Genomic DNA, 57,671 nt, shown 5'->3' with positions numbered 1-57,671 from the left:
TGTTTTTACTCTATCAATATGTTGCGTGAGGCAGAGGTAATCCGGTTTTCAACCCTTAGACTGCCATTTAATAAAAAGGGGGCATTTTCGAAGCTACCCCCAAACTGTCATTTTTTGCCACGGACACTCACTACTCAATCCCTGTGGTCCTTGATGATCATGATCATCATGCTGAGTATCAGCGCGAGGAAGAGTGTGATGATGGCAAAGACGGCGCTGTTGTAGAGGCGGTCCGGCTCGGTGGGGTATTCCGGCATCAGTGGGCTTTGTAACACGCTGACCTGCTTGAGCTGGCGGGCGGCTTCCAGGCGCGTGTTTTCAAGCGCGGCCAGAGCACTTGAGTAGGTTTCCTGGGCGAACTGAGCGCGCAGTTCCAGCATTTCATATTCCGCAGATACACGGTTAAGCGAATCTCCGGCGGTTTGGGCCAGGCGGTCACGCTGACGGATGATCTGATCGCGCAGGGCTTCAATTTCCCGCTCAACGCTGCGCAGCTGTGACGACTGGGCGCTCTGGTAGCTGGCCAGGGCATTGCGCTGGGCCTGCAGGCGGGCCAGATCGCCTTCCAGGGTGGCAACGACCTGATTGATATTTTCGACGGTGGTAGTCGGCGAGACCAGGCCGTATTCATTCTGGAACTCAAGCAGCTGGGTGCGCGTTTCTTCAAAGCGCTCCTCTAGTCGCACCATCTGGTTTTCCAGAAAGGTGACTTGTTCTTTAGCAAGACGATGGCCCATCTCATTCATATGATCTTCACCGGCCTGCAACAATTCGGTGGCCAATGCATGGGCAAAGTCCGGCGTGTAGGCTTGAACACGGATATTCAATACACCGGCGTATTCATCCAGCTCCACCTCTACCCGGCGCAGGTAGTAATCGTGAAGGTCTTCGATGGGGCCATCCGGCATACGCAGGGTAGCAAAGATGTCGCCGTGCTCACTGTAATGGGCACGAAGGTCAAGCTCTTCATCCAGGTACTTGAGCATATCCACCGAGAGCAGATGCTCACGTAGCAGCAAAAGGTCTGCCGTGCTGCCACCTCCCCCACCCATCAGCGAAGACAGGCTGATTTCCGGGGATGCCACCTGGGGGCTTTCAAGTACCACAGTGGCGTTGGAGACATAGCGTTCCTCGGCCCAGATAAACCAGTAAAAGCTCACCAACACAATTGAAATAAAGGCCAGCAGCCAGTGGGGGTTTTGACGTATAAAACGTTGCATGAATTATTTTGCCTTTAAGCGTTCAGCAAAGCGCAGGTGAAGCAACAGCCCCAGTGCGATAGTAGATAGCGTAAACATCCAGAAATACAGCATGCTGGTGCCGTTGACGACCTGGTATTTCTCGAAAAAGCCCAGACGCAAGGTTTCCAGCCCATGGGGAATCGGGTTGAGCATCAGGTATTCCAGCAACCAGTGGGGCAGCTGGTTAAGCGGAAAGATGACCCCGGATATAATCAGCAGCGGCAGCGATGCCACACGGATCACCCGCCCCACTTCCGGCACCATGGTGGCCGCTACTGAAGTGCAAAGCCCTAATCCTAGCCCGAGCGACCAGAGTGACAGCCAGGCTCCCATGGCACGAATGGCGTTATCTGGGTACATATTCAGCCCCAACATCAGGCCGCCAACAATAAACAGAAGGAAAACAAAGGTGCGCAGCATGCCTTCAAGAAAATTGCGCACCAGCACAGGGTCTACCGGTCGCACCTGTCGGTAGGCAAACAGCGCACTGTTGGCGTTGATGGCGCCCATACCCAGCATCATACCTTCACGCACCAGGAAAAACCCCATCAGCCCAGCAATCATCCAGGGGATAAATTCGGCATTGACGATCAGGCGCCCGCCGCGAATAAAGCTGCGGATAAATACCATGATGCCCACCATGGCAACAGGTTCGAAAATCATCCAGAACCAGCCCATGCGGTCGGCCATGGTGCGTGAAATGGCTTCGCGCATAAACATGGCATACCAGACGCTGCGGGTAACCTGCCAGGGCGTGCGGGATCTTCTTACATCAGCCATAGATTAGTGGTTCGTGAGTGGTGAATAGTGAGTGGTGAGTGGTGAGTGGTGAGTGGTGAGTGGTGAGTGGTGAGTGGTGAGTGGTGAGTGGTGAGGGCTTAGTGATCACCATTCACTTTTCACTATTCACAAAATTAAAGATCAACCGCGACGCGGGTGGCGACGGCGATCTGGAAAAGTATCTGCGTGAGCGTTGAGGCCAGCTGCAGGTTGTGGGTCGGGGCGGCGGGCATCACCAGGATTTCATCCCCTGGGCGCAGCGCAGAGGTGCTGGCGTTGATGACGGCACCGTTCTGGCGTACTAGCAGGATCTGGTCGTCATCCGCCCGGTTGGTAAAGCCACCGGCACTTTGAATGTAATCCATCACGTTCATACCCGGCTGATAGACCGCCGCCTGGGGCACTACCACCTCACCGCTGATCAGTACGGAGTCGCTGATTTCCGGGATGGTAATCACGTCGCCATCCTGCAGGCGGATATCGGCGATACCGTTTCTGCTAGCGACGACCAAGCGGCCGCTGGGCTCCAGCTCTCGGGCGCGGTTGACGAAATCCTGAATCAACTCCGCTTCCTGGGCGCGTACCTTAGCTTCTTCATTGGTGCTGGAAGGCGCGCTGAGATAGGTGGTTTCCAGCCGGCGCAGGCTGTCTTCCAGCGACTGTTCCTGTTGCTTGCGTACGCTTTCACGCTGTAGCGAGATACTCTGCACTGCGGTCATGGTTTCTGGAACGGCAATAGCGTCCAGCAACTCGTTAAGGCGCGCATCGCGGGGCAAGGCGTAACGGGAGGGCCCGTAGTAGCTGCCTTCCACCTCAACGACGATGGTTTCATTGCGTTTGTCGGCACTGAACATGACTTCGTCGCCACTGCGCACCGTCTGCTCGGCAAACAGGTCTATCGGGAAATAGTTGGCGATTGGGCCATCGTCACGGTTACCGCGCAGCAATACATGGGAAACGCCGCTCTGGGTACGTGCCAGATTCAGTATTTCAGCGCCGTTGAGCTGATTACCCAACAACTCGTAGCGATGCTCGCGGTGTACATCACCGGTCACGGCAATCGCCGGGCCGCGCTCTTGCACTACGATGGTGTCGCCATCGCGGAACTGCGGGCGTGGAATACTTCCAGACAGCAGGAAGTCATAGAGATCCACATTGGCAATCGTTTCGTTATTACGCTTGATATGGATCTGGCGGTAGCTGCCCAGATCCTGATCAATGCCGCCGGCTTGGTCGAGAAAATAAAGCAGCGAATCGTTGGGCGTACCGGCATAACGACCGGGGTTCTCCACATTGCCAGTGACAAACAGGGCCACAGGCTGTACACCCTGAAGGTTGGTGTAGACCTCGACGCTATCCGAATAGACCGCTGTAATGGCTCGACGCACAGCGTTATCCACCTGCTGGCTGTTCTGGCCTTCAATATTGATCGGGCCGATGCCGGGCAGAAAGATATTGCCTTGTGCATCCACAGGCAAGGCGCGGTCAAGCTCGATGGCACCCCAGGCGCGCACAGTGACCTGATCACCGGGTTTGACCTGATAGGCGGGGTTTAACCCCTCTCCCATAGCGCCACGAAAACCGCCGGTAAACAGGTTGGCACCGAAGGGTGGCAGGCCGTCGATCATGGTTTCACGCTCGCCCTGAGGCACTGGCCCGTAGGTGCCGCTGCGCCAGTCGGCGCGGGGCGTATCCTGCACCTGCTGTGAAGACTCGCCGCTGTCTTCGGGCAAAATGTTATCTGGCAGGCTGATGGATTGCGACCAAGCGGGGGTACTGAGAATTGTCATGCAGCTGATCGAGGCGGTAAGCGTCAACCTTGCAAGCCGAGTATGAAGCGCGCTTGAGTGTTCCTTTATATTCAGCATCTTTATAGCGTCCGTGAGGTTGATTCAGTGATAACCCGCTGGTTCACCCAGCCGTTAGCTGCCTGGCAAACCAACGCTTCCCGCTGGGGCTGCTGACTGCCCATGATTTCCAAACGGCGGCATTCACGGCCACTGGCTGCCATATAGGGCTGGCCAGCGGCAACATCAACGCCTGGCCCCCAGGGGCTGTCGGCCAGGTTGATGACGCTACCCGCCGGTGCCTGTTCGAGAAAGCCGTTCAGGTTGGTGTCTTGAATCGGCGTGGCGGAGTCTTGATTGAGTACATAACCGGCAGAGGATGCAGCACCTTGAGGGTATTGGGTGGCACAACCGCTAAGCAAAACAACGCCGGTGGCCACCAGCCACATGGGTGCTGAGGGCCATGAAAGGCGCGATTGTAAAAAACTGGATCTTGATAAGCTGGATTTTAGAGAATTAGCAGAAAATGACATGACGATACCCTAGATTCAGACACGCTACCGCCCCGGGATTGAAACGGGCATATTCCCTTGCCCAACCCCTGCGCGCTGTAAAAAAAACTGAAAATGCCTCATGAATCACAGGCAATACGGGTTATTGTAGGCCATTCACTGGCCAGCCTCTACGTGGACAAGGGTTATACATTTACCGACCACACAGTATTAACGCTTTGTTTGCTTTGTAGGAGATTTGCGTCAGGAGGCTTTTAAAAAAATTAATACTAATGTAAAGCAAAATGTGAAGAAAAATTAACAATTCAGGCAGTAAAGCACAACAGTGTCTTCAGTTTTCTTCGGATAGCTTCCTTGTTTCAGATACGGTTTTTGAAACCATCCTGATTCTTCTCAGTTTGCCCTGCCCCCGGACCGAGAGCATTCTTATGCCACATTTTTTGCGCCATTTGCCATGGCTGATACTGGTTACCGCCACCGCTAATGCGGACACAGAAGCACTGGAACAACAATATACCGACCTTGAAAGCTTTCAGGTGATTGCTCACCGAGGCGCCAGCGGCAATGCGCCGGAGAGCACACTGCCCGCTCTGGAACTTGCCCACCGCTCTGGCGCGGATTACCTGGAACTGGATATACAGCTCAGCGCGGACGGGCACCTGGTGGCATTTCATGACCGTGAGCTGCAACGCACCAGCAACGGTGAGGGTCGAATCAATGATTTTGATCTTGAAACACTGCAGCAGTTGGACACCGGCAGCTGGTTCAATGCAGCCTACCCTGACAAGGCCAATGAAGGTTTTGTCGGGCTGCCTATTCTGTCCCTTGAAGAGGTGTTCAAGCGCTTTGGCCATGATGCCCGCTATTATCTGGAAACCAAGGCGCCTGACCAGAACCCTGGGCTGGAAGCGGCCCTGGTCGACATGCTGGAGCGCTTTGAGATGATTGCAGACGGGCGGGTCATCGTGCAGTCGTTCAGCCGGGAAAGTCTTTTGGCCCTGCGTGACCTGCGGGCAGATTTACCCTTGGTGCAACTGCTGTGGCTGCCCGCAGATGATATGCCGCTCGACCTAGAGGCACTCGGTGATATCACCGACTATGCCTTGGGTGTTGGGGTTAATTTTCGCGCCGATGAAGAGATAGTCTTGACGGAAAACTTCATCGAGACTGCCCAGACCCACGGCTTGAAAGTGCATGTTTACACCGTGAACGAGCAGGAAGACATGCAGACGTTGATCGACTGGCGTGCAGACGGGCTATTTACCGATTACCCTGAGCGCCTGCTGGAACTGACAGAATGATTCTGGCGCTCTTTCGACTTAAGGAACCTATTACTGATGGCTGATAATACGGCGATTAACACTGTTCAAGTAGTCAACTCTGAGCGGGCAAGACCGCTTTCCCCCTGCGTACAGATTTGCCGTGTTGATTCGGCCAGCCAATGCTGCGAAGGCTGCGGTAGAACCCTGGATGAAATTGCCAATTGGGGCAGGATGAGCGAAGCGGAGAAAGCCCCTATCTGGGAACGCTTGGAAGCTGATGGATTTGTGAATAAAAGGGGGTCAGATCCAAATTAATTAATAGACATCTTGACCAAGCAAAGAAAACGGCACAATTAATTTTGGATCTGCCCCCTTTTATTTAAGTTCAAAACGGCTCATCGAGCGCCTGTTCAAGGGCCTGACGGAGAGCTTGACCGTGGTCTTTGGGGCCGAAGCGGGCAATCACCCGGCCATCGCGGCTGACCAGGAACTTGGTGAAATTCCATTTGATACTGCGGGTGCCCATCACACCTGGCGCTTCTTTCTTAAGGTGTTCAAACAAGGGATGGGTATGACGCCCGTTGACGTCGACTTTTTCCATCAGTGGAAACGTCACACCGTAGTTTTCCTCCCCAAAAGCACAGAAGTCCTTGGCACTTTCCGGTGACTGACGGCCAAACTGGTTACACGGAAACCCCAGCACGGTGAACCCATGATCACGATAGCGCTGGTAAAGGGCTTCCAGCTCCTTGAGCTGCGGGGTAAAGCCGCATTTGCTCGCCACATTGACAATCAGCAAGACCTGCCCGCGCAGCACGCGCAGGTTGAAAGGCTCGCCGAGATGGGTATAACAATCCTGATCGTATAGCGACATGGCCACCTCGTTAGCGTTGACAGTACCCCGGGGCACGAGAACATCTTCTATTGCTACCTTGCCATGCAGCACAACACGGCGCCACCTCTGATTCTTACCAAAGGGGTCCAGTGACTACACGCAGGGCCAACGCTATCAGCATGACGCCGGTGATCCGGTTGATCCAGTGGGCGCGCTGCTGCAGCCAGGGCAGCACCCGTGAATGTGAAAGCACCAACGCCACCAGCACATACCAGCCGCCATCAATGATCATCGCCGTTAGTACGATGATTGCCTTGGCGGTGACGCTCATTTCCGGCGATACAAACTGGCTTAAAAGCGCCACGAAAAACAGGATCAGCTTGGGGTTGCCAAGGGCGACCAGCACCCCTTCACGAGCGGCCTGGGCCGTAGTAGTAAGTGCTGCTCCGGCCTGGATGGCCCCAGAACGCCCTGCCTGAAGGGCCTTGATGCCCAGCCAGGCCAGGTAGGCCGCCCCACCCCAGGTCACCAGCTGAAATGCCAGTGGAAAGCGCGCCATCAGGGCGCCAAGCCCCAGCACGGTCAACAGCGCATAGAAGCCCACGCCGAAGGCATGGAAGATACCAGCGGTGACGCCGGGCAGGCGCCCGCCGCCCAGGGTGTGGCGTAGCACCAACGCCAGGCTTGGCCCGGGTGACATGGCGCCCATGGCGCAGATAGCAGCCAGCGACATCCACAGCGTTAATGGCATGAGGCATCTCCTTGGGTGATGGCAAACGGGTCGCACAGTCTAGCGCAAAGCACGCGCAATAACGCTGTTAGCCTAACCGCTTGTGACGTAAAATCGTGCTTTTTAACGTGGCGCCCCAGCAATATTTGATATGACCGGGCAGCGATAAATCAACCAACACAGGAGTGTACTATGGGTAGGGCGTTTCAGAACCGTAAAGAATCCATGGCCAAGACGGCCGATGCGAAAACCAAGGTTTACAGCAAATACGGGCGCGAAATTTACGTCTGCGCTAAGGCGGGCGGCACCGACCCACAGGCTAACCTGAGCTTGCGCGGCCTGATCGAGCGCGCCAAGAAAGACCAGGTGCCTTCCCATGTGATTGATAAAGCGCTTGATAAGGCCAGCGGCGCCGGCGGTGAAGACTTTTCACCTGCCCGCTATGAAGGCTTCGGGCCAGGCAATGTCATGGTGATTGTGGAATGCCTGACCGATAACCCTAACCGTACCTTCGGGGATGTACGCGGCTGCTTCACCAAGACCAAGAGCAAGATTGGCACCCCCGGCAGCGTCAGCCATATGTTTGATCACTGCGCCATTTTCACCTTTGCCGGTGAAGACGAAGAGGCGGTGCTGGAAACCCTGATGGAAGCCGATGTGGATGTTACCGACATCGAGCAGGAAGACGGCAAGATTACCGTCTACGCGCCGCATACGGATTACGCCAAGGCCAAGCAGGCGCTGTTGGATACCTTCGGTGAGATCGACTTCGAGATGGATGAAATCCAGTTCCTACCGCAAACCACCACCCCGGTGGAAGGCGATGACGTGGCCATGTTCGAGAAAATGCTCGATATGCTCAACGATCTGGATGATGTCCAGAACGTTTATCACAGCGGCGAGTTTCCGGGGTAAGAACGACTGCCCCTTGCTCACGGAGATCATTCCATGTTGTTTCCTATTGCGATTGAACGCGGCGATAAAGACCATGCCTTTGGGGTGGCTGTTACCGATTTGCCGGGATGCTACTCTGCCGGCGACACCTTTGAAGAGGCCATGATCAACGCTAGAGAAGCGATTGAAGGCTGGCTGGAGGTAGCTGTGGAGATGGGCGATCCGATTCCGCAGGCAACGTCTATCGACGAGCACATGGATAATCCGGATTTTGCTGGCTGGGTCTGGGCCGTTATCGATGTGGACTTGACCCCTTTTCTGGGTAAAAGCCATAAAATTAACGTCACTTTACCTGACCTGCTGCTCAAGCAGATTGATGACTTTGTGGCGCATCACCCCGGCGACAAAACGCGTTCAGGTTTCCTCTCCCGTGCTGCCATGGCAGAACTTGCCAAAGCGCGTAAACTAGCTTGAAAAAGTCCTTGAGGTTTATGCCAACGCATCCTCAGGTACAAAAATCCAGCCTTCTGCATTGGGCATGTTCGTGGGCGGCCAGGCCAAGTTGTCGGGGGCGTGGTTGAGGCTCCAGGCGACCAGGGCGCATAGCCAGGCGTCCTGAAGATCCTGCTGGCGGGGTTTTGGTGCATGCTGCAACGCTTCTTCCCAGTCGCCCAATTGGCAGCGTTCTTGCAGCGCCTTGAATTGCCGGGAACGTTTAGCGGGCGAGGGATAGCCTTCCACCGCCGTGATGGCCCCGCAGTGGCTTTGCCACTGGCCGCAGGTGATGATTTGCGGTGCAAAACGCGCCAGCAGGTGCATTCCCTTGGTGGCTTGACTGCCAATCATGTCCTTGATCGGTGATAGCGGCGTCACGCCACGGGCAAACAGCCAGCGTTCCGTTTCGCGGTAAAGGTAGGGGTTATCCTGTGAGCTACCCAGTTCCGCCACCGGCTCGCTCCGGCACAGCGCCAGCAGGGCCTCGGGAAACGCTAGGGGCGTATCAATCGCCATTACTAGCTGTTCGTCGCCACGGGCCGGCTGCTGGCAGAGTGCCAGCAGCCGATTAATCAGCTCCCGCGGCGTGGTGGCGGCGTTCAAGGTTTCGCGCAGGTTGCCCCGCCAGGGCTGGCCGACCAATGCTAGCGATTGATCGACAATCACCAGCGCATCCCGGCTGGCCGGATTTTTGTCGCAGTTCCAGCCACCTACATCCCAGCCCAGGTAGAGTACATTTTTAGCTGTCATTAATGTCTATTTTCCTGCGAATCCATCGTTGCGTCTGGAGGTAATAGCGCTGGGGTTACGCCAGCCGCGCTTAACACCTGTTTACCACGCACGGTCAGATCAGTGATAAACAGAAATTGCTGGCGCGGGTCGACCGGGTAAGCCCGAATCCGATAGTGAGTGCCCCAGGGTTTCTCTTCCGCTATGACGGTAATTGGCTTGTCAAACTTAAGATAGGCGCTGGTCAGTGCCACATCTCGCAACGCTTTCAGCACCCAACCTGCCTGATGCGCCGGATGTAGATAGAAACTCACCACGCATTGCAGGCTGACGCCACCATTGTTGGCGTTGTAAATAGCCGAGTTCCATAACTTGAGATGCGGCATCGCCACAAGATCATCATCCGGCGTCTGGATTTCTACCGTGCGCATTCCGACATGTTTTACCTCACCGTACACCCCTTCAATATTGACCCAGTCACCTGGACGGTACGGCAACTCAATGGCTGATACGACCCCGGCGATCAGGCTGCTGACGTAATCCTTCATGGCAAAACCAATAGCCAGACCCGCGGCTCCCAGCAGCGTCACCATATTATGTAGCGAGGGCTCGATCACAATCGGAACAATGACAGCCAGGGCGGTTATCAATATCAGCAGGCGGGTAAGTGGCACCAGGGCAAACACGCGAAACCGCAACTGACCATGCAAGCGATTAGCCAGCCAGTTAAGCGCCCACTGGCTGGCAATAATCAGCACTACCGTGCTGGCCAGGACACTCCCCAGGGTAATCAGCGCCTGGGTATCAATATCGTTAAACAGCCGGGCATATTGTTCTTGTTCGTCCATCCTGGCTCCTAAAGCACATCGGTCAGGTAATGTCTTGATTCCAGCAGCTGTCTCACACTGGAATAACTTAATGGCGCTACTTGCCAGCGTCCCTCGGCACTAACAAGAATCCCTTGACGCGTCAGCGAAAATCTTGCGCTCAATGCTTCATGGTGTGAAAACGGCAGCACATGGCCCAACGCCTGATCATCAAGGCCCCCATGAATCAGTAACGTATGTAACAACAGCGTTGCCACATCACTCGTGTCAGCGGGTAGTTCAGCTTCTGCCAACACATCTAGCAGCCATAGGGACTGTTCACCCTGCTGATCCGGGCGGCTGGCAGGTTGGCGCAAACGGTTTCGCCAGTAATGCCAGGCAATGCCTAAATGCCCCCGACAATGGGCGGCCAAGCGCTGCAGCTCTTTATAATGAGTTGCTGACGCCTTTTTGCTGACGCCTTTGTCATGGTTGGCTAGCACCTGTTTTCCCGTGCGAGTGCTGTACACCGCGGGGCAAGGGTCGCTGGCTGGCAAGTTGGCGAAATAGTTGGCAAGGTGCTTGCCTTCCATTGCCTGCAGCGTCACCGCCGGGATTCCCTCCAGGCCGATCACCTGCTGCAAATAGGCATAAGCCCAGCTGTCACAGCCGATGATTCCTTTACCTAGACGACCACTCAGGGTGCGTTCGATCAGCTCACGTATTCCCAGCAGGCCCATTGAGTGACGTAAAAAATAGCGTTCCAAGGCTGGCGTAGCCCAATAATGCTGATGACAACTTTGTTCAACCCATGCCAGGCAGCCATGAGTTAAATCTTTAAATCCGGGCACAGGCAGGCATTTGACACCTTGTTGCTCTGCCCAGTGGCTGACCACCGACTCATGCCCCCATGGGGAGGTGAGACAAATATAATGAGCGGTGCCTCGGGAAATCTTTTCATGGCCCGGTCCAGCGTTTCAGCGGCTGGCGTCCAGTCAATGGGGGAGCCCAGTGAGACAATGCCACTTCAGGCAACTTGCGCAACTCACTTTCCCGCTTGGCCTGTCGTTGGGATGCTTGTTTGCCGACCACCCTGGCAGTCGCTGCTCGCCAGCTGCGACGCCACTGACTGGTCTGGGTTTTTTCAGGGAGTTGGAATTCGTCCAGCGCCACTATGCTCCATGGCGATAACTCGTCTTTTGTCTGCAGTTCCGCCATGAGAGGTTTTGCGTCCAATAATGAAAAGGGCAACACAGCGCTAACAGAATACATCAAACCCGCACAAAAACGGCCATCAATATGGCCGTTTTTGACTAGCGGATTTTTTGCGGATTACCCGCATGCTCAGAACGTCAGGCAGATCTTGCCAAAGTGCTTGCCGGCTTCCTGATGGCGGAAGGCGTCGGCGATCTCGGCCAGCGGGAATTCGCGGTCGATGATCGGTTTCAGGCCGTTGGCGTTAATCGCACGAATCATCTCGATCTGGTCGCGACGGCTGCCGACAATCAGGCCTTTCAGAGTGGCCTGTTTGGCCATCAGTTTGATGGTCGGGATATCCCCCTGGCGGCCGGTGAGAATGCCGATCAGGGCAATGTGCCCGCCGATTTTCACCGCATCAATGGATTGCGGCAGCGTACCTGGGCCACCCACCTCAACGACATGATCCACGCCTTCGCCGTTAGTCAGCTCCAATACCGCCTTGCCCCATTCGGGCGTGGTCTTGTAGTTGATGACGTGCTCAGCCCCCAGTTCTTTCAGGCGTTCAAGCTTTGCATCCGAGGATGAGGTGGCAATCACCTGCGCACCCATCATCTGGGCAAACTGCAGGGCAAAAATCGAGACGCCGCCGGTGCCCAGCACCAGCACGGTGTCACCGGCCTTGATACCGCCATCCACCACCAGAGCGCGCCAGGCAGTCAGCCCTGCGGTGGTCAGGGTCGCGGATTCGGCGTGACTGTAGCCTTCGGGCTGATGGGTGAAGGAAGTGACCGGCGCTACCACCTGCTCGCGGGCATAGCCTTCAACGCCATCCCCTGGGGTAGTGCGAAAATCTGCCACTCGGGCCGGACCTTCCAGCCAGCCGGGGAAAAACGTCGAGACCACTGCATCGCCGACGGCAAATTCACTGACGCCCTCGCCCACGGCGTCAACGATACCCGCGCCATCCGACATGGGAATGCGGTTTTCCTCGGTGGGAATCATGCCCGCGGCGACGGCGTAGTCGTGGAAGTTGAGTGAGCTGGCATGCAGGCGAACGCGGATTTCCCCGGGCCTGGCTCACCGGGGGCGGCGATATCGGCCGGGGTCAGGTTGTCCAGACCGCCGGGCTGCTTGAGATGAATCGCTTGCATGCTTGATCTCCTGTTGAACGTTTACTGATCTGCCTGAATTATGTGGGGGTTATCATCGTTCACATCAAGGCCGATAAAGCCACCGGACTGGCGCTGCCATAGGCGCGCATAGATACCGTTTCTGGCCAGCAGTTCCTGATGGGTACCGCTTTCCACCATGCGCCCTTCATCGACGACAATCAAACGGTCGAGCATGGCAATGGTCGATAGGCGGTGGGCAATGGCAATCACCGTCTTGCCTTCCATCAGGGTTTCGAGCTGTTCCTGGATAGCGGCTTCGACTTCGGAATCCAGCGCGGAGGTTGCTTCATCCAGCACCAGAATCGGCGCGTTCTTGAGCAGCACCCGAGCAATGGCAATCCGCTGACGCTGGCCGCCGGAGAGCTTGACGCCCCGCTCGCCCACGTGGGCATCCAGGCCGCGCCGCCCCCTGGGGTCAACCAGCTCATTGATAAAGCTGTCGGCGTGGGCGCGGCGCACCGCCTGCCAGATATCCTCATCCGTGGCCTCCGGGCTGCCATAGCGGATGTTGTCGCGCAGTGAACGGTGCAGCAGCGAGGTATCCTGGGTGACCATGCCGATCTGGTGGCGCAGCGACGCCTGGGTGACTTCGGCAATATTCTGGCCATCAATCAGGATGCGCCCGCCCTGCAAGTCGTAAAAACGCAGCAGCAGATTGGCCAGGGTGGATTTACCTGCGCCAGAGCGGCCAATCAGGCCGATTTTCTCACCGGGTGCGATGCTCAAGCTGAAACCGTCAAAGACGTTCTTGGTCTCGCCCTGTTTTTCTTCGACCCCGGCTTGGGCGTATTCAAAGCGCAGGCTGTCAAAGACGATCTTGCCCTGGGGCACCGTCAACGCCTGAGCATTGGGCGCTTCCTTGACCGTCGGCTCCTGAGCGATGGTGTTCATGCCATCCTGCACGGTGCCGATGTTTTCAAACAGCCCGGCCACTTCCCACAGTATCCAGTCGGACATAAAGCGCACCCGCATCACCAGGGCAATGGCGATGGCCAGCACGCCCAGCGAGATCACCTCGAAATACCAGGTGGTGATCACCATGGCCGCCATACCCACCAGCAGCAGCGTATTGAGCAGCGTCATCACCACACTCAGCAGAGTGACCAGACGCATCTGACGATGCACCGTGCCCATAAAGCCCTGCATGGCGTCCTTGGCGTAGCCGAGTTCACGCTGGGTATCGGCAAACAGCTTGATAGTCTGGATATTGCTGTAGCTGTCCACCACTCGGCCGGTCATCTGAGCACGGGCATCCGCCTGGGCCATAGAGATATCCCGCAGGCGGGGGATGAAATAGCGCATGATCGCCAGATAGCCCACCAGCCAAAGGCCCAGGGGCAGTACCAGCCACAGATCCGCTTGAGCCAGCAGGTAAACTGCGCCGGTAAAATAGACGATGGCGTAGACCATCAGATCCATCACCTTGGTGACGGTTTCGCGGATGGCCAGGGCTGTCTGCATGACCTTTTGCGAGACGCGCCCGGCAAACTCATCCTGATAGAAGGCCAGGCTCTGGCCAAGCATATGGCGGTGGGAAAGCCAGCGGCCAATCATCGGGTAGTTGCCGAAAATGCTCTGATGGGTGATCAGTGCCTGCCCAAGCACCAGCAGCGGCAGGCCAATCAGTACGGCAACCCCGGTGCCGACCAGCCAGCCTCCGTTGGCGGCCCAGAAATCCGCGCGCTCCACCTCGCCCAGCCAGTCAACCAGCTTGCCCATGGTACTGAAAAACACCACCTCGGCAGCCGACACCAGCGCCGTTAATACGGACATGATCAGCAGAAGCGGCCAGACCGGGCGGGTAAAGTGCCAGATAAAGGCAAACAACCCCTTAGGCGGGGTTGTCACGACATCATCCGGGTAGGGGTTGACCCGCGATTCGAAATAATCGAAGGCGGCGGTCATCAGGCGTTTGAGCATGCTAGTGCCTCGTGTGGATGCGTGTTGATAGGGCTCGCTTCCCACTCAATAGCTGGGGGCATCCGGGTCGTCGTCATCGCCGCGTATGCGCGCTTGGCGTTCGGCCTCTTCTTCCTTGGCGTCGTCAATCACTTCCATCAGTTCGTCAACGTCGGCAATATGGCTGTCCAGCTCGAAATACCCGGTCAGCTGGCGATCAGGATGCAGCTCACCGGATTCATACAGGGCCCACATTTCCTTGGCGTAGTGGGTGTCGAGCAGCTCCGGCGCGAAGCGGCCAAAATAGGCGCGCATATTGTTGACGTCGCGCTCCAGCATGGCTTCGGCGCTGTTATTGCCAGCGGCATCCACGGCCTGGGGTAAATCGATAATCACCGGGCCATCGGCATCCACCAGCACATTGAACTCGGACAGGTCGCCATGGATCAGCCCGGCGCAGAGCATCTTGACCACATCCTCAATCACCTTGGCGTGGTAGGCCAGGGCCTGTTCATGGGTCAGGGTGACGTCATCCAGACGCGGGGCCACATGGCCATCGGCTTCGGTGATCATCTCCATCAGCAGGACGCCATCCACAAACCCGTAGGGCTTGGGCACTCGCACATCCGCAGCGGCCAGCCGATACAGTGCATCCACTTCGGCGCTGAGCCAGGCCTGTTCCTGCTCTTTCTGGCCGTAACGGGTTTTCTTGGCCATGGCTCGCGCCCGGCGGCTGTTGCGCTCCTTGCGCCCTTCCTGGTACTGCACCGCCTGCTTGAAGCTGCGCTGCTTGGCCTCTTTGAACACCTTGGCACAGCGCACCTCCTCACCGCAGCGTACCACGTACACCTGGGCTTCCTTGCCGCTCATCAGCTGAGTCAACACTTCATCAATGAGGCCATCATCCAAGAGTGGTTGTAATCGTTTCGGGGTTTTCATAACGTGCTGAAATAGCTCCTGTATGACAGCGTGAGCATTAATGGCGTATGCGGCGCACGCGGAAGACGCGGCCCTTGATTCTGTCGCGTTCCAGCTTGTCCTGGGCCTGTTGAATGGCGCTGCTGGCTACGGCCACATAGGCACTGCGCGCCAGCACCTTGATCTTGCCAACCTGATCGCCACGCAGCCCACCTTCACCGGTCAGGGCGCCCAGAATGTCGCCGGGGCGCAGCTTGTCTTTTTACCGCCCGCCAGCTGTAGGGTCGCCATTGGCGGCTCAAACGGCACCGCGCTTTTGGGCCTGGGCAGAGGCTCGGTGGTAATCGGCTGTTCCAGCAGGCCTTCCAGGCGCTCCAGCCGGTACTGCTCCTCCTGGGCGAGACCAGGGTACAGGCAATGCCGCTGGCACCTGCGCGGCCGGTGCGCCCTACCCGGTGAACGTGGACATCCAGCTCGCGGGCAATCTGGTAGTTGAAGACCGCATCCAGCTGAGCAATATCCAGGCCGCGGGCGGCCACGTCGGTGGCGACCAGAATCGAGGCGCTCTGATTGGCAAACAGCACCAGCCGGCGGTCGCGGTCTTTCTGTTCCAGATCGCCGTTCAGCGCCACAGCGCTGAAACCGGCCTGGGTTAATTGGTCCGCAACCGCCTGGGTTTCACGCTTGGTGTTGCAGAACACCACGCTGGTGGCCGGTCGATACACCAGCAGCAGCTGTTTCAGCGCGGCAAAACGCGCTTCTTCGTTGGCCACCTCGAAAAAGTGCTGCTCAATAGTCGTGGCATCGTGAACTTCCGCCACCTTGACGGTGACCGGGTCGCGCATCACGCCGCGGGTCATGGCCGCCAGCCCGCCTGAGGCCTGCTCATCCGGGAAGGTGGCACTGAACAGCAGCGTCTGGCGGTCAGGCGGTGTTTCGGCAATGATATCGTCGATAGTCACCTGAAAGCCCATATCCAGCATGCGGTCAGCTTCATCCAGCACCAGGATGTTAAGCGACCCAAGCGTCAGTGAGCCCCTGCGTAAATGCTCATCAATTCGCCCCGGGGTGCCCACAACGATATGCGCGCCGTGTTCCAGAGACGCCAGCTGCGGCCCAAAGGCCGCGCCGCCGCAGAGTGTCAGCACCTTGACGTTGGGCAGACCGCGGGCCAGGCGGCGCAGCTCTTCAGCCACCTGATCCGCCAGCTCTCGGGTGGGGCACAGCACCAGCCCCTGCACGGCAAAGGCGTCCAGGCGCAGCCCTTCCAGCAGCGCAAGCCCGAAGGCCGCCGTCTTGCCTGAGCCGGTCTTGGCCTGGGCCAATACATCACGCCCCGCCAGCATGGGTGGCAGGCTCTCGGCCTGTACCGGGGTCATGGCGTGATAGCCGAGGGAGTTCAGATTGGTTAATAGCGCAGGAGATAGCGCAAGCGATGCAAAAGAAGAGTCAGACACGAATTTTCCTGAAGGGGTTGGCCCAGCAAACCGATAGTATAATGCACCATACCAGAAACTGGTGGCGCCTGCTGTGCTGCAAGCCCTCTTCAATGTCAATGGATTACATCGCCAGTGGCACAAAGCGTGCATCGGTCAAGGCAGCCAGGTCGCCCGGCGCCAGCTCGATTTCAAGCCCGCGGCGCCCGGCGCTAACGTGAATCGTCGCATGCTGCTGAGCAGTTTCATCTATAAAGGTGGCAAGGCGCTTTTTTGCCCCAGCGGGCTGACGCCCCCAGCACGTAACCGGTGGCGCGTTCCACTTCAGCGGGGTCGGCCATCACGGCTTTCTTGGCACCAGCTGCCCGGGCTATCTGTTTCAGGCTGAGCAGCTGGGTCACCGGCAGAATACCAACGGCCAGCTGCTTGCCATCCAGCTTGACAATCAAGGTCTTGAACACCTGCTCCGGCGGCAAGCCGAGTTTCTCTGCGGCTTCCAACCCGTAGGAGGCAGCACCTGGATCATGCAGGTATTCATGCAGGGTACAGGCAATTCCAGCAGTTCTGGCTTGCTCCAGGGCAGGCGTCATGATGGCTGTTCTCCGACAGGCAGGCGTCAATAACCTTTAGCTTAAACGCTGCGTCAGCCATTGGCCAATATCACTGACCTGCTGGGGGCAAAGCGCATGGGCCATAGGGTACTGACGATAGTTAACGCTATAACCCAAGCCCTTGAGACGATCTGCCCCACTGCGGCCCAGGCTTTCGGGCACGACCGGGTCGAAATTGCCATGATGCACTTCAACCTCGATATCCCGGTTGGCATCGGCCAACTCGATGCTGTCAGCGGTCGCAAAATAGGTCGACAGCGCCAGCAGACCGCCTAGCGGTTCCGAGAAAGACAGGGTGGCATGATAGGCCACCGCCCCGCCCTGGGAGAACCCGGCCATAATGATGCGGCGACTGTCGATGCCCTGTTCCATCTGCTCGCGAATCAGGCCCTGAATGCGTTCCGCAGATGCCTTGAGCTGACCTTCATCTACCCGCCGATCCAGATCCATGGCGAGAATATCGTACCAGGCGGGCATCACCATGCCACCGTTGATAGTTACCGGGAGGCGCGGCGCATGGGGCATGATAAAGCGGACATTGGCATCCTTGGGCAGCGAAAGCGCTGGCACCAACGGTTCAAAATCACGCCCATCGGCGCCCAGGCCATGCAGAATAAACACACAGGCATTCGCGGGCTGCCCATTTTTGGGTTCAATAATCAACTCACCCGGCTCGCTCATTTCCAACTCCTTAAAAATCAAAGGCTACAGATTAGCGTAAAGTGACACCAACAGCGAGGCCAGGGTCTGTTGATGAAAAATGAAAAATCAAAAAGCACCCACACAAAAAACCCCGCCTAGGCGGGGTTTTCTATCACGCTAGCCTGTAGCTAACGGATAACGTCAAAACGGGCGTTTAGTCCACAACTTTAACGTTAGAAGCCTGAAGGCCTTTCTTGCCCTGAGTCACGTCAAAAGAAACCTTTTGACCATCCTGCAGAGATTTAAAGCCATCAGCCTGAATTTCGGAGAAGTGTACGAACAAATCGTCGCCGTTGTCTTCCGGAGAAATGAAGCCGAAGCCTTTAGTGTCGTTGAACCACTTTACAGTACCAGTTGCCATGATCGAAATCCTCGATGAAGCGAATTAATTAAGCCGGGGTAATACCCGAATTGCAGTGGGTAGAACAAGAAACTTTCACCAGACTCAACGCTTAAGGCGCCTTAATACTGCTGACAACGTTCGACTTGCTAACCAACTGTGTTCATGGTGCGCACAATTTTTACGCACGTCAAGATTAAGGTTAAAAAATGTCAGGCAGATAAAGCGTCATCCATCATCCACCCTGCTGCTTTTTCGGCGATCATCAAGGTCGGCGAGTTGGTGTTGCCACTGGTAATGGTGGGCATGATGCTGGCGTCTACCACCCTTAAGCCTGTCACTCCTCTCACACGCAGTTTTGAATCCACTACAGCTGTCGGGTCGTCGTCGCGGCCCATTTTCGCCGTTCCCACCGGGTGAAAGATGGTAGTGCCGATATCCCCTGCCAGCTTGGCCAGATCGTCGTCACTCTGGTATTCAAGCCCCGGCTTGAACTCTTCCGGCTGATACCTGGCGAAGGCCTGCTGCTCGGCAATGCGCCGAGTGACTCGCAGTGAGTCTGCGGCTACTTTACGGTCTTCTGCGGTGCTCAGATAGTTGGGTTCGATGGCTGGGGCAGCTTGTGGGTCACGGCTTTTAATCTGCACGCGACCACGGCTGGTGGGGTTGAGGTTGCACACGCTGGCGGTAATCGCTGGAAAACTGTGTAGCGGTTGGCCAAACGCCTCCAGGCTCAGTGGCTGAACGTGGTATTCGATATTGGCGTGCTGGTACTCCTCCGAACTGCGGGTAAAGATACATAGCTGGGAAGGTGCCATACTCATCGGGCCTGAGCGCTTCAGCACGTATTCCAGACCAATCTTGGCTTTGCCCACCAGGGAGTTAGCCATGGTGTTGAGCGTTTTGGCTCCTTTCACCTTATATACCGAGCGAATCTGCAGGTGGTCCTGAAGGTTTTCGCCCACGCCGGGGAGCGCTGACACCACGTCAATGCCGTGCTGCTTTAATAGCTCGGGCGCACCAATCCCGGAAAGCTGCAGAATCTGCGGCGAGCCGATGGCGCCAGCGCTCAATACCACTTCCTTGCTAACGGTCACCTTCAAGGTGTTGTCTTCACGCAGCAGCTCTGCCCCTGTGCAGCGCGGTGTGCCTTCCTGAGACTCAAACAACAGCCGGTTGACGTGAGTGGAATGCCAGATCGTCAGGTTGGCGCGCTGTTTGATCGGCCGTAGAAATGCCTTGGAGGTATTCCAGCGCCAGCCTTTGCGCTGGTTGACCTCGAAGTAGTTGACGCCTTCGTTGTCACCGCGGTTGAAGTCTTCGGTGCGCGGAACACCCGCTTGCACTGCCGCCTCGGCAAAGTCATCCAGCACTTGCCAGCTTAAGCGTTGTTTCTCAATCCGCCACTCACCGCCGTGGCCGTGGTAGCGACGGTGCTCATTATCGCCATCGCCACCTTCGTCCAACCGGTAGTGATTTTCGTGTTTCATAAAGTCGGGCAGGCAGTTATCCCAGCGCCAGGCATCATCACCGGCCAGCTCGGCCCACTGATCGTAATCCCGTGCCTGGCCGCGCAGATAGAGCATACCGTTGATGCTGGAGCAGCCGCCCAGGGTTTTGCCGCGTGGGTAAATCAATGATCGACCGTTGAGCCCTTTATCGGGCTCGGTACGAAACAGCCAGTCCGTGCGCGGGTTGTTGATGCAGTACAGATAACCCACGGGAATATGAATCCAGTGGTAGTTATCCGGCCCACCTGCTTCAATCAGCAGCACTTTATTATCCGGGTTGGCACTCAGGCGATTGGCCAGCAGACACCCCGCGGTGCCTGCGCCGATCACGATATAGTCAAAATTATTGTTAGCAGAATGAGACATGAACAGGCTCCCGTAACGTAGCGGCGTTACTTAGCCGTTGGCATCACAAATTCAGCACCCGTGTCGATGGAATCTGACCAGCGCTGCATGATGGATTTCTGCTTAGTGTAGAAACGCACGCCCTCTTCCCCATAGGCATGCATATCGCCAAACAGGGAACGCTTCCAGCCGCCAAAACCGTGCCAGGCCATGGGTACCGGAATGGGGACGTTGATACCAACCATACCTACCTGAATGCGGCGGCCAAATTCACGGGCGACGTTACCGCTTTCGGTAAAGCAGCTGACGCCATTGCCAAACTCGTGGTCGTTGATCAGCTGAATCGCCGTGGCGATATCCGGCACGCGCACACAGACCAGCACGGGGCCGAAAATCTCTTCTTTATAGATAGTCATCTCGGGGGTGACGTGGTCAAACAGGGTACCGCCCATCCAGAAGCCACCGGCACAACCGTCGCCGGTTTGCTCGGCATCGAAGTCGCGGCCATCCACGACCAGCTCGGCGCCTTCTTCCACGCCCTTGTTGATGTAGCCGGTAATCCGCTCATGGGCCTGACGAGTAACAATCGGGCCCATTTCTGCATCCAGCTGCATGCCGTCTTTTACTTTCAGCGCCTTGGCACGTTCCGCCAGCTGAGCCACAACGCCATCGGCGACATCGCCGACCAGCACGGCCACGCTGATCGCCATGCAACGTTCGCCCGCCGAGCCATAGGCAGCGCCAATCAAGGCGTCCACGGCTTTATCCAGGTTGGCATCCGGCATCACCACCATATGATTCTTGGCCCCGCCCAATGCCTGAACGCGCTTGCCATGTTTGGCACCGCGCTCGTAGATCAGATTGGCAATTGGGGTGGAGCCAACAAACGACAGCGCTTTTACGTCTGGGTGATCAATCAGCGCTTCAACGCTGCCCTTGTCGCCCTGTACCACGTTGAAAACGCCATCCGGTAGCCCTGCCTGCTTGAGCAGATCAGCTATCATCAGCGAGGCGCTGGGATCAAGCGGGCTGGGCTTGAGGATAAAGGTATTACCGGTGGCAATCGCGACCGGGAACATCCACATCGGCACCATGACCGGGAAGTTGAACGGCGTGATACCCGCCACCACACCTAGCGGCTGGCGCATCGTCCAGTTATCAATCCCGGTGCTGACCTGCTCGGTGTAGTCGCCCTTGAGCAATTGCGGAATGCCACAGGCAAACTCGACAATATCAATTCCGCGCGCCACTTCGCCCTGAGCATCGGTAAACACCTTACCGTGCTCCTTGGTGATTGCTTCGGCCAGCTCATCCTTATGAGCGTTCAGCAGCTCCAGAAAACGGAACATCACCCGCGCCCGACGAATGGGTGGGGTATCTGCCCAAGCAGGAAATCCAGCCTGAGCAGCGCTAACGGCGCTGTCCACATCCTGGGGGCTGGCCAACACCACCTGGCCGCTCACTTCACCCGTAGCAGGGTTGAACACCGGCTGCGTCTGGGCATTTTCACCTGCGCTACGCTGGCCGTCGATGTAATGGGTAATGGAGACTGTCATGGCGCCCTCTTATAAAATTTATTTAAGCCTTGTTTGACATCTGACCGCTGGATGTCACTTTATGGCCAGATTAGCCGACTCAACGCCACAATCAATTGAGTTATTCAAAAGCCAGATATAAGTTTTATTAATATCATGGCCCTGGGGAACGTTATGCATGATTTAGGCACTTTGCGCGCCTTTGTGGCTGTGGCGCGCACCGGCAGCGTCTCTCGTGCGGCCCTACAGCTGCACCTGACCCAGCCTGCGGTCAGCCTCAAGCTTAAACAGTTGCAGGAACAGCTAGGGCTTAGCCTGTTTCAGCGCCGCCCCCAAGGGTTGGCGCTCACAGCCGATGGTATGGCCCTGTTGCCCGCTGCGGAGCAGGCCCTTGCCAGCGCCAGCGCCTTTTTGCAAACCGCACAGGCCCTTCACAACACGGTGCGTGGGCAGCTGAAAATCGGCACCATTGTTGACCCGGAATTTATTCGCCTGGGGGCTTTTTACGCCGCCTGATGGCCCGCGCGCCTCAGCTTGAAACCGAGTTGCATCACGGCATGAGTGGCAACGTGCTGGGGCATGTGGAAGCAGGTCGCCTGGACGTCGGTTTCTACCTGGCCCCACCCGGCGAGGGCACTGGGCACCAGCACCCGACGCTTGCCCACCGTGAGCTGACCCACTTTGACTATCACGTCGTTGCCCCACCTGGCTGGGAAAGCCGCCTGGTGGATACCCGCTGGGAGCAAATGGCCCGCCTGCCCTGGATTATCACTCCGGCGGATTCGGTTCACCACCGCCTGCTTGGCAAGGTGATGGCCGCCCACAACGCCGTGCCCAACCGGGTCGCCCAGGTGGATCAGGAAGCCTGCATGCTGGATTTGGTTCGGGCGGGTGTCGGGCTGAGTCTGGCGCGGGATGCTCTGGCCATGGCCGAGCGCCAGGAAAGCGGCCTGTGCGTTGCCCAGAATGTGCGCTTGCCCTGCGCGCTCAGTTTTATCTGGAAGCGCGAACGTCAGGCAGAGCCTGCGATTGAAACGGCCCTCAATACGCTTGAGGATGTCTGGACGCTTAACTTTTCTGACGCTGGCGGGAACTGTCAGCCATGAAACTTATCCATAGGCTGTACGCATCTTTCATATCAGTGGAGCTCATATGATTTTTTCTGCCACACCGGCGCTATCTCGCCGCGCGCTGCCCGTTCTCACACTGCTTTCTGGCGCCTTATTTGTACCCTCATTGGCAGCCGATGAATCAAGCAGCGCCGAGGCTATTTTTGCTGGCGGCTGTTTCTGGTGTATGGAGCCACCCTATGACGACCAGCCCGGCGTTGAAGCCACTATTTCGGGCTATATCGGGGGCGAGCTGGAAAACCCCACCTATGAAGATATTACCGGCGGCGAAACCGGCCACGCCGAAGTGGTCAAAATCAACTACCAGCCGGACGAAATCAGCTATGAACAGCTACTGGAAATCTTCTGGCGCAACATTGATCCCTTTGCGGTTGATCAACAGTTCTGTGACGTAGGTGATCAGTACCGCTCGGCCATTTTCTATCTTGATGATGAACAGCGCGAGCTGGCTGAAGCCTCAAAGCTGAGATGGAAGAACGCTTCGGGCGCGATATAGCCACCCAGATTGTTTCAGCGGATACCTTCTGGGAGGCGGAGGAATATCATCAGGATTATTATCAGAAAAACCCGGTACGCTATAAGTTTTACCGCTTCAGCTGCGGGCGGGATAATCGCCTGGAAGAAATCTGGGGCGACGAAGCCGGTGGTCCAACGTTCTGATTCTATTAGCGCGAAGAAGCCCTGAACCAGGTGGCAGGCAGCCACTTAAGCAGCAGCGCCAGTACGATAAAACTCACGGCGGCGGCCAGAACATCATCAAGCACGATACCCAGACCGCCGCCTGCCAGCTCAGCCAGATGGATGGGCGGCGGTTTCAGGGCATCAAAAAAACGGTAGATGACAAAGGCCAGCGCCATGACCCAGGGCTTACGTGCCGCGCTTACCCCCATCACCACCAACGGGAAGGCGACAATTTCATCGGCCACGATACTGCCATGGTCACTGCCACCTAACTGCGTAGACACCCCTGGCAAAGCGGTATGGCCAATATAATCAGCGCGCCTAGCGTTACCCATCCCACCGGGCGCGACTGTTTCAGCAGCCACCATGCCAAGGGAATGCCCAATAGCGACCCTATTGTGCCGGGCGCAACTGGCGAAAGCCCTGTTCCTAAACCAATAGCCAACCAATACCAAAGTGATTCCACCATTACTGACGCCTTCCCAGCAGTTGAAAACAAGCAGTTTAAAACATAAGTATATCCAATTTACTGACATTCCAGAGGCTACCAGGCGCTTGATACGCCTGTTAATTTTTATTCCTGACACTCCCCGCCCGCCGCGCTTCGCGCTTTGGGCGAGGGCTCCAAGGTCACCCCCAGAACCTTCCTGTTTCCACACGCCTTCACTAGACAGTGGCTAAGCCGCTGCCCCCGCTCTAGTCGCTCCACAGGCTAACCCCGCCAGCCCGGCGGTTTGTATGTTCCTGGCCGCGTTGATGTCGCGGTCAATGGGGTGGCCGCAACTTTCGCAGTGCCAGTGACGTTGCGATAGCGGCAGCTTGGCCACTTTGTGGCCACAGCCATGACACAGCTTGCTGCTGGGGAACCACTGGCTTACTTTCACCAGTTGGCGCCCCGCCCAGGCGGCCTTGTATTCCAGTTGCCGGACGAACTCACCCCACCCAGCATCGCTAATGGCTTTAGAGAGCCGTTTATTCTTGACCATACCGATGATATTGAGTGACTCGATGCACAAAACTTGGTTTTCGTTAATGAGTGCGCGGGTCGCTTTGTGGGTGGCGTCACGGCGGCAGTCGGCTATCTTGGCATGACACCGTGCCACCTTCTGACGGTGTTTGTTGCGGTTGTTGGAACCTTTCTGCTTCTTCGCCAACCGGCGTTGCAAGTAGGCCAGCTTCGCTTCGTAGCGTTTCAGGTGACGCGGATTGCCGGATTTTACGCCGTCGCTGGTGATGAACAGATCGGCCAACCCGAGATCAATGCCCACTGTCTTGGACGTGATCGAGTGTGCTACTGGCGCAAAATCACACAGGCAGCTGATGAAGTAGCGCCCGGCACGATCGCGTGAAATCGTGATGCTGGAAGGTTCGCTGGGCAGCGGACGACTCCACCGGATAGGTAACGGCGTCTTTGCCTTGGCAATGGTGACCTCACCATCACGATAGCGGAACGCGGCCTTGGTCAGCCGGATCGACTGGCGACGATCCTTTTTCTTGAAACGTGGGTACCGCGCCTTGAGCTTGGGATTAAAGAAGTTGTCGAAGGCGGCTTTCTGATCCCGCAGCGCCTGTTGCAGGATCACACTCGACACGTCTTTGAGCCACGGAAACTCCGCCTTCAAGCCTACCAGGCGCTTCTCAGCGTCGGCGTGAGACACCGACTCCCCGCGTTGCTGATACGCTTCAGTGCGATAGGCCAGGGTATTATTCCAAATAAAGCGGGCACACCCAAACGACTGCGCCAATAGCTCAGCTTGTTCGGGAGTAGGATAGAACCGTTCTTTATAGGCACGCTTTGTCATACTGGAAAAATATCAGGGGTTGTTGGCAAAATCAACCGGGCACCGCGTTGCGGTGCGCGCTTGTATCACCGCCCGATTGGGCGATGCTTTACGCGCTGCTTGGTAATGCACTCAACATAGCCACGCGTTTTCCCCTATCTATTTAAAGGAGCTGCCATGCTGGATCGCTGGACCATGCCGATGACCCAAGGCCCGCTGCAAACATTAGCCACCAAGCTGGCAGGCCGGGTGTCGCCTAATCAGGTCACCCTGCTGGGATTTATCGTGGGTATGAGTGCCCTGCCGCTGCTGGCCTTTGAATATTACGCCCTGGCGTTGGTGGCGATCATTATCAACCGTATCAGCGATGGCCTGGACGGCGCCCTGGCCCGGCTGACCGGCAAAAGCAGTGATGCGGGTGGTTTTCTGGATATCGGCCTGGACTTTGTTTTCTATGCCGCGGTCGTGCTCGGTTTTGCCCTGGCGCGGCCCGAGGAAAATGCCCTGGCCGCCGCCTTTCTGCTGTTCGCTTTCATTGGCACCGGCACGTCTTTTCTGGCCTTTGCCATTGCCGCCAAAGATCAGCACAGAACGCGCCCCGACCTGCCCAACAAGGCTTTCTATTACCTGGAAGGCCTGACCGAAGGCACCGAGACGGTTGCTGCCTTGGTGCTTTTTTGCCTGTTTCAAGCCATTTTGCCTGGCTAGCCAGCCTGTTTGCGATCGCTTGCCTGATCACCACTGCAACTCGGCTATGGGGTGGCTACCGCGCCCTAAAAGCCCAGGGCGCGACGGCGGAGCGGGCGCAATGATACCAGCGCCAGCACCACCAGGGCGGCCCACTCCAGCCATTCTGGCAGCAGCTCCTGAACCTCGCTGGCCTGTTGAACAATATTCCACCCGGTCAGGCCTAGCAGCGCATCCAACCCCCAGCCCAGAAGCACGGTGACCACCAGGATACTGCTCAAATAGATGGCCACGGCTTGGCTACCCATTTCGCGCCGCAGAATTGCCAGCGTTGCCAGGCTGGTCAAAGGGCCAGCAAGCAGGAATACCAGTGCCATTCCCGGCGAGATGCCTGCCAGCAACAGTCCGGCGGCAATCGGCGTGGCAGCGGTTGCACACACGTAGAGGGGAATGCCGATCAAGGCCATCAGCACCAGGGCCAGAAAACCGCCCGAAAACCCTACCAGGGTATCCGGCGGTACAAAGGTCACCAGCACCCCGGCCAGCAATAGCCCGGCAAATACCCAGCCGCTGATATCATCCAGCAAGTCACTAAAGGCATATTTCAACCCGACGATAACCCCGGAACCGGCGGCCGTTTCCTTACTGCTATCGCCACAGCCTTTGGATGCGCAGCAGCCCTGTGAGGCACAGCTGCCAGCTTCTGGAACAGGTGTAACTTTTTCATCAGCACTGAGCCCAACCAGAATGCCGGTCACGATGGCCGTCACCATGGCCCCCAGCACCCGCGCCACCGCCACCAAAGGGCCGAGCAGCACGCTGGTCAGCAGAATCGAATCCACGCCCACGCCTGGCGTGCTGATCAGAAAAGAGGTCGTTGGCCCGCGCCCGGCGCCGCCACGATGTAAGGCCAGAGCGGTCGGAATCGCTCCGCAGGAACACAGCGGCAAGGGCATGCCGATCACAGCAGCGCGCAGGATACTGCCCAGGCCGTCACCGCCCATCCAGCGCTGTAGCAGATTTTGTGGCATCCATGCCTTGATCAGCCCAGCAATAAACAGCCCCAATAGCAGCCAGGGGGCTGCGCTCAGTGCAATACTCAATAGCTCTTCAATCATGTTCATGGCAATCGCTAAAACCCTGGGTATTTTGGCTGTTCAGACTAGCGCCTGTTCCTACACAAAGGTCAAGACTTGGAAAATAATCAACAAACCCTTTGACCTGAAGCGCTAATCATGTCACCTTAGGTGACAGTTGGTTAGCAAGAAGCAAGTCCTCAGCAGTGTACGATCTATTTCGGCAGCCTGATATTGTGTTCTTTGTTCTACCCGCTACTCACTCTGGGTAACACCAGGAACTTTATTACGGCGCATAAGCGCGAAAGGATCTACACATGGCTACTGGCACAGTTAAATGGTTTAACGATACTAAAGGCTTCGGTTTCATCGCTCCTTCTGACGGCGGCGACGACCTTTTTGCTCACTTCTCTGAGATTCAGGCCGACGGCTTCAAATCTCTGCAGGAAGGCGCTAACGTCTCTTTCGACGTTACCCAAGGCAAGAAAGGCCTCCAGGCTTCTAACATCAAGCAGATCTCTTAATCTTTATAGATTAACTGCTTGCTCAAACCTGTAAAGGTTTGATTACAAGGCCCGCTTATGCGGGCCTTGTTGCGTTTGGGGATACCATAATTTATTCCCATCCCCTGCATTCATTAACCCTGCTGATCAGCTGCGCTCCCACTGAATCAGGCGCACATCAACGGTTAACGCCAGTTGATCCAGCGCTGCCGCACGGGCGCGACCTTCAGCGCTAGCGCGATACAGATGCGGCGTCATGGCAAGCAAATCCGCAATAGTCTCCTGCCCTTCCAGCTTGATTGGATAGCTGAGCGTTTCCTCGCCAAGATAAGCAAAACCCTCTGGTGCTTCCAGTGCCGCCGAACGCTCTGGTTTGAGTTGCGGGTAGATAACCTCTCTCAACTCGCGCAGATGCTGTGGCCCTGCTTCCACCTGCAGTAATACACCTCCACTTTTCAACACCCTGGCAAATTCGCGGTACACCGGAAAGCCAAACATGCACAGCACACCGTCCAGCGCTGCTTGCTGCACCGGCAAATGCGCATTGCTGCCGACGACCCAACGGCTAAAGGGCGAGTGTTTATTATCCTGCCTGGCGGCCGCCATTACCGCCCACTTGGAAATATCCAGACCGATCAGCGCCAGATCAACCGGCACTCTGCTGACCAGTTGGCGCAGGTAATAGCCCTCACCGCACCCCGCATCCAGACAGCTGAAACTCTCAGCGTCTAACGGCTGTTTTTCTGCCCAGGCGACAATATAGCGGCTTATCGCCTCTGCCACCGGTTGGTAGTGACCTGCTTGAAGAAAACGCTGACGGGCAGCCACCATCGCCTTGCTATCCCCGGGTCTTGCGAGCGCTTTTGTTGAACCGGTAGCAGATTGACATACCCCTGACGGGCAATATCAAAACTGTGGCCTGCTGCGCAGCGCCAGGCGTTATCAAAAGTTCAAGCGGCTGGCCATCCAGCGGGCAAGCCAGGGCCTGAAAAGGAACACTAGGCATAGAGAAGGCTCTGTTGGGTGGATGGTGAGTGATCACTATTCACCATCCACTATTCACGCTTTACTGAAACATCATCTTCAAAGTAGGCGACCTGACTTTCTTCCGGCTCGGGCGGGCCGACCAGAGGTTCTGCCACGTCAACGTCGGGCACTGCATCGGACAGATCCTCGCTGTGCTCATGGTCAAGCGCACCCTGTATCAGCTCCTCGGTCACCACCAACTCGGCCCCAGCAGCGGTCATCGGGGTCGTTGCGGTGAAAGGAGCCACCGGAATAGGCGCAGGGCGCACACTACGGCGCCAGGCAAAGAACAGTGCAAAGAACAGGCTCAGGCCACCAAACGCCCAGAACAGACCGGCATCGCCAACCGCCGTCATCACCGGTGAAATCATCAAAGGGCTCAGCGCTGCGCCCAGCGAATTGATCAACAGCAACCCCTGGCTCATACGCACCAGAGCACCCGCAGGCGCTCGGTCGGCGGCATGACTGACCGCTACCGGATAGAGTGCAAACACGCCCCCGCCCAGCAGGAACAACAGCACCGCCAGCAGCGGCGTGGAAAGCGGCAGCCACAGCATGGCAGCAGAAATCAGAATGCAGAAGACGCTGATCGCAATCAGTACCATCTGGCGGTCATGACGGTCCGACCAGCGGCCAATCGGATACTGCAACAGCATGGCACCCAGAATCAACACCGCCATCATCTGGCCCACCTCAGCCACGCTCATGCCAATGCGCTGCAAATAAAGCGGCAGCAGGCTGTAGGCAGCCGCCACCACCATACCTGACCCCAGGCTACCCATCACGCCGGTGGGCGTCAGGGTAATCAGGCGATGGGGCGGCAGAGGCTCAGCGTGTTCAATCAGCGGCGATACCCGTGGAATCATCGCCATGGGCAACACCGACAGTGACGCCAGCATGCCGATAACCATAAAGGGCACGGTAGACCCCATGTCATTGACGACACCCAGCAGCAGCTGACCCAGGACACCGGCGGCGTAAAGGGCAATCATGTAAAGCGCCAGCAGGCGTCCTCTGACCTTCTGGTCACCCGAGGTCAGTAACCAGCTTTCGATGACCAGATAAACCCCTACCGTTGCCCAGCCACCAATCAGCCGCAGCACAAGCCAGGCCCAGGGGTCACTGGTCATCCCCTGCAATAGCACGGTGACCGCCACCAGTGAGGCAAAGCTGCCGTAGGCGCGAATATGGCCGATACGCAGCAAAAGGCGATCATTGAACATGGCACCCAGTGCCAGCCCGATAAAATAGGCCGACGAGACGATACCGATGACAGTGACCGACTCGCCGGCGGTATCCATACGCACGCTAATCAGGGTGGCAAGGAACCCGTTGCCGATTCCCAGAATAAACAGCCCCATCAAAGGCGCTAGCGCCATGGCGAGTAATTGACGTGACATTGATTTCTCACTTTGACATCGGTAAACCGCTCCAGCGATGAGCGGCGGCGCGCAATTATTGCGCCGAAGCCGTTAAAGTCAATGCTTTTTGCTGACTTCTGGGCGTTTTTGCATGATAACCGTATCCTGACCGGGAAACGTCAGCTCAAAACCATGACGAGACGCCCACCAGCAAAACGTTTCCGCACTAAAAAAAAACCACATGGGTCGGATCCTGGATATAGTGCCAATTGGCAAAGGCGGCGTGATTCTTGACACGTTTGGTCATAACCCCCAGGTAACCGCCGGGCACCAGCATCTCGCTCAATTGCGCCAGTACCTGCTGGGGCGAAGACAGGTGCTCCAGCACTTCGGTGGCAGTAATGAAATCATAACGTCGATCCAGCACCTGGCATTCAGGCGCGTAGAAAGGGTCGTAAACTTCCATGGGGTAACCCAGCTCTGCAAACATCACCGACAGAGTAGGCCCTGGCCCAGCGCCAAAATCCAGCCCCTTAGCACCGGGAGCCAGGCAGGCTTCAAGCGGAGTGAGCAGGCGGCTCAGAAAACGTCGGTAACCCGGGTCATCGGGACTGTTCTGATGGCGGTCATATTCCTGCTTTTCCTGCTCGGCGGACAGATGCTGGTCGGGCGGCACAAACACCAGTTGGCAGCAGGGACATTGATAATAATCACGTCGCGAATCACAATGATAAAGCTGATTTTTAGGTTCATACATAGCGGGCAGCGCCACATCATCGTATCCTCGCCTGATCACATCGTTATTTATCCCAAGAGGCAACCATGCTGTCAGGTCTTGATCATCTTGTCGTTACTGTGACCGATATCGGTCGTGCCGTGGATTTTTATTCCCGCGTGCTGGGCCTGGATGTGCGCTATCGCGATGCCCAGAGGGTAGACCTGATGATGGGCGATACCGCGCTGCGGCTACATCAGACCGATACAGACATAGCGCCTGTTTCCGCCACCCCGACACCGGGCAGCCTGGATCTGTGTCTACGCTGTCGATTGCCTTTGGATGAGTTCACGCAACACCTGGAAGCGCTTGGCATTGACGTCGAACTGGGGCCCGTCGATCGCCAGGGCGCCAATGGGCCGATTGTCTCGCTTTACCTACGCGACCCGGATGGCAACCTGCTGGAGATTTCACGTCCGCTAAAAACATAGCAGATGCCATTCCGTATCAGTCACGCTATCATGTTAACTGTTTAACTGTTTCCAAAAGGATGTAAATCATGCGTCAGGACGAAGCCCCTAACGAGATCAATACCAATGGAACTGATGAATCAGGTAAAGCGCCTGATACCACTATGGCCATGGTGATCTATGCGCTTTACCTGGCCAGTTTCATACTCGGCTTCACTTCCTTGATTGGTGTCGTTATTGCCTATGTCTATAAAGGCAAGGGGCCAGCCTGGCTTGATGAACACTACCGCTACCAGATCCGGACTTTCTGGATGGGCTTTCTTTATGCGGTGGTCTTTTCTTTACTGACCATCATCCTTATCGGCTTTCCGCTGCTGGTTGCTCTTGCTGTCTGGCTAATCATCCGCTGTGTGAAAGGCTTCAAGGGTCTGCAGGAAAAGCGCGCGCCCAGTAATGTGAATTCCTGGCTGTTTTAAGTATGCCATTGAACTTCAGTCGTGGGCGAGCCATCGCCTCGCTGTGGCAGTACCTGGCCAGATGGCCGCTCTCCCGTATCTGGCGTCTAGCCTACAGGGTTGGTCCTGTGGTCTATCGTTTCAGTCGCCGCGAACGCGACGTGACGATGACTAACCTTGAGGTCGTTTATCCTCATTTAGGCGCCACACAACGTACCCAGCTTGCCCGGGAAAGTCTTCGCCATTCTACGGCTACCATGCTGGAACTGGGCCATGCCTGGATGGCGCCTCACGCTCAGGTGGAGGCGCATATTCTGGCCGTACATGGGCGTGACAAACTCGACAGCGCCAGAGCCGAAGGGCGAGGTGTGATCGTGCTGGCTCCGCATTTCGGTAACTGGGAGGTGCTGAATTTCTGGCTGTCCAGCCACTTCCCGTTTACCGCCATGTATGAGCCCCCCAAGATAGTGGAACTTGACCCTGTGATCCGCCAGGGGCGCGAGCGTATGGGCGCCCTGCTGGTGCCCACCAACCCACGCGGCGTAGCAGCGTTGCTCAAGGCGTTAAAGCGCTATGAAGCGATTGGCATTCTTCCTGACCAGGAGCCCGACTGGGGCAGCGGCGTGTTTGCGCCTTTTTCCAGCGTGATGCCTACACCGCTACTCTGCTGCCCAAACTGGTGATGCGCACCCGTGCCAAGGTCGTCACCGGCGTTGCCAGGCGAGTTCCCGGCAAGGGCTTTGAGATTCACTTTCTGGATGCCGATGACAGGGTCTACAGCGAGGACGAAGTCCAGTCTGCCACCGGCGTCAACGCCAGCGTTGAGGCGGCTATTGCCCTCGACCCTGCCCAGTACCAGTGGGAATACAAACGCTACCGCAAGGTCGTTGAGGAACAGCAGCAGCGTCCTGATTTCCGTGATTTCCGCCTGTATTAATCCTCAACAAACCATCGCCTAACCTGTGAGCCCTGTATGTCAAATAGCTATATTCCCCAAGCCGATACCCGTACCCCCAGGTTGTTTACGCGCTGTTTCTGGCCGGACTGGTCACCGTCAATATTACCCTGCTGATCGGCGTGATTATTGCCTATGTCTACCGCAAAGACGCCGCTCCCTGGCTGCAGGATCATTACCGCTTTCTGATCCGCACCTTCTGGATTGGCAGCCTGTATTTCTGTATTGCCTTTGTCCTCAGCCTGATTCTGATTGGCTACCTGTTATGGCCACTGCTGGCCGTCTGGCTCGGGGTGCGCTGCGTGCTTGGCTGGATGGCGGTGCGCAAAGGCCAGCCTCCAGCCCGCCCCGGCAGCTGGCTGTGGTAAACGCTGATTAAGGCGCGTCACGGCTGAGCAAAATCCGCGCGTAGCCAGTGGCGCAGTTCGCGCATTTGAGTAACCTCACCAGCCTGATCAAGCGTCTGAGGACGCATGCCCGGCGTAAAGCCACGCGCCAACCAGGGCGCCAGCAGCGCTGAGTCAGCGCTGACCACATGCACCGGCACGGCAAAGGTTGCCTCGGCCACATTATCATCGCCGGTAATCAGGGGAGCGGCTTGATGATCGCCCAGAATGATCAGCAGGGTGTTGTCATCCGCGACCCGCTCACTCCAACGACCAGCCACTTCAACGGCATACGCCACCGAGCGCGCATAGTGATCGCGCACCTTTTCAAAGTCCTGCCATAGTTCGTCCGGCGCTTCTCCCGCGTTTTCCCAACGGTCGAACACACGGCCATTGCCGACCTGCGACCAATCTTCCAGCACCGGTAGAATCGGCGTCCAGGGCGCATGGCTGGAAATCAGCGCTAGCTGGGCAAATACCGGGCCATCACCCAAAAGCTTACGCGCCGTGTAATCCAAGGTGTACTGATCCGGCATGGTGACCCAGTTAAGCGGCGGCCCCGCGTAATCCAGATCCTTAGCCGCATGAATGTCATCAAAACCATAGGCGCGCCCTTCCGGCCAGGCGCGGGTAATCGCCGGCATCACCGCCAGGGTACGGTGCCCGGTAGCCTTAAAGTCATCCACCAGGGTGCCATGGCCACTGTCCAGCATCAGCCGATACCACAGCTGGTTATCCACTTTGCGCCCGCTTAACGCTGTTGCATGGGCAAGCCATGACTGGCCGCCGCGAATCGGCGATTCCAACCAGCCCGACGCCATCTGGATGCCCTGATTCCCCAGGCGCTTCTGCAGGCTATCCAGCATAGGCAGAATCACATCGGAATAGCGGCTATCTTCCAGGGCGGCAGCGCCGTAGGACTCGACGAAGGTGAGCAGGACACGCTTATCAGCCAACCCCGGCAAGGGCTGCACCTCAATGGGCGAATCTGCCAGGGTAGCGGTAAATTCTTGGCGCGCCGCATGGGTCTGGGTAACCTGCTGCCACTGGAACATGGCGGTGTTAACCATTGGCACCCGAGCGGTATCCACCAGCCGCTGGCCGTTAAGCTCCAGGGTGATCAGCACGGCGCTGCCCATCATCATCACTGCTGCCAAGGAGCCCGGCAAGCGCCTGACCGACAGCGGCCGTGCAGGCATCAGTATTCTTGCTAACATCACAAACAGGGCAGCCAGCAGCAGCATCGCCAGCAGCGTTACCAATATTGCCGCCGACATACCGATATTACCGACCATCAGCTCAAATACCGCGCGGGCCAGGGGCACATCCAGATAACTATTGAAGGAACGCCCAAAAGCCAGATAGGTTGCTACATCACCCAGGTTGAACAGGGTAATCACCAGCACGATGAGCAACCAGGCCACCACCAGCCAGGTTCGCAAACTCCCCTTGGGCAACAGCAAAATCAACGGGACTGCCAACCAGGCTTCCCAAGCGATCAGGCGCCCCCAACATCCTCGAATCGCCACCACAGCGGCGCTACCAGGATGATATTCATGACCAGTGCGCTAACCCATAACCGACCCATAGTATTGCCTCTATTGAAATCTGAGTGAAAAAGCACCGGACAAGGAACCTGAAAGAGTACTGGAAATCAGTAAAATCATGTACTGTAATAACTCAACGTATAACTATTGTTGAATTTTTATCAGGTAATTTGTTCATAAGCCATTTGACCGCGGCTTGCTATGTCAAAACCTGTTCTCCCTGTTCAAGGAGCCACGCTGTGCCTAAAGACACGTTTACGGTTTCAAGGAGGTTGGCCACTGCTTCGAGCAAGCTGGTTCAATGGGCCATGCTAGCGCTGCTGGCTTTGTTGAGCACCCAGGCACTGGCGGCTCCTACCCCGGCTGTACAGCAGCAGTGGTATCAGGAACTGGCTGAACGCGCTCAGGAACTGGCAGACCAGCCTTTTTCGCGGCCCGCCGATAGCTTGCCTGACGCCCTGAGAGACATCAATTACGATACCTATCGGCAGATCCGCTTTAACCCGGCGCAGGCTTACTGGCAGGATGATAGCCGTTTTTCGTTGCAGCTATTTCACAGCGGCTTTCTGTTTCAGCATCCGGTTGAACTGCATCTGGTTGAAGAAGGTAACGCTACCCCGCTCACCTTCAAGCAGTCAGACTTTATCTATGAAGGCGCGGCCCAGACTCTTGAAGAGCAGGAATTGAGCGCTGCCGGACATGCCGGCTTTCGGGTGCATTACCCCTTGAATACCCAGGCGTATGCGGATGAATTTGCGGTTTTCCTCGGTGCCAGCTATTTCCGCCTGGTGGGCCGCGACCAGGCCTACGGGCTTTCAACTCGGGGAATTGCCGTCGATACGGCCCTGCCACAGGGCGAGGAGTTTCCGGCCTTTCGCGCGTTCTGGCTGTTCAAACCTGATGCAGACGACCTCAGCGTACACATCATGGCCTTGCTCGACGGCCCTTCGCTGACCGGCGCCTATCATTTTGAACTTACCCCTGGCCACAGCACTCAGATGAGGGTCAAGGCGAGCCTGTTTGCCCGGGAAGACGTTGAAAAACTCGGGATCGCTCCGCTGACCAGCATGTTTACCCATGGCGATATCAGTGGCCCAGGCAAGGATGATTTCCGCCCTAACGTCCATGACTCCCAGGGTCTGCTGATCCACACGGGTGCTCAGGAGTGGATTTGGCGCCCGTTGAACAACCCGGCCAGTCTGCAGGTGTCCGCCTTTGTTGATGACAACCCCAAGGGCTTTGGTCTGATGCAACGAGAACGCGATTTTGATCATTATCTGGACCTGGAAGCCCAGTATCATCGCCGCCCCAGCCAGTGGGTAGAGCCTTTGGAAGATTGGGGCCCGGGCCATGTGGAACTGGTGGAAATTCCCACCCCGGATGAAACCCATGACAATATCGTCGCTTACTGGGTCGCGGATACGCCGTTTCTGGCCGGACAGTCGCGCCAGCTTGATTACCGTACCCAGACCCTGCATCACGCCCCAGACTCCCACAGTCTGGCCAAAGTTGTGCGCAGCCGCCAGGGCGATGCGGGCGTGCCGGGTGAAGCAGATTCCGCCAGTGCCGGGCAGCGTCAGTGGATTGTTGATTTTGACGGCGGTGAACTGGCCACACTCAACGCTGACCACCCGATCAAGCTGCGACTGCAAACCCAGCAGAAAGAGGCCGTTACTCTGGCACAAGTCAAAGCGCTGCCTGACCAGCAGTGGCGAGCCACTTTCCGAGTCGCAGAAACCACCCAACCAGTCGATATCCGTCTGGCGCTGATGCTGGAGGGCCGCATTATCAGTGAAACCTGGAACCAGATTATTTCACCTGCCAAGGTGGTAAGCGCTCCCGATGCCTAACAGCCGAATGTCTGTCGACATGCCCTGGCTACGCCCGCGCCGCTGGGGGCTGATGGCCTGTGTACTGATCACCAGCCTTGCCGGTTCAGCTACGCTTTTGCATATCACCGCGTCCTTGCCGCTGGCTGCGCGAATCAGCCTGCTGGTGATTTTCGTGCTGACCTTCAGCTGGATAGCACTGTCCTTCTGGAGCGCACTCAGCGGCTTCGTAATGTGCTGGTGCCGTCGCGATCCCATCACCCTACAGCGCCTTGACCACCCAACGGCTAACGGCACAGAGGGGATTTCGCGGACTCGCACGGCAATGATCATGCCGATCTACCAGGAGCCTCCTGAATCCACCCTGGCCGGTCTGGAAGCCAGCTGCCGTTCCCTGCTGGCGCAAAAGGCGCAGCGCAACCAAGATGCTATGCCTCAGCTGGATGTGTTTATCCTCAGCGACACCCAGTGCCCCGAGGCAGCGGCAAAAGAGGCTAGCCATGTGGCGGCGCTTCAGCAGCGCCTGAAGGGTGAACTAAGTGTTCACTACCGTCGGCGCGAAAATAATCATGGCCGTAAAGCAGGCAATATTGCTGATTTCTGCCGCCGCTGGGGCCGCCATTATGATTATTTTGTGGTACTTGACGCTGACAGCATCATGGGCGGTGACACCGTTCTGAGGCTGATCGAAAAAATGCATGCCCAGCCAGCGGTGGGCCTGATCCAGAGCGTGCCGATTCCGGTCGGCCAGATCACCCTGTTTGGGCGTATGGTGCAGTTTGCCGCCGCCCTCTACAGCCCCATGCTGGCCGCTGGGCAGAGTTTCTGGCAAGGCGATAGCGCCAATTACTGGGGGCATAATGCCATTGTGCGCACACGCGCCTTTATGGCCAGCAGCGGGCTACCCACCCTGTCTGGCAAGCCACCGCTGGGCGGGGAGTTGCTCAGCCATGATTTTGTTGAAGCCGCCCTGTTGCGTCGCGATGGCTGGCAGGTATTACTCGACACCACAACCACTTGTACTTTTCGGCCCACTAAAGCCGCGGACAGCTATGAATCCATGCCAAGCAACCTGCTGGATTTTGCCAAGCGCGACCGTCGCTGGCTGCAGGGTAACCTGCAACACCTGCGCCTGTTGACTGGCTCAGGGTTACACCCGCTCAGCCGTTGCCACTTTTTCTGTGGTGCCTTTGCCTATCTGTCATCTCCTTTGTGGCTGATGCTATTGATCAGCTCCAGCGTCATGATCGGCGTCAGCGCGCTTAATGATGCGCCCCCTGCACTCCCAACCCCTTGCCCTTGGGCTTTTGGGGGGGTAACGCTGGGCATGTTGCTTGCCCCCAAACTGCTTGGCCTGATGCTGGCGGTGTGCCATACGCCAGCCGATTATGGTGGGCGCCTACGGCTGCTAATCAGCACCCTGCTGGAAATTGTCTTCGCCGCCCTGCTGGCCCCGTTGATGATGGCCTGGCACAGCCTGTTTATTGGCGGAGTGCTGACTGGCCGCGCCGTTGAGTGGAATACCCAGCCTCGCGGTGAGCGCTCACTCAGCTGGAAAGAGGCCTGGCAGCCAACCTGCTGGATAACCCTTGGGGGCACGGCCTGGCTACTGGCATTGGTTGCCCTCTCCCCTTCGGCGGCTTTGTGGTTGACCCCGGCCTGGCTGGGGCTGATAGGTTCCACCCTACTGGTAAAAGTCAGCAGCTACCCCCTCGGCAAGCCACAACAGCGGCGCTTGAGCCTGTGGCAAACGCCTTACCAGCAGAATGTCAGCGTCCTTGAGGCTTACCAGCAACATCTTGCACAGGCACTTGCATCACCTGCTTTGCAAGCGCTGTCGCTCAGCCCCTTGCCTGCGGAGTTGCCCGGAGAGATGCCGATACAATCCTTCCAGCGTCATGTTCTTCCCGCCGACGCCTTCCCACCACCACGCACTGAGGAGACCTACTGATGCCTTCAAGGCTGTTTCATCAATTTTCCAGTGCCTTTGGCATCGCCCGCTCCCTGGTGATCTACTGGCGCCCCGGGCGTCAGCAAGGCCTAAAGAACCTTTATCGACCGTTTATCACCCCAGACGCACCCGCCTTTGATATCGGTGCTCATCTGGGGGATCGCAGCGCCGCTTTTCAGGCGCTGGGTGCCCGAGTGATCGCGCTGGAACCTCAGCCAGGCCTGGCGCGCTGGTGCAAGCGCATGGTGGGCCAGGAGCTGACCCTGATCCCTATGGCCGCCGGGCCAACCCCGGCACTGCGCCTATTGCCATCAGCCCAAGCAACCCGACGGTATCGACCCTTGCCCATGCCTGGCGCGAGCAGGTCAGCCAACACAACGCAGGTTTTGCCAGCGTCAACTGGAACACCCAGCTATCGGTGGAGGTCACGACTCTGGATGCCCTGATTGCCACCTACGGGCGACCCTGCTTTATCAAGATAGACGTTGAAGGCTTTGAAGCAGAGGTACTGGCGGGGCTGAGCCAGCCGGTACCCGCCCTGTCATTTGAATTTGTTGCCGGTACACTCAATGTCGGCCATGCCTGTATTCAACAGTTACGTCGATTAGGTGATTACCGTTTCAATGTGGTGGAAGGCGAGCAGCGTGTATTTCGCTGGTCAGACTGGAAAACTGCTGATCAGGTTGACGCCTGGTTTTCAGAAGGCGCCGACCACCTGAGCTCCGGGGATATCTATGCCTGCCAGGCTCATCATCCTGTCTGCAAGGATTCTTCTGATTGACATCTTTTTGTAGTACCTTGGTTAATAAAAAACATGAGCCAGATGATTTTTCTGAGGAACACCAAGATGCACACTGACTGGTCGTCGCTGACCACGCTGGAACTTGCCGAAATGGCGCGCCGTTCGCCGATTGCCGTGGTGGTCATGGGAGCCACTGAGCAACACGGCCATCATCTGCCGCTGGGCACGGATACCACCATTGGCCTGGGCCTACAAGCAGCCATGCTAGACGCGCTACCTCAGGAGCTGGATATCATCTGCCTGCCTGCGATCAGCGTAGGCGCCAGCGAAGAGCACAGCAGCTTTCCCGGCACTCTCAGCCTGCCTGCCCGGGTCGCCATTGATACCCTTGAAGCCTACGGTGATAGCGTCGCTCGGGCAGATATCCGGCGTCTGATGATCATCAACAGCCACGGCGGCAACAAGGCGGTGATGGATATTGCCGCCTTGGCGCTGCGCAAGCGCCATGCCCTCCAGGTCATCAAAGCCACCTATACCCACTTACCCCCGCTGGAAGGCGCTCTCGATGCTGATGAACTGCGCCGCGGCCTGCATGGTGGCCTGCTGGAAACGGCCATGATGCTGCATCTGGCGCCGGATCAGGTCAATATGGCGCGAGCCAGAAACGCCCTGTCGGAAAAGCCCGCTGATAATTCCCTGCTTAACCAGGAAGGCGCCGCTTCCCTCGCCTGGCTGGCAGAAGACTTGGCTTACGACGGCATTGCAGGTAACGCTACTGGCGCAACCGCCGAACTGGGCAAGAAGCTGGTGCACCACTACGGCTGCCAACTGGCCAAGGTCATACTGGAGGCCGTCGCTCGCCCCCTGCCAGCGACCTCGTAAGCTGTTTTCTTTCAGAACCGTTTTCCCGTTCAAAATACCCGGCACCCAGTGCCGGGTATCGATGGCCGTTTACCGGTCGGGAAGCGCCTTGTGCAATACATCCTGAAGATAGTGGCCGCCGCGTTGGGCCTTGGCCATCAGGTAGCGCTGGTTGTGGTCATTGACGCTGCCATAAAGCGCCTGGCGAGAGACGATTTCAATGCCTCCTTCACGCAGGGCCGCCATCTTGAGCGGATTATTGGTCAACATTTGCACCCGGCCAATGCCCAGTGAACGCAGCATATCCACCGCCACGCTGTACTGGCGCTCGTCATCGCCAAAGCCCAGCACCTGATCGGCATCTACGGTATCCAGACCATCATCCTGCAACGTATAGGCGCGCAGCTTGTTGGCCAAGCCAATCCCTCGCCCTTCCTGGGCCAGGTATAACAGCACTCCGCCGCCCATGGCGTTGATATCCGCCACGGCATTGCGCAACTGCTCGCCGCAATCGCAGCGCAGGCTGCCAAACAGGTCACCGGTCAGGCAGGCGGAATGCAGGCGCACCGGCACAGGCTCCTGGCTGCCCTCAGCGTCGCCAATCACCACCGCCACGTGCTCGCGCATACCATCCGGTTCGCGAAAGAGTACAAAGCGTGACTGCTGGGCGGTTTCCAACGGAATTTCTGCCTCACTGACCCGCTTGAGCATGCCTGGCGCACCGTGAATGGCGCGCTGGGCATCCTCGGCGGAAAGGCTCAACAGTTCACCACGCGCCAGGCGCTGATCAATTTCGGCTTCCTGCTCACTGGCAATATCGGCACACAGCGCGGCAGGCAGCAGCAAGGCACGGCGCATCAAGGCCAGGGCACCGCGTTCCCCTGGCCCGGCTGGCATCAAACCGCTTAGGCGGGATGACTTTTCCGGCTGCTTGGCCACTGCTAAACGGTAAAGATCCGCCGCGTCGGTATCGCCGCTCAGCGGCAGGACCGCTGCCTCTGCGCTGATCGAGTGGCCCAGCGCCGCCAGACGATGGCGGGTCAGCACCATCGCGGGTCGATTCCCGGCCAGCGCCGCCAGCTCTGAAAGGGATTCACTGTTTTCCAGGGCTTGTACCAAAAGGCGATACTGTGGCGTCACGATGACAACCGGTAGCCCTCGGCGAAGATCAAAAATGGCGCGTTCAATATGATACATAATGACTTCCTCACTTATGGCACAGAGAATATATGGCACAGGGGATAGGCGATACTTGCATGGGTTTCGGCAGCGCCGCATGATGAGGTAACTGAAGCTGCGAGGAGGCGCTATGCCTGCTGAAGATCAAGGGGTACCGGCTCATCAGGAGCCGTTGGAACCGAGCAGGGCCTGGGAATGGTTGCTGGCACTGCGCCACGGCACGAAGGTTGCCCAAGGGCCGCTGTCGGTCAGTGCGGATGGCCGCTGGCACAGCACCCGCCCGGTAACGCCGGAAGCCAGCGAACTGCTCGACTGCTGGATGCCGCTGGTGGCCACAACGCCCTGGGTAGTTGCCCAGCTTGGGCAAAGCATGGATGGGCGCATTGCCACCGAAAGCGGACATTCCCATTACATTAATGGCCACGAAAGCCTGGTACATCTGCACCGTTTGCGGGCCATGTGTGATGCGGTAGTCGTCGGCGCCGGCACCGCCTGCGCGGACAACCCACAGCTTACTGTGCGGCACGTCAGCGGTCAGCACCCACTGCGTGTAGTGCTTGACCCCCGCGGGCGTGTGCCTGAAGACCTCGCTCTGATGAGCGATGCCAGTGCCGCCACCTTGCATCTGATCGGCCCTGACGTGGAACGGCCCGCCCCAGCGGCTCACGTCAGCCGCCAAACGCTTGCCATCAATACCAAGGGGCAGTTTGCGCCCCAGGCGGTAATTGAGGCCTTGGCCAGCCTGGGTTATCGGCGCGTTCTGGTCGAAGGCGGTGGTATTACTGTGTCGCAATTTATCGACGCGGGCTGTGTTAACCACCTGCATCTGCTGGTGGCGCCATTGCTGATTGGCTCCGGTCGTCCAGGGCTTGTGCTGCCGCCCATCGATACTCTGGAGACGGCTCTGCGCCCCACGGCAAGGCGTTTTCGGCTCGGCGAAGACACCCTTTTCGACCTTGACCTGCGCCGCTCCTGAATCATCAGGAGCCGCCTGGCCACGGCGTTTAAAGGCCACCAACAGCCCTGGCAAGGCCGCCAGCAGCACCATCAACCCATAGGCCAGCGACACCGCCACGCCCTGGCTGGGCGCCAGGCCTACCCAGACCCAGACGCTGGCGGCGGTGCCTTCACGCACGCCCCAGCCTGCTACCGTGAAAGGCACCAGCATGGCCAGCAGCAAGGCCGGGGCCAGGGCCAGCAGTTGGCTGGCGGGCAGGCTTACCCCAATGGCGCGCGCCGCACACAGCATCACCAGGGCGTAGCTGAACACCACTAGCAATGAGGTTCCCAGCTGCCAGCCCCAGATGCGCCGCTGGAGTAAGCCACGCTGAATATCCTGCTTGAGGGGCGTGACCCAGCTCAGCCAGCGGGCCATCTTTGGAAAGCGCTGGTAAATAAGAGAGGTAAACCTCAACGCCGCCCAAAGCCCCGCCCCGGCCACCAGCAGCGCGGTGGCCAGCAGCAGGTACCCGTTGGCGCCAAGCGTTTGATGCCATAGCGGCGAACTGATCAGCGCCAGCGCGGTGAGCAAGGCCACGGCCATTTGCCCGGAGGCGCGTTCAATAATCACCGCTCGCCAGGCGCTGCCCTTGGCGGCAGGGGTCTGGTGGGCATGGCGCAGGGCACGTCCGGCATCGCCTAACACACCCCCGGCAATATCTGGTTAATGAACTGGGCCAAGTAATATTCCCCCAGAGCGTAGCGAAATCTCAGCGGCACACCAATCAAACCGGCGGTCAGCCGCCAGCGCCAGGCACACAGCATCATCTGTATCACGCTGATGGCTAGCCCTAGTGCCAGCCAGGGCAGCGAAAAACCTTGCACCTCACTGGCCACTGCCAGTGGGTCCAGCCATAGCACTACTCCCAGCAGCACGATGGCGCTGACGGCAATACGCAGCATGGCTGGACGGCGGATCATGCGTTGACACCTGCTAGTGGCGGCGTTGCAAACAGATCCCGATGCGCCACACGGGCACCAAGCTGCCCTGCCTCAACGGCTTGCAGACGCTGCGCGCACCAATCATCAATCTGTGCGCCAGCATCGGGTGACTGTTCCCGAGCGGCCTCGGCCCAGCCTTGAATCAGCTGAGTCAGCAGCGCACGATGGGCCTGATTGCCAGCCTCTAGCTGCCAAGGGGTACTGGCTTCTTCCACCGCAAAACCGGCTGCCTGCAAGCAGGCAACCAAGACGCCGTGGGCATGCCCACCCAAGGCCGCACCCAGGCCTTTATCGCGCTGCTGATGAGCCACAAAGCGTTCAAGCATGGCGTCGTCTTCCGGCTGCTGGCAACGGTTACCTGCAGCATCGGTCAGGTGCCAGTCACCGGTCACGCTCAACGCCACCAGCAGCGCCTGATGATGGCTGGCGCAGCCTTCAACCAGCTGTTCGATCCATTCCTTGGAGACCAGGTCAATCAATGCGGATGCAGCAATCAGGTGCGCCTCTTTGGGCCAGCGTGCGGTCAGCTCACTCAGCGAGAAGCAGGCTGTCTGCAGCGTAACCGGCTGCCCGCTGGCATCGCGTAGCATGCCACCCCGCTGACGGGCCTGGCTAAGCAACTGGGGGTCATGATCCACCAGAAGCCAATGCTGCGGCCCCGGCCAGCGCCTGGCCAGAAAGCACAGGTTACTGCCGCGACCACAGCCAAGATCTACCAGCCGCGGCGTCTGGGTAGCGGCTTTGAGCCAGTCAGCGGCAAAGCCTGCCAGCCGCTGGCTGCGCGCCTCCACATCCAGCGGCTCACGCAGGGCCAGCCAATCGGCTTCAAAACGGCTACCGGCTGGCATGGCCAGGGCGGTGGCAAATGCCTGGGCGGCGTCCTGCCAGCTGGCCAGCTGTTGGCGGGCTGCGTCGGCACCTTGGGTCAAAGATTCACGTAAGGCGGGTTTTTCGAGAAAACGTTCGATGGCAGCGCTAAGTGCCGCAACATCACCCGGTGGCACCGCAGTGCCCGCGCCTTCGGGCAAAGTATCCGCCAGGGCGCCGCCGGTGGTGGTAATCACCGGCAGGCCGTGGGCAAGTGCCTCGCTGACCACCATGCCGTAGCCTTCATACCAGGAGGGCAGCACCAGCACATCGGCGTTTTGATACGCCGCTTCCAGCTGGGCCTGATCGCACTCACCGGGCAGCAGGAAACGCTCGCTCAGGCCATGCTGATCGACCAGGGCAGCCACCCTATCAGCAAAGGCCGGATCGCGGCTCAGGCTGCCGTAGCAGTCGCACTGCCAATCCAGATGCGTGAGGCGGCTTAGCGCCTCTACCAACAGATCCTGGCCTTTGCGCGGCGTCAGGGTCGCTACACACAAAAGCGTCAAGGTTGAAGACGCCTTGGAGCGTCTAGCGACACCGGGTTCTGCAACAGGCGTCACGCCTGGCTCTACCACGCTGATGGCAGGCAAGGATACCTGAGAGTCTGCTGCCAGGGCCTTCAAGCGGCGCTGGGTAAAGGCACTGGTAACAATTATCTGCCTGACAGCTGCCAGCCCTTCAAGCTCCAGGCGGTGAAAGCGCGCCTGCTCATTACCACTCAGCCCTCGCTCATCGCCCAGCGGATGATGCACCAGGGCGGTGATCGAAAGCCGTGACTGATGACGTTTAATGACCTCAGGCAGGCCACCCATAGCCAGGCCATCAATAATTACCGGATGGCTCTCTGGCAGCTGACTCAAGGCGGTGTCCAGTGCCTGCTGCGCCACTTCGCCGGCATCGGGAAAGCGCCCATCAAGGCCTATCACTTCGATATCCCAGCCCTGCTTACGCAACTCGGCGACTATCTGGGCGTCGTACAGATACCCCCCCGGTGCGCTGGTCCGGCGACCCCGCCACCATCAGCGTCAAACAATGGCTCACAGCGCCCCCTCGAAGCTGGCCCAGGCGATATGTGATTCGTTCAGTTTGACCTCAATGCGCTCAATGCCTTTGGCGGTTTCTCCCAGGGTGCCGGCCTTGATAGCCTCCGCCAGGCGCTCGAATATCACCTTGGCCATAAACTCGGTGGTGGTGTTCTGGCCAGCAAACTCCTCCACTTCATCCAGGTTGCAATAGTTGTACTTGGCCAAAATGGCTTTCAGGGCATCGCTGGCCAGGCCGATATCAATCACCAGGTTGTCGCTATCCAGCGCTGAGCGCTGAAAGGCCACGTCCACCACATAGGTGGCACCATGCATGTTCTGGGCCGGGCCAAACACCTCACCCTTGAAACTATGGGCAATCATCAAATGGTCACGCACACTCAGGCGGTACATAAAAGCTCCTTTTCATTCAATTAATAAACGATACGCTGGCAAAGCACCGGGCTACCCGCAGCCAACAGACCGGGGGCTTCTTCAGGCAGTTTGGCAAAGAGGGTTTCACCGCTGATCAAGGCATCCAGCCGTGGGTCTTCCAACAGGCGCAGGGCGAGTTGCAGGCGGCGGGCGTAATCCCAGCGCGGCTGCTGATGGGGTGGCAACTGCCCGACCTGGCTGGCCCGGAGTGTCAGACGCCGCGAATGAAAAGCGCCCCCAGAGGTACGCTGACATTGCCGTTACCGAACCAGCTCATTTCGATAATCCGCCCTTCCATGCCCGCTAACCTCAGCGCCGTGGCAAGCCCATCGGCGTGGCCGCTGGCATGAATCACCAGATCCTGATCCTCAGCCGCCTGCTCTGGCGTACAGAAACTTACGCCCAAGGCATCCGCCAGGACTTGGCGGGCAGGGTTGATATCAATCAGCTGTATCTCAGTGCCAATAATCCGCTGGCACAAGTAGGCCACCAGGGCACCGACCACACCTGCGCCTATAATAGTGATGCGTTCCCCGGCAGCGGGCTGGCATCCCAGACGCCATTGATCGCCGTTTCCATATTGGCCGCCAGTACGGCGCGGCTGGCAGGCGTTGCCGTCGGCACCGGCTGCACCGCACTGATCGGCACCTGATAACGATCCTGATGGGGAAACAGGCAGAATACCGTCTGATCGATCAAGTCTTCAGGGCCCTTGATCACCTTGCCTACACTGCTATAGCCATATTTGACCGGGGCGGGAAATTCACCCTGCTGAAAAGGCGCGCGCATGCGCTGATGTTCCGATTCAGGCACCCGCCCGTGAAACACCAATGCCTCAGTGCCACGGCTGATAGCGCTGTACAAGGTTTGCACCTCAACGCAGGAGGCGTCATCAGCGGCCATGGGTGGCAGGCTTTCTTCACGCAGTTCGGCAACACCTGGCCGAGTCAGCCAAAATGAGGTAGCCCTTTGAAATGTGGCCCTTTGGTGAGACATAGACATCATCCCTGGGTTGAATCGCTAATGTGAGTAACTGGCATGAATAAACACTAACACTCGACAGCCACAACTTCTTCTACAAGAATGTTACATACTGCTAGCTTTGCACCACTTTGAACTTTTGACAACTTTTCTGTGCTAATAATGCGTGCCCCAGAATCCAGGGAGGTTTTATGACCATCTATCGCAAGGCCCAGCGGACAGGCAGCTACACCGCTGCGCTGTTTACCTTATCGGAAATCTCTCTTGGTGCACTAATGCTGGTAGTGCTAGGCGCTAGCCTGCCTCAGCTGCTCAGCTCCCTGCTCGCCTGGGGGCTGGCTTTTGGCCTCTATACCCTGATCGCGGGGCTGGTCATGGCGTTCTGGTCAGGCGGCCCCTTGGGCTGGGCCAATCGGGTCACGCTACTGCGGGCGGTATTGGTCGCCATTGTCGCTGCAGGTGTCTGGATGCCCCTGTCGCCGCTCGGCCACTGGCAGTGGCTGGGGGTCGCTCTGATCGCCCTGCTACTGGATGGCGTGGACGGCTGGGTGGCCCGGCGCACCGGATCGCAGACCGCCTTTGGGGCGCGTTTTGATATGGAGCTGGATGCCCTGCTGATTCTGCTGCTGTGCGTTGGCGTCATGTTGAAGACCCCAACAGGCCCTTGGGTGCTGCTGATCGGCGCCATGCGCTACGCTTTTGTGGCGGCTGGCACGCGTTACCCCTGGTTGCAGGAAGCCTTGTATGACAGCCTGCGCCGCAAGGCGGTATGCGTCTGGCAGATTGCCGCCCTGCTGCTGGCCTTGACGCCCTGGGCATCCGGACTGGCGGCGCTACTGCTGGCGCTTAGTGCCCTGGTCGTACTGGTGTATTCGTTCGGCGTGGATACCCTCTGGTTGTATCGACAGTATGGCCCAAGGCGTCGCTAGGCGGTTGGCACGCTCCCTGCATGAGTCATGAGTAACGTTTATTCTCAGAAGATCGGAAGACGATTCATAACAGATAATGACTCTGCGGGAGCTATCTGATGCCTTTTACTCCATCGCGTATTACCCCTCTTGATGACGCTGCCTTTGATCAGCGGGCAGACACTCACCTGAAAGCACTCTATGGCCCGCGTGCCGATGAGGTATTGCGCCGCCTGCACACCCTGCTTGAGCATCAGGCGCCCAGCTTTCCTGCACAGACCGATGCCCACTTATGGAGCGAAAAAGATCAATGGCTGATCAGCTATGGCAGTAGCCTGCAAGACGATGCTGACACCCCGCCACTGGCGGTACTTAAAACCTTTCTTGACCAGCACCTGACGGAAACGTTCAGCGGTGTGCATCTGTTGCCTTTTTTCCCATGGAGTAGCGACGACGGTTTCTCGGTGATCCATTACCGCGAGGTCGACCCGGCCTTAGGCGACTGGCCACAGGTGCGTGAACTGGCCCAATACGGCGACCTGGCCGTGGATCTGGTGCTGAACCATGTATCACGGGAATCACTCTGGTTTGTCGACTATCTGACTGGCAGCCAGCCTGGGCGCGACTACTTTCATGAGATGGACCCGGAAACGGATCTTTCCGCCGTGGTGCGGCCGCGCAGCTCCCCGCTGCTGGTGCCGATAGCCACCCGACGGGGCACCCGCTATCTGTGGGCAACCTTCTCGGATGACCAGATTGATCTCAACTTTGAAAACCCGGACGTACTGCTCGAGTTTATCGGCATCCTGCTGTTCTACCTGCAGCAGGGCGCACGAATCATCCGCCTGGATGCGATTGCCTATCTGTGGAAAAAGGTCGGCACTGACTGCATTCACCTGCCAGAAACCCATGAAGTCGTGCGCCTGCTGCGGGCGGTGGTTGACCATGTCGCCCCCGGCACCCTGCTGCTGACCGAAACCAATGTGCCCCACAGCGAGAATATCAGCTATTTCGGCCTGGAAAGGGTCACCCCTGATACGCCGCCGGATGAAGCCCATCTGGTCTATCAGTTCCCGCTGCCCCCGCTGCTGCTGCATAGCCTGACCAGCGGCGAGGCGGGCACCCTGGCCAGCTGGCTGAAAAGCCTGCCCGAACTGCCCCCGGCTGTAGTTTCCTCAACTTCACCGCCAGCCATGACGGTATCGGCGTGCGTCCGCTGGAAGGCTGGCTGGAACCCTATGAGGTGGAAGCACTGACCGAACTGATGCACCGTTTTGGCGGTTTTGTCAGCATGCGCCGACAGCCAGACGGTAGCGACAGCCCTTACGAAATCAATATCACCTGGTTTGATGCCATGAAGGGCACGCGCCGGGGGCCTGATCATTGGCAGGTGCCGCGCTTTCTGTGTGGCCAGCAGCTGATGCTAGGCTTGCAGGGCATTCCAGCCATGTATATCCATACCCTGACCGGCACCCTGAATGACCTGGAAGGCGTGGAACGCAGCGGCCGCCTGCGCTCGATCAACCGGCGCCGCTGGCAGCGCGAGGAGCTAGAGCGCTTGCTGGCAACTACCAGCACGACGACTCACGATACCTTCGCTGCCCTGAAGCAGCTACTGGCCGTGCGCCGCAATGAGCCTTGCTTTCACCCGGATGCCGGACAGCGGGTACTGGAAACACCTTCGACCCTATTGGCCTTTGAGCGCGGCCCTTTGCAGGATAGCCGCTGCCTGCTAGCCATTCATAACGTCACTGATACGCCCCAGCCGCTTGACGCTCTCGAACACACACTGGCTGACTGTCACTGGCAGGATATTCTCACCGAGGAGACATGGCCAAAGACACAGACCACGCTGGCCCCCTACGGCGTACTGTGGTTGATGACGCAAGGTGGTTGACCGCCCAGGCCGCTAGGGCGTCTGGGATCTGTCGTTATCTGCCTCTACCGCCGCATACATACGTGTTGCCAGATCAGGGATGGCAGCACGTACTCGGTTCCAGCTAGGGATAAAGGGCCGCTCGCCGGGGTTATCCAGAAAGGCATTACCAGCTTCCAGCAGGTTGGCAGCAAACAGCTCCACCGCGCGCTCTTCGGCGTGACGGTCCAGGCTCAGGCCGTTCATCACCGCATCGTGGTCGTAGGCTTCAATCAGATCCAGCGCCAGACGATAGTAAGTCGCCTTCAAGGTACGAAAGCCCTCAGCGCTGAAGGTCACACCCTGGGTCGCCAGCTTGCGATACAGCGCCTTGGCTATATCCAGGCTCATCCGATTAAGCCCTGCGGCGGCATTTTCTTCGGATACCGGCTGATGCTTGTGATCATAGGCGTCGGCCAGATCCACCTGGCACAGCCGTTTGGTGGAATAATTACGATGCACTTCGGACAGCACCCCAATCTCAAGCCCCCAGTCTGCGGGTATGCGGATGCCTCCAGCACCTCGGTGCGCATCGAAAACTCCCCTGACAGCGCGTAGCGATAGCTGTCCAGGTAATTCAGGTAGGGCAAGGGGCCATGAATCTGCTTGAGCGCGCGCAGCAGCGGCGTCACCATCAGCCGGGAGACCCGCCCATTAAGCTTGCCTTCAGCGATGCGCGGGTAATAACCCTTGCAGAATTCGTAGTTGAAATGCGGATGCGCCACCGGGTAGAACAACCGCGCCAGCAGGCTGCGGTCATAGGTGAGAATATCGCAGTCGTGCAGCCCCACCACAGCGCTGCGCCCCGAGGCCTGCACAAAGCCAGCGCAGAACCAGACGTTACGCCCCTTGCCCGGCTGTTGGGGCGATAAACCCTGGGCTTCCAGCTCGCTATCCAGGGCTTTCAGGCGCGGCCCATCGTTCCATAGAATACGGTGACGCTGAGGCAAACGTGAGAAAAATTCGCGGGCATGCTGAAACTGCTCACGGTCGGCCTGATCCAGCCCGATCACCACTTCTGCCAGATAAGGCACCTTGGCAATTTCCTCGACAATATGCGCAAGTGCGGGGCCTTCCAGCTCTGAATACAGCGATGGCAGGATCAGGCTCATCGGGCGGCGCCGGGAAAACCGCACCAGATCCGCTTCCAGGGCTTCAACGGAGCGATGGGTCAGGTTGTGAAAATCAGTGATGATACCGTTCTGATGGAAATCACTCATGACGTCAGCTCCGCAAGCGTGTGGGTATAGGCATAGGTCGAGGGGGAAGTGGCCGCCGGGGTTAACCGGCGGTCAACTCGCCCCCACCAGTACTCCACTCCCTCTGCCCAGCCTTTGGGGCCTGCCGCGGCTGTGCGGTAAAGCGCCGTCTGGCGAGGCTCCACCGGCAAGCCGTGGCAGCCCTGAATCACCACGGCCTGGTCAACGGCTTCCAGCATGGCGATATCGTTGGGACCATCGCCCAGCGCCAGCGTCAGCGGGGTGACGCCGCGCAGGGCAGCAAAACGCTCGATCATCCAGCTGACCGCATTGCCCTTGTGGGATTTACCGGTGACATGCCAGAAACGCCCGCCTTGGACCAGTTGCAGGTCATCGCCGGCCAGGCTGGCACGAAACGTTTCCAGGCCCGCCTCACTACCCTCCCAAACAAGCGGCTCACTACCCTCGCGCATCCGCGCCAGCCGCGCTTCCGGGTCACTCAGGCCGGTATAAGTACTCAGCCCATCCAGGGTCATTTCGCTCATCGCCGTAAAACGAATGCCTGGCGCTTCTTTCAGGCGCTCACGCCATACCCGCAGGCGCTGGCGGATAAAGCCGATATCCACTCCCAGCGTCTTAATCACCAGTCCATCACTGCCCGCTTGGCGTTCAAGCCCGGAATGGCACCAGCTCGATGGCAGGCCGACGACTGCGCCGTTTTCTGCAATAAAGGGCAGATCCTCAAGCCCCAGCGCCTTACGCAGGCTCAGCAGTTCACTGCGGGTCTTACTGGTAACGGGAATCACCGGAATGCCCAGCTGGTAGAGGCGCGCCAGCCAGGGAGCAGCCGGTGCCCAGTCGTAGCTGTGATGATCCAGAAGGGAGCCATCCAGATCACTGAATAACAACCTGGGTCGCACGGCATCCTGCGCGTACCTTCCCGGCGTTGACGTGGTGATTGGTGAAGGGCCAGTACTTGAACAACCCGGTTGCGAAAAACTGGTTTGCGACGACATACACCACCTACGATAGAGACTTTTACCGGGATATTGCAGGTTGCGTGCCAATATTGCTTTTAACCCGCCCTGGCATCTTGAAAGTGGCCCTGAACGTCCCTATTCAAGCATTACTATGGGGCAGGCATCGCCGCTTCAGGGATTGAAATGCGCCATAAAAGTGCATTCACGGAACCAGAGACAGCGCCATGCCGTCTTTATCAAGAATCAGCTGTTGCACTTTTTCAACGCTTTCTCTTCTACCGCCCTCTTGACCACCTCTTGCATCTGCAGCTTTAACAGGTACATGGCTTGCAATGATCAGTAGTCCTTCAGACTGATACGTAACCAGACATTGCACCACTGTACTACGGGTAGCCTCATCCAGACCTGCCAAGGGTTCATCGAGTATCAGGATCGGTCGCCTGGCAAGCATAACTCTCGCCAGAGCAATCCGTCGGGCCTGACCACCGGACACAGCTGCACCATATTCACCCATGGGGGTATCCAGACCATGAGGCAGGTCTCTCGCCCAGGTGCCCAGTGCCAGCGAGTCGAGCATCTCCCACAACATCCCATCACTGGCCTGCGGGTCTGCCAAGCGCAGGTTATCTGCGAGGCTCATATCAAACAGATCCCATTGCTGGGGCAAAAAGCCTATCACGTCACCGAGCGCCCAGTTCCGGACAGGCTGACCATTGAGGTGATACTTTCCCTTAGCAGCACTTAGTGAGGTGGACCCAATCAGTTGGACAACCTGATGGTATCCCTAAGCTATAATCCGGTTGTTTCCCTGACTCAGGCTGCCAGAGATATGGGTTGCCCGTAGTACACCTCATCGGGCGTTTGGTAATCAAGGGTTTGGTGGTACCGGGTCTGATTGTAATGCCAGAAGTACCGGTGGAGCGCCTGCTTCAAGTGTTGTCCATCCTCGAAAGCGGCAAGGTAAACACACTCGTATTTGACGCTGCGCCAGAGCCGTTCCACGAATATATTGTCATGGTAGCAGCCCTTGCCGTCCATGCTGATCCGGATGCCATGATCTTTGAGAACGTTTGTGAAGGCCTCACTGGTGAACTGGACACCCTGATCGGTATTGAAGATCTCCGGCGCTCCATGGCGCTGTAGAGCCTCCTCCAGGACATCGACACAAAAGTCTGTGTCCATGGTGTTGGAGACCCGCCAGGACAGCACCTTGCGGCTGTACCAGTCGATGATGGCGACCAGATACATGAAGCCCCGGGCCAGCGGAATATAGCTGATATCTGTTGCCCACACCTGGTTGGGGCGGTCGATTTTCAGCCCTTTGAGCAGGTACGGATAAACCTTGTGCCCGTCGCCCGGAATGCTGGTTCTGGGGCGTGGATACACCGCCTGAATGCCCATGGTGCGCATCAGCCTCTGCACCCGCTTCCGATTGACCCGATAGTCCTGGTGCTGCAAATGGGCACGCATCTTGCGAGAGCCATAGTACGGCGTTTCCAGGTGTTGCTGATCAATCAGATACATCAGGTCCAGATCCTCCTGACATGGCTCACGAGGGACGTAGTACACCGATGAGCGGCTCAGCTTGAGCAGCTCGCACTGGCGTGAAAGACTGATTTGGGGATGACCACGCTCGATCATTGCCAACCGCTGTTGGCGGCTTACTGATCGAGCTTGCGCGACAAAAAATCGCGTTCCACCGTCAGTCGACCAATCTCACGGTACAGCTCGTCTGTGCTGGGCTCATCGGATTGCTTGCCGACCTTCTTCTTGCCTTCGAAGAGGTCGGTAGCGTTCTCCAGCAAGTCGCGCTTCCAGGTGCTGACCATGGTGGGGTGGATCTGAAAACGAGCAGCAATTTCGGATGTGGTCTGGTCGCCCTTGATGGCGGCCAGAGCGACTTTGGACTTGAATGATGCGCTGTATTGTTTGCGTTTCTTGCTCATGATTCTCCTCCTTGTGGAGATGATGAATCATAGCTTAGGCACCTGTCCAAATTTTGGGGTCCACTTCATAGCTCACCTGCCAGCACGTGCAGCAATGTTGATTTACCGCATCCAGAGGGCCCTTGTAGGCATAACACCTGTTCGGTGTCATACTGAAGCTCACTGCCTTAAGGAATAGCCACAGCCACCTGCTCAAGCACCTGAATCAGGGCGGCATCGCTGGCCTGTGGTCCGGCAAGACGCAGGTTATCTGCCACACTGCCGCGCAGGATCGGCGGCTGCTGGCCGAGATAGCAAAGTCGCGACTGCCATGGCTCTCAAGAGAGAGGCCAGCTCAAGGCCGTCGATGGTCACGTTTCCCTGATAGCTGACAAATCCTAACAGCACTTCCAGAAGGCTTGATTTACCACTGCCACTGACACCTTGCGTTTCTTTTGTAAGACTTCAAGTGCCAACAAGGCACCTTAGTGGATGCCGCGCTTGTATACTCCCTTTGCTTGCGCTTCGCGACTCAGGAAGAGGTTTGACGCGCTTCTGGATAATTTGCCCCAGAATTTGGTCATATCGTGATAGATGGTTTTACCGATCATGACACAGACCGTCTCCATTACCGCCAGCAGGATTGAAAGACCCAGCGTCAAAGGCACCAATAGAAAATGCACCATCGCCATAAAAGCGAATTGCAATCGAGAAAGTTCAACGATGTCCATGGGCGGTTAGCATGGCAAACCATGAGTTCGTCAGGGATAATGCGCAAAATCAGAACTATAGATAGAAAATTTTTTAACGTCATGCGCGAAATTCCACGTTCAAGTCACACATTGGTCGTGGATGGATAGCGCGCCGTCCGTCAGGACGGCCTGATTGAGTTGTCGTGCGTTGTGTTTTGATATTGATACACACCTTTTTCCTGATATATTTACAGTAGGTGTTAATCAAAAGGCGACTCATGTTTGTTAATCGCGTTGAACGCATCATCATTCGCCCCGGCCATGCCAATCATGCGGCATGCCGTCGACTGTGTGTGGCAACGCGAAAAGTGGCCAATGCCACCTTGTATCACATGCGGCAGGCATTTTTTACCGACCAGCCAATCAACGCAAGCCAAGCGGACAAAATCCTCAAGCGTGAGCATAAGGACGTTTATAGCCTACTGCCTTCAGCGGGTGCTCAGCGTACCACACAGCTGGTTGGCGATAGCTGGAAAAGCTGGGTCAAGGCCAAGGCAGATTATGCCCGCCATCCTGAAAAATACCGCGCGCCGCCCAAAATCCCCGGCTATGGCAAAGGCGCTCGAACCTATGTCGTCAACCGTAATGGCTATAAAATAGTCAACGGTATGATCCATCTTAGCGGTGCCAAGGCGTTCGGTTTTCAGCCCGTTAAGACCACGGTGTGCGAACACCAACCTTTCAATGCCAAGGCCGATGAAACGGTGGTGACGGATATCCGCATTGTGCCGCTAGGCACCTCGTTTTGCATTGAGATCGGATATATCAAGGAGACTGCCTCACCCCCACTGCTCGACATGAGCCGTGTACTTTCGCTCGATATCGGTATCGATAACCTTGTCGCCATCACCTCTAATCAGCCGGATTACCGTCCTGTTCTGGTCAAGGGCAAGGTCATCAAGTCGATCAACGTGCAGTACAACAAGGACAAGGCGGCATTAGCGAAGAAAGGCAAAAAGCGGCACATCCGCTCGAAAGTCAGAAAACGTCATGCGCGCATCCACGACTATTTTCACAAGGTCAGTCATTGGATCGTGAGCGAGTGCGTGCGCACCCGCACGGGCAAGCTGGTCATTGGTAAAAATCCCGGGTGGAAACAGGGCGTGAATATTGGTCGTGTCAACAACCAGAAGTTCACCGCGATCCCGCACGCCAAGCTGATTGACATGATCCAGTACAAGGCAGAAGAGCAGGGCATCGAGGTAGTACTGATGAACGAAGCCTACACCAGCAAAGCCAGCGCCCTGGATCTTGCCCCCATCCCCGACTATGACGAAGCACGAAAGCAAAAACCGACCTTTAGTGGCCGGCGCGTCAAGCGCGGTCTCTACCGTACCGCGTCACGTCAGCGGATCAATGCAGACGTCAACGGTAGCGCGAATATCATGCGAAAAGAAATCGGCAACGAGTGGATCAGCAATCACCTTCGAGCCGGTAAGGGCGTTGTGGACACGCCCATGACCATCACGCATATCGATGCGCGGTTGTCATTAGAAGCTTGCCAACGCGCAAGCGAAACCACCTCTAACGGCGTAGCCGCTTAGGGGTGGGAGTTCATTAAGGCTGACATACATCAATATTTGTCATACCTATTTATTAACAATTAGAAATCAAAGTATTAGCACCTCGATGACGCACCATCTGGTGCAGTGCCGACAAAGTCGCTTCGTTTTTTATCAGCTACTTGCTTAGCTCCCCCTCTTTCTTCTGCAGCGCAGCATGTTAGTCTAAGGTCTCAGATCTAACTCTTAGCGGCACACTGCAATGTTTACCTCCTGCCTGGAGCCAAGAAGCAATGAACACCCCGGACAATCAGCCACAAACTCTCCTGCTGGTACCGACTTGTGAAGGTGCCGGCTTGACCTCCGCCTGCCTGGGGCTGATCCAGGCCCTGGATACCATTGGCCTGAAAGCGGGCTTTCTGAAGCCTTTCATGCAGGATGAACTCAACGGCCTAGGGCTTGACCGCTCAACCGCTCTGGTATCGAGAACCCTTAACGTACGCCCACCCGCGCCGATTCCCCAGGCACACCTGGAACGCCTGCTGCGCGACGACCATACCGACGACCTGATGGAAGAAGTGATTGAACGCCTGGAACAGGTCACTCAGCAGGCCCAGCACGATGCTTTACCGCTTGATCTTGTCGTCATAGAGGGCGTGGTGCCTACCCCGCATACCACTTACGCCACCCAGGCCAATGTCCAACTGGCCCATGCGCTGAATGCGCGCATCATCCTGGTCGGCACCGGTGATCTGAACGCCCCCAGGAGTTGGCTGAAGAGCTGGATATGCATGCCAGAAGCTTCGGTGGCATCAGCTCAGCCCGCACCCTGGGCTGTATTCTGATGCGCATGCGCAATCTTCCCTATGGCGCAGAAGACGATGACCTGTCTGCGGCTCCTGGCACCATCAAGCCTCAGCTGGAAGAGCCCGTTCTTGAAGAGTTACGCCGCTATTCACCGTCATTGGCCACCGAGCGCTTTCATCTGATTGGCGTGGTTCCTTACAGCAAGGCGCTGAGTGCACCGCGCACCCTGGATATCGCCCGTGCCCTTAACGCCCGCCTGTTGAACGAAGGCGACGCCAGCCAGCGTCGGGTGCTGGCCACCAGCCTGTGCGCCCGCAGTGCCGCCAATGCCTTGCATATCTTCCAGCCAGGCAGCCTGATCGTGACCTCGGGTGACCGCGACGATGTGATACTCGCCGCCGCCCTGGCCACCATGAATGGCACCCGACTGGCCGGCGTGCTGCTGACCAACGGTTACATGCCTAATGACAAGATGATCGACCTTTGCCGCCCAGCCCTGGCCACCGGCCTGCCGGTGCTGGAAGTGGATACCGACAGCCTGACGACCGCCACCCACCTGAGTCAGCTAAGCCATGAGATCCCCACCGATGATCTCGAGCGCGCTGAACGGGTGGCCCGCTTTGTCTCCGCTCATATCGATCTGGAATGGCTCAAGGAACACGTCAGCCGAGGCTATACACGCCGCCTGTCGCCATCGGCGTTTCGCCATCAGCTGGTCAAGCTGGCCATGCAGGCGCAAAAACGTATTGTGCTACCGGAAGGCAATGAACCGCGGACAATTGAAGCCGCCATTATCTGTGAGCGACGCGGCATTGCCCGCTGTGTGCTACTCGGCAATCGTGAGGAAATCAAAACCGTAGCCCGTCATCGCGGCCTGACCCTGCCAGGCTCCTTGACCATCATCGACCCGGAAAGCACCCGCGCGGATTACATAGCACCCATGGTGGGCCTACGCCGCGACAAGTTGAACGAGATTACTGCTGATGCCCAGCTGCATGACAATGTGGTGCTGGGCACCATGATGCTGCAGCTAGGCGAAGTCGATGGCTTGGTATCGGGGGCTGTGCATACCACTGCCAATACGGTGCGTCCGGCCTTCCAGCTGATCAAGACGGCGCCTGAATACCAGCAGGTATCCTCGATCTTTTTCATGCTGCTGCCCGAGCAGGTGGTGATCTACGGTGATTGCGCGGTCAATCCCGACCCGGATGCCGAGACCCTGGCGGAAATCGCCATTCAGAGCGCGCGGTCCGCTGAGGCCTTTGGCATTGAGCCTCGGGTTGCCATGATCAGCTATTCCACCGGGGATTCAGGCACAGGGGCTGACGTCGATAAAGTGCGCCAAGCCACGCGGATTGC

47 protein-coding genes and 15 pseudogenes (2 of these 62 only partly in view) are annotated in these 57,671 nt (G+C 57.6%); 21 read left to right on the top strand and 41 right to left on the bottom strand.

All coding sequences use genetic code 11. The features are described from left to right. The 5 genes from HLB35_RS07270 to HLB35_RS07250 form a co-directional block, all read right to left on the bottom strand. Nucleotide 1, bottom strand: partial view of a nucleotidyltransferase domain-containing protein gene (locus HLB35_RS07270; RefSeq protein ID WP_171702050.1) — a 1-nt sliver only. The gene continues 299 nt to the left of window position 1, outside the view; a 1-nt sliver of its 300-nt coding sequence is all that appears in the window; only part of the start codon is in view: it crosses the left edge, with 1 base visible at nt 1; its stop codon lies beyond the left edge, outside the window. 133 nt (nt 2–134) lie between these two features. Beyond that, on the bottom strand, nt 135–1,220 hold the full coding sequence (locus tag HLB35_RS07265; protein ID WP_171702049.1) for a KpsE/RkpR family capsule polysaccharide export protein: 1,086 nt from the start codon (nt 1,218–1,220) through the stop codon (nt 135–137). A gap of 3 nt (nt 1,221–1,223) precedes the next feature. Continuing rightward, a complete protein-coding gene (locus HLB35_RS07260; protein ID WP_171702048.1) occupies nt 1,224–2,021 on the bottom strand; it encodes an ABC transporter permease in 798 nt (265 codons plus the stop codon). Between the two features lie 134 nt (nt 2,022–2,155). Then, nucleotides 2,156–3,811: a polysaccharide biosynthesis/export family protein gene (locus HLB35_RS07255; RefSeq protein ID WP_171702047.1), complete on the bottom strand. Its 1,656-nt coding sequence runs from the start codon at nt 3,809–3,811 to the stop codon at nt 2,156–2,158. An 80-nt stretch (nt 3,812–3,891) separates the two neighbouring features. Beyond that, nucleotides 3,892–4,257 (bottom strand): DVU3141 family protein, encoded by a 366-nt coding sequence (locus HLB35_RS07250; protein WP_171702046.1) that lies wholly within the window; start codon nt 4,255–4,257, stop codon nt 3,892–3,894. Nucleotides 4,258–4,748: 491 nt separating this feature from the next. Here HLB35_RS07250 and HLB35_RS07245 point away from each other — a divergent pair, with 491 nt between their 5' ends. Continuing rightward, entirely contained in the window at nt 4,749–5,621 is an 873-nt protein-coding gene (locus tag HLB35_RS07245; protein WP_171702045.1) for a glycerophosphodiester phosphodiesterase family protein, read from the top strand. Nucleotides 5,622–5,657: 36 nt separating this feature from the next. Next, nucleotides 5,658–5,897, top strand: a complete 240-nt coding sequence (locus HLB35_RS07240) for a DUF1289 domain-containing protein (RefSeq protein ID WP_171702044.1) — start codon at nt 5,658–5,660, stop codon at nt 5,895–5,897. Between the two features lie 70 nt (nt 5,898–5,967). On the opposite strand, the gene HLB35_RS07235 is transcribed toward HLB35_RS07240, so the two are convergent. Both HLB35_RS07235 and HLB35_RS07230 read right to left on the bottom strand, forming a co-directional pair. After that, nucleotides 5,968–6,456, bottom strand: a complete 489-nt coding sequence (locus HLB35_RS07235) for a glutathione peroxidase (protein ID WP_171702184.1) — start codon at nt 6,454–6,456, stop codon at nt 5,968–5,970. Nucleotides 6,457–6,550: 94 nt separating this feature from the next. Continuing rightward, nucleotides 6,551–7,168 (bottom strand): LysE family translocator, encoded by a 618-nt coding sequence (locus HLB35_RS07230; RefSeq protein ID WP_171702043.1) that lies wholly within the window; start codon nt 7,166–7,168, stop codon nt 6,551–6,553. A gap of 171 nt (nt 7,169–7,339) precedes the next feature. Between HLB35_RS07230 and HLB35_RS07225 the strand changes: the two genes are divergently transcribed. Then, entirely contained in the window at nt 7,340–8,062 is a 723-nt protein-coding gene (locus tag HLB35_RS07225; RefSeq protein WP_171702042.1) for a YebC/PmpR family DNA-binding transcriptional regulator, read from the top strand. A 33-nt stretch (nt 8,063–8,095) separates the two neighbouring features. Next, entirely contained in the window at nt 8,096–8,515 is a 420-nt protein-coding gene (locus HLB35_RS07220; RefSeq protein ID WP_171702041.1) for a type II toxin-antitoxin system HicB family antitoxin, read from the top strand. Nucleotides 8,516–8,530: 15 nt separating this feature from the next. On the opposite strand, the gene HLB35_RS07215 is transcribed toward HLB35_RS07220, so the two are convergent. From HLB35_RS07215 to HLB35_RS07160, 13 genes and pseudogenes are all read right to left on the bottom strand, one after another. After that, on the bottom strand, nt 8,531–9,286 hold the full coding sequence (locus HLB35_RS07215) for a DUF429 domain-containing protein (RefSeq protein ID WP_171702040.1): 756 nt from the start codon (nt 9,284–9,286) through the stop codon (nt 8,531–8,533). Continuing rightward, nucleotides 9,286–10,113 carry a mechanosensitive ion channel family protein gene (locus tag HLB35_RS07210; protein ID WP_171702039.1) on the bottom strand — a complete coding sequence of 276 codons (828 nt, stop codon included), beginning with the start codon at nt 10,111–10,113 and terminating at the stop codon, nt 9,286–9,288. The genes HLB35_RS07215 and HLB35_RS07210 overlap by 1 nt, the downstream gene beginning before the upstream one ends. Before the next feature lie 8 nt (nt 10,114–10,121). After that, nucleotides 10,122–10,838, bottom strand: coding sequence for a hypothetical protein (locus HLB35_RS17075; protein WP_235937024.1), 717 nt, complete (start codon nt 10,836–10,838; stop codon nt 10,122–10,124). A gap of 190 nt (nt 10,839–11,028) precedes the next feature. Then, nucleotides 11,029–11,289 (bottom strand): hypothetical protein, encoded by a 261-nt coding sequence (locus tag HLB35_RS17070; RefSeq protein ID WP_235937023.1) that lies wholly within the window; start codon nt 11,287–11,289, stop codon nt 11,029–11,031. 126 nt (nt 11,290–11,415) lie between these two features. After that, a pseudogene (locus HLB35_RS07200) lies at nt 11,416–12,422 on the bottom strand (zinc-dependent alcohol dehydrogenase family protein). 21 nt (nt 12,423–12,443) lie between these two features. Then, on the bottom strand, nt 12,444–14,363 hold the full coding sequence (locus HLB35_RS07195; protein ID WP_171702038.1) for an ABC transporter ATP-binding protein: 1,920 nt from the start codon (nt 14,361–14,363) through the stop codon (nt 12,444–12,446). 45 nt (nt 14,364–14,408) lie between these two features. After that, nucleotides 14,409–15,281 carry a PA4780 family RIO1-like protein kinase gene (locus HLB35_RS07190; protein WP_171702037.1) on the bottom strand — a complete coding sequence of 291 codons (873 nt, stop codon included), beginning with the start codon at nt 15,279–15,281 and terminating at the stop codon, nt 14,409–14,411. Nucleotides 15,282–15,318: 37 nt separating this feature from the next. Continuing rightward, a pseudogene (dbpA, locus tag HLB35_RS07185) lies at nt 15,319–16,717 on the bottom strand (ATP-dependent RNA helicase DbpA). A gap of 103 nt (nt 16,718–16,820) precedes the next feature. Beyond that, nucleotides 16,821–17,286: pseudogene (gene ybaK, locus HLB35_RS07180) on the bottom strand (Cys-tRNA(Pro) deacylase). Nucleotides 17,287–17,322: 36 nt separating this feature from the next. Next, nucleotides 17,323–17,988: an alpha/beta hydrolase gene (locus tag HLB35_RS07175; protein ID WP_171702036.1), complete on the bottom strand. Its 666-nt coding sequence runs from the start codon at nt 17,986–17,988 to the stop codon at nt 17,323–17,325. A gap of 175 nt (nt 17,989–18,163) precedes the next feature. After that, the gene (locus HLB35_RS07170; RefSeq protein WP_171702035.1) at nt 18,164–18,370 is read right to left on the bottom strand and encodes a cold-shock protein; all 207 of its coding nucleotides are present in this window, start codon (nt 18,368–18,370) and stop codon (nt 18,164–18,166) included. Nucleotides 18,371–18,561: 191 nt separating this feature from the next. Further along, nucleotides 18,562–20,226 carry a GMC family oxidoreductase gene (locus tag HLB35_RS07165; protein ID WP_171702034.1) on the bottom strand — a complete coding sequence of 555 codons (1,665 nt, stop codon included), beginning with the start codon at nt 20,224–20,226 and terminating at the stop codon, nt 18,562–18,564. 26 nt (nt 20,227–20,252) lie between these two features. Beyond that, entirely contained in the window at nt 20,253–21,761 is a 1,509-nt protein-coding gene (locus HLB35_RS07160; RefSeq protein ID WP_171702033.1) for a CoA-acylating methylmalonate-semialdehyde dehydrogenase, read from the bottom strand. 153 nt (nt 21,762–21,914) lie between these two features. Between HLB35_RS07160 and HLB35_RS07155 the strand changes: the two are divergent. Then, nucleotides 21,915–22,846: pseudogene (locus tag HLB35_RS07155) on the top strand (LysR family transcriptional regulator). Nucleotides 22,847–22,892: 46 nt separating this feature from the next. Then, nucleotides 22,893–23,530: pseudogene (msrA, locus tag HLB35_RS07150) on the top strand (peptide-methionine (S)-S-oxide reductase MsrA). Nucleotides 23,531–23,535: 5 nt separating this feature from the next. On the opposite strand, the pseudogene HLB35_RS07145 reads toward msrA, so the two are convergent. Both HLB35_RS07145 and HLB35_RS07140 read right to left on the bottom strand, forming a co-directional pair. After that, nucleotides 23,536–23,996 (bottom strand): annotated as a pseudogene (locus HLB35_RS07145) (phosphatidylglycerophosphatase A family protein). A gap of 232 nt (nt 23,997–24,228) precedes the next feature. Further along, nucleotides 24,229–25,353, bottom strand: a complete 1,125-nt coding sequence (locus tag HLB35_RS07140) for an RNA-guided endonuclease InsQ/TnpB family protein (RefSeq protein WP_171702032.1) — start codon at nt 25,351–25,353, stop codon at nt 24,229–24,231. Nucleotides 25,354–25,509: 156 nt separating this feature from the next. Here HLB35_RS07140 and HLB35_RS07135 point away from each other — a divergent pair. After that, nucleotides 25,510–26,144, top strand: a pseudogene (locus HLB35_RS07135) (CDP-alcohol phosphatidyltransferase family protein). Here the strand turns inward: HLB35_RS07135 and HLB35_RS07130 are convergent. Beyond that, nucleotides 26,106–27,143, bottom strand: coding sequence for an SO_0444 family Cu/Zn efflux transporter (locus HLB35_RS07130; protein ID WP_216601429.1), 1,038 nt, complete (start codon nt 27,141–27,143; stop codon nt 26,106–26,108). The pseudogene HLB35_RS07135 and the gene HLB35_RS07130 overlap by 39 nt on opposite strands. Before the next feature lie 269 nt (nt 27,144–27,412). Between HLB35_RS07130 and HLB35_RS07125 the strand changes: the two genes are divergently transcribed. Beyond that, nucleotides 27,413–27,619: a cold-shock protein gene (locus tag HLB35_RS07125; protein ID WP_171702031.1), complete on the top strand. Its 207-nt coding sequence runs from the start codon at nt 27,413–27,415 to the stop codon at nt 27,617–27,619. A gap of 126 nt (nt 27,620–27,745) precedes the next feature. Here HLB35_RS07125 and HLB35_RS07120 read toward each other — a convergent pair whose 3' ends face one another. The 4 genes from HLB35_RS07120 to HLB35_RS07110 all read right to left on the bottom strand — a co-directional run bounded on the left by HLB35_RS07120 (nt 27,746) and on the right by HLB35_RS07110 (nt 30,757). After that, nucleotides 27,746–28,429, bottom strand: a complete 684-nt coding sequence (locus HLB35_RS07120; protein ID WP_328731281.1) for a methyltransferase domain-containing protein — start codon at nt 28,427–28,429, stop codon at nt 27,746–27,748. Next, on the bottom strand, nt 28,366–28,503 hold the full coding sequence (locus tag HLB35_RS18300) for a putative RNA methyltransferase (protein ID WP_328731345.1): 138 nt from the start codon (nt 28,501–28,503) through the stop codon (nt 28,366–28,368). Before HLB35_RS18300 ends, HLB35_RS07120 begins: the two co-directional genes overlap by 64 nt. Nucleotides 28,504–28,653: 150 nt before the next feature. Next, entirely contained in the window at nt 28,654–30,024 is a 1,371-nt protein-coding gene (locus HLB35_RS07115; RefSeq protein WP_171702030.1) for an MFS transporter, read from the bottom strand. A 187-nt stretch (nt 30,025–30,211) separates the two neighbouring features. Beyond that, nucleotides 30,212–30,757 (bottom strand): class I SAM-dependent methyltransferase, encoded by a 546-nt coding sequence (locus tag HLB35_RS07110; protein WP_328731278.1) that lies wholly within the window; start codon nt 30,755–30,757, stop codon nt 30,212–30,214. A gap of 50 nt (nt 30,758–30,807) precedes the next feature. On the opposite strand from HLB35_RS07110, the gene HLB35_RS07105 reads away from it, so the two are divergent. The 4 genes and pseudogenes from HLB35_RS07105 (at nt 30,808) to HLB35_RS07090 (ending at nt 32,948) form a co-directional block, all read left to right on the top strand. After that, entirely contained in the window at nt 30,808–31,191 is a 384-nt protein-coding gene (locus tag HLB35_RS07105; protein ID WP_171702029.1) for a VOC family protein, read from the top strand. 68 nt (nt 31,192–31,259) lie between these two features. Beyond that, entirely contained in the window at nt 31,260–31,646 is a 387-nt protein-coding gene (locus HLB35_RS07100; protein ID WP_171702028.1) for a DUF4870 family protein, read from the top strand. A gap of 2 nt (nt 31,647–31,648) precedes the next feature. Then, a pseudogene (locus tag HLB35_RS07095) lies at nt 31,649–32,562 on the top strand (lysophospholipid acyltransferase family protein). 36 nt (nt 32,563–32,598) lie between these two features. Next, nucleotides 32,599–32,948, top strand: a pseudogene (locus HLB35_RS07090) (DUF4870 family protein). A 17-nt stretch (nt 32,949–32,965) separates the two neighbouring features. On the opposite strand, the gene HLB35_RS07085 reads toward HLB35_RS07090, so the two are convergent. Beyond that, on the bottom strand, nt 32,966–34,447 hold the full coding sequence (locus HLB35_RS07085; RefSeq protein WP_235937022.1) for a sulfatase-like hydrolase/transferase: 1,482 nt from the start codon (nt 34,445–34,447) through the stop codon (nt 32,966–32,968). Nucleotides 34,448–34,752: 305 nt separating this feature from the next. Between HLB35_RS07085 and HLB35_RS07080 the strand changes: the two genes are divergently transcribed. The 4 genes from HLB35_RS07080 to HLB35_RS07065 all read left to right on the top strand — a co-directional run bounded on the left by HLB35_RS07080 (nt 34,753) and on the right by HLB35_RS07065 (nt 39,917). Next, nucleotides 34,753–36,363 carry an OpgD/OpgG family glucan biosynthesis protein gene (locus HLB35_RS07080; RefSeq protein WP_328731275.1) on the top strand — a complete coding sequence of 537 codons (1,611 nt, stop codon included), beginning with the start codon at nt 34,753–34,755 and terminating at the stop codon, nt 36,361–36,363. Next, complete coding sequence (gene mdoH / locus HLB35_RS07075; protein ID WP_171702027.1) at nt 36,356–38,293, top strand: glucans biosynthesis glucosyltransferase MdoH; 1,938 nt, start codon at nt 36,356–36,358, stop codon at nt 38,291–38,293. Before HLB35_RS07080 ends, mdoH begins: the two co-directional genes overlap by 8 nt. Nucleotides 38,294–38,525: 232 nt before the next feature. Next, nucleotides 38,526–39,074 (top strand): FkbM family methyltransferase, encoded by a 549-nt coding sequence (locus HLB35_RS07070; RefSeq protein ID WP_328731274.1) that lies wholly within the window; start codon nt 38,526–38,528, stop codon nt 39,072–39,074. 66 nt (nt 39,075–39,140) lie between these two features. Continuing rightward, the gene (locus HLB35_RS07065; RefSeq protein WP_171702026.1) at nt 39,141–39,917 is read left to right on the top strand and encodes a creatininase family protein; all 777 of its coding nucleotides are present in this window, start codon (nt 39,141–39,143) and stop codon (nt 39,915–39,917) included. A gap of 69 nt (nt 39,918–39,986) precedes the next feature. On the opposite strand, the gene ribA is transcribed toward HLB35_RS07065, so the two are convergent. Continuing rightward, complete coding sequence (gene ribA, locus HLB35_RS07060) at nt 39,987–41,093, bottom strand: GTP cyclohydrolase II (protein ID WP_171702025.1); 1,107 nt, start codon at nt 41,091–41,093, stop codon at nt 39,987–39,989. 112 nt (nt 41,094–41,205) lie between these two features. On the opposite strand from ribA, the gene HLB35_RS07055 reads away from it, so the two are divergent. Further along, nucleotides 41,206–42,051: a RibD family protein gene (locus tag HLB35_RS07055; protein WP_171702180.1), complete on the top strand. Its 846-nt coding sequence runs from the start codon at nt 41,206–41,208 to the stop codon at nt 42,049–42,051. Nucleotides 42,052–42,171: 120 nt separating this feature from the next. Here the strand turns inward: HLB35_RS07055 and HLB35_RS17065 are convergent. The 6 genes and pseudogenes from HLB35_RS17065 to HLB35_RS18285 all read right to left on the bottom strand — a co-directional run. Further along, a pseudogene (locus HLB35_RS17065) lies at nt 42,172–42,977 on the bottom strand (lysylphosphatidylglycerol synthase transmembrane domain-containing protein); the annotation flags it as partial. Nucleotides 42,978–42,991: 14 nt separating this feature from the next. After that, nucleotides 42,992–44,812, bottom strand: a complete 1,821-nt coding sequence (locus HLB35_RS07045) for a glycosyltransferase (protein WP_328731273.1) — start codon at nt 44,810–44,812, stop codon at nt 42,992–42,994. A 111-nt stretch (nt 44,813–44,923) separates the two neighbouring features. After that, nucleotides 44,924–45,322: a 6-pyruvoyl trahydropterin synthase family protein gene (locus tag HLB35_RS07040; protein ID WP_171702023.1), complete on the bottom strand. Its 399-nt coding sequence runs from the start codon at nt 45,320–45,322 to the stop codon at nt 44,924–44,926. Between the two features lie 20 nt (nt 45,323–45,342). After that, nucleotides 45,343–45,528, bottom strand: a complete 186-nt coding sequence (locus tag HLB35_RS18295; protein ID WP_328731270.1) for a hypothetical protein — start codon at nt 45,526–45,528, stop codon at nt 45,343–45,345. A 26-nt stretch (nt 45,529–45,554) separates the two neighbouring features. Next, nucleotides 45,555–45,848 carry an MDR/zinc-dependent alcohol dehydrogenase-like family protein gene (locus HLB35_RS18290; protein ID WP_328731269.1) on the bottom strand — a complete coding sequence of 98 codons (294 nt, stop codon included), beginning with the start codon at nt 45,846–45,848 and terminating at the stop codon, nt 45,555–45,557. An 8-nt stretch (nt 45,849–45,856) separates the two neighbouring features. Beyond that, nucleotides 45,857–46,339: an MDR/zinc-dependent alcohol dehydrogenase-like family protein gene (locus HLB35_RS18285; RefSeq protein ID WP_328731267.1), complete on the bottom strand. Its 483-nt coding sequence runs from the start codon at nt 46,337–46,339 to the stop codon at nt 45,857–45,859. Between the two features lie 176 nt (nt 46,340–46,515). Between HLB35_RS18285 and HLB35_RS07030 the strand changes: the two genes are divergently transcribed. Both HLB35_RS07030 and HLB35_RS07025 read left to right on the top strand, forming a co-directional pair. Then, entirely contained in the window at nt 46,516–47,253 is a 738-nt protein-coding gene (locus HLB35_RS07030) for a CDP-alcohol phosphatidyltransferase family protein (protein WP_171702022.1), read from the top strand. Nucleotides 47,254–47,351: 98 nt separating this feature from the next. Beyond that, nucleotides 47,352–49,129 (top strand): annotated as a pseudogene (locus HLB35_RS07025) (sugar phosphorylase). A gap of 12 nt (nt 49,130–49,141) precedes the next feature. Here HLB35_RS07025 and HLB35_RS07020 read toward each other — a convergent pair. The 6 genes and pseudogenes from HLB35_RS07020 to HLB35_RS17840 form a co-directional block, all read right to left on the bottom strand. After that, nucleotides 49,142–50,367 (bottom strand): annotated as a pseudogene (locus HLB35_RS07020) (glycosyltransferase family protein). Beyond that, a complete protein-coding gene (locus tag HLB35_RS07015; RefSeq protein WP_328731266.1) occupies nt 50,364–51,266 on the bottom strand; it encodes an HAD-IIB family hydrolase in 903 nt (300 codons plus the stop codon). Before HLB35_RS07015 ends, HLB35_RS07020 begins: the two are co-directional and overlap by 4 nt. A gap of 262 nt (nt 51,267–51,528) precedes the next feature. Next, on the bottom strand, nt 51,529–52,086 hold the full coding sequence (locus HLB35_RS07010) for an ATP-binding cassette domain-containing protein (protein ID WP_328731343.1): 558 nt from the start codon (nt 52,084–52,086) through the stop codon (nt 51,529–51,531). A gap of 53 nt (nt 52,087–52,139) precedes the next feature. Further along, a protein-coding gene (locus HLB35_RS07005; RefSeq protein ID WP_171702020.1) for an IS3 family transposase occupies nt 52,140–53,272 on the bottom strand; the annotation gives its coding sequence in 2 pieces (ribosomal slippage) (nt 52,140–53,002 and nt 53,002–53,272; 1,134 coding nt in all). 65 nt (nt 53,273–53,337) lie between these two features. Further along, nucleotides 53,338–53,418, bottom strand: a pseudogene (locus tag HLB35_RS18810) (ATP-binding cassette domain-containing protein); the annotation flags it as partial. A gap of 393 nt (nt 53,419–53,811) precedes the next feature. After that, a pseudogene (locus HLB35_RS17840) lies at nt 53,812–53,982 on the bottom strand (cytochrome ubiquinol oxidase subunit I); the annotation flags it as partial. Nucleotides 53,983–54,221: 239 nt separating this feature from the next. Here HLB35_RS17840 and HLB35_RS06990 point away from each other — a divergent pair. Beyond that, nucleotides 54,222–55,547 carry an RNA-guided endonuclease InsQ/TnpB family protein gene (locus HLB35_RS06990; RefSeq protein ID WP_235937021.1) on the top strand — a complete coding sequence of 442 codons (1,326 nt, stop codon included), beginning with the start codon at nt 54,222–54,224 and terminating at the stop codon, nt 55,545–55,547. Nucleotides 55,548–55,798: 251 nt separating this feature from the next. Further along, a pseudogene (gene pta, locus HLB35_RS06985) lies at nt 55,799–57,671 on the top strand (phosphate acetyltransferase); it runs 313 nt beyond the window's last position.

The organism is Vreelandella azerica (genome assembly GCF_013112225.1).
Classification (GTDB): Bacteria; Pseudomonadota; Gammaproteobacteria; order Pseudomonadales; family Halomonadaceae; genus Vreelandella; species Vreelandella azerica.
The sequence above is the reverse complement of the archived record's forward strand: the minus strand, read 5'-3'. Positions and strand labels throughout refer to the sequence as shown.

Coding starts and splice junctions, on each gene's coding strand:
- HLB35_RS07040 (WP_171702023.1), bottom strand. CDS start 45,322: ATGTACCGCCTGAGTGTGCGTGACCATTTGATGATTGCCCATAGTTTC.
- HLB35_RS07230 (WP_171702043.1), bottom strand. CDS start 7,168: ATGCCATTAACGCTGTGGATGTCGCTGGCTGCTATCTGCGCCATGGGC.
- HLB35_RS07130 (WP_216601429.1), bottom strand. CDS start 27,143: ATGAACATGATTGAAGAGCTATTGAGTATTGCACTGAGCGCAGCCCCC.
- HLB35_RS07065 (WP_171702026.1), top strand. CDS start 39,141: ATGCACACTGACTGGTCGTCGCTGACCACGCTGGAACTTGCCGAAATG.
- HLB35_RS17070 (WP_235937023.1), bottom strand. CDS start 11,289: ATGGCGGAACTGCAGACAAAAGACGAGTTATCGCCATGGAGCATAGTG.
- HLB35_RS07215 (WP_171702040.1), bottom strand. CDS start 9,286: ATGACAGCTAAAAATGTACTCTACCTGGGCTGGGATGTAGGTGGCTGG.
- HLB35_RS07265 (WP_171702049.1), bottom strand. CDS start 1,220: ATGCAACGTTTTATACGTCAAAACCCCCACTGGCTGCTGGCCTTTATT.
- HLB35_RS07165 (WP_171702034.1), bottom strand. CDS start 20,226: ATGTCTCATTCTGCTAACAATAATTTTGACTATATCGTGATCGGCGCA.
- HLB35_RS07240 (WP_171702044.1), top strand. CDS start 5,658: ATGGCTGATAATACGGCGATTAACACTGTTCAAGTAGTCAACTCTGAG.
- HLB35_RS18285 (WP_328731267.1), bottom strand. CDS start 46,339: ATGTCTCACCAAAGGGCCACATTTCAAAGGGCTACCTCATTTTGGCTG.
- HLB35_RS06990 (WP_235937021.1), top strand. CDS start 54,222: ATGTTTGTTAATCGCGTTGAACGCATCATCATTCGCCCCGGCCATGCC.
- HLB35_RS07055 (WP_171702180.1), top strand. CDS start 41,206: ATGCCTGCTGAAGATCAAGGGGTACCGGCTCATCAGGAGCCGTTGGAA.
- HLB35_RS07030 (WP_171702022.1), top strand. CDS start 46,516: ATGACCATCTATCGCAAGGCCCAGCGGACAGGCAGCTACACCGCTGCG.
- HLB35_RS07100 (WP_171702028.1), top strand. CDS start 31,260: ATGCGTCAGGACGAAGCCCCTAACGAGATCAATACCAATGGAACTGAT.
- HLB35_RS07245 (WP_171702045.1), top strand. CDS start 4,749: ATGCCACATTTTTTGCGCCATTTGCCATGGCTGATACTGGTTACCGCC.
- HLB35_RS07115 (WP_171702030.1), bottom strand. CDS start 30,024: ATGTCACGTCAATTACTCGCCATGGCGCTAGCGCCTTTGATGGGGCTG.
- HLB35_RS07175 (WP_171702036.1), bottom strand. CDS start 17,988: ATGAGCGAGCCGGGTGAGTTGATTATTGAACCCAAAAATGGGCAGCCC.
- HLB35_RS07190 (WP_171702037.1), bottom strand. CDS start 15,281: ATGAAAACCCCGAAACGATTACAACCACTCTTGGATGATGGCCTCATT.
- HLB35_RS07105 (WP_171702029.1), top strand. CDS start 30,808: ATGCTGTCAGGTCTTGATCATCTTGTCGTTACTGTGACCGATATCGGT.
- ribA (WP_171702025.1), bottom strand. CDS start 41,093: ATGTATCATATTGAACGCGCCATTTTTGATCTTCGCCGAGGGCTACCG.
- HLB35_RS07195 (WP_171702038.1), bottom strand. CDS start 14,363: ATGCTCAAACGCCTGATGACCGCCGCCTTCGATTATTTCGAATCGCGG.
- mdoH (WP_171702027.1), top strand. CDS start 36,356: ATGCCTAACAGCCGAATGTCTGTCGACATGCCCTGGCTACGCCCGCGC.
- HLB35_RS07250 (WP_171702046.1), bottom strand. CDS start 4,257: ATGTGGCTGGTGGCCACCGGCGTTGTTTTGCTTAGCGGTTGTGCCACC.
- HLB35_RS07220 (WP_171702041.1), top strand. CDS start 8,096: ATGTTGTTTCCTATTGCGATTGAACGCGGCGATAAAGACCATGCCTTT.
- HLB35_RS07170 (WP_171702035.1), bottom strand. CDS start 18,370: ATGGCAACTGGTACTGTAAAGTGGTTCAACGACACTAAAGGCTTCGGC.
- HLB35_RS07160 (WP_171702033.1), bottom strand. CDS start 21,761: ATGACAGTCTCCATTACCCATTACATCGACGGCCAGCGTAGCGCAGGT.
- HLB35_RS07120 (WP_328731281.1), bottom strand. CDS start 28,429: ATGGTGGCTGCCCGTCAGCGTTTTCTTCAAGCAGGTCACTACCAACCG.
- HLB35_RS07225 (WP_171702042.1), top strand. CDS start 7,340: ATGGGTAGGGCGTTTCAGAACCGTAAAGAATCCATGGCCAAGACGGCC.
- HLB35_RS07140 (WP_171702032.1), bottom strand. CDS start 25,353: ATGACAAAGCGTGCCTATAAAGAACGGTTCTATCCTACTCCCGAACAA.
- HLB35_RS07125 (WP_171702031.1), top strand. CDS start 27,413: ATGGCTACTGGCACAGTTAAATGGTTTAACGATACTAAAGGCTTCGGT.
- HLB35_RS07210 (WP_171702039.1), bottom strand. CDS start 10,113: ATGGACGAACAAGAACAATATGCCCGGCTGTTTAACGATATTGATACC.
- HLB35_RS07255 (WP_171702047.1), bottom strand. CDS start 3,811: ATGACAATTCTCAGTACCCCCGCTTGGTCGCAATCCATCAGCCTGCCA.
- HLB35_RS07260 (WP_171702048.1), bottom strand. CDS start 2,021: ATGGCTGATGTAAGAAGATCCCGCACGCCCTGGCAGGTTACCCGCAGC.
- HLB35_RS07235 (WP_171702184.1), bottom strand. CDS start 6,456: ATGTCGCTATACGATCAGGATTGTTATACCCATCTCGGCGAGCCTTTC.